Here is a 57,383-nt window from a genome sequence, read left to right on the forward strand (position 1 = left end):
AAAATTATTTGGAAAAGTAGGGAAAGTTGGGAGAATTTAAAAACATTAAAAACTAAAATTAGTGAAGATAGTTTGTAGTTTTGGTGGTTATGTAGTGAGAGTTAGGTTTGAGAAGTTTGAAATTTAGTAAGAAAATAAATAATAATTTTGAATAATATAAAAAACATTATTTGAATTATTTGTATAAAATATTTTAGATGAGTTAATTTTACATGTTTAGCATAACTTAATGGCATTATATATTTTATAAGATTATTAAGTTATATAGCTAAATTATAATAAAATATCTAAGTTTTAAAATAGGAATTTATATTTAGATTTTATTCCAAATATAAATTATCTTTAGTTTTTTTAGCAGGTTCAATATTTTTTGAATTAGGTAATTCTAAATTATCTTTACCTTTTATATAAGCTATAATATTATCAATATCCTTATTTGACAATTTATTTGCATATCTTTGCATAACAAATCTTGTTTTGCCTCCAAAATCTTTATCGTTTTTGTAAGATTTTAACATTGATTTTAAAGTAGATGCTGAATGAGTGTTTAAGGATTTAAATGTAGTGCTTGATTTATCTCCTAAATCTCCATGACAAGAATTGCATTTATGAATATTTATAAAAAGTTCTTTACCTAAATTAATATCTAAATTATCACTAAAAGTATAATTTAATAAATCATCTGTAGTCACTGCATTTATAGAATTTATAATACATAAAAATAATAAAATTTTTTTCATTCTAAGTCTTTAAAAAGCTAGGCTTAAAGCCTAGCAATTAATTAAAATGTATATTTAGCTTGGAATCTGATTAAACTTTCTTTTTTCTTATCAGACTTATCAAGACTTAATTTGTTATCTTTAGTAATACTTACTTCAGTAGCATCTTTAGTTTCTGCGTAAGCATAGAATGCTGAGAAGTTTAGTTTGTCGCTGTATTTGTAAGATAGTTGTGGCTTAACTTCAAATAATTTTTCTTTATTGTTAACAATTTTATTTGTTCCGCTAATAATATCAACACCAAATCTTACATCTTCAAATGTATAGCCAATTGTTCCGAATACGAAATCTTTTTTACCAAAACCACCTTGGTAGTCTTTCATTACGATTTCGCCGTAGTTGATTAATTGACCTTCATCTTCTACAGTATTAAGAGTTAATTTATCTTTTTTACCATAACCAGCATAACCTACATTGAAGTCTAAGCCGAATGCATCAAAGCCAGCTTCTGCTGCATAGAAGTTACCATTAGCTGCTACTTCACCTTTTCTATCTTTTTTAAGGCTATTGCCTGCGTATTGAGCGTGAATATTGTATGCGAAATCATCTTTATCGCCTAGAGCAACATTGAAATCTACTGCATAGAATGTGCCCCAGCTAGCCATATTTGAAACCCATAATTGAGCTGCTACTGGGTCAAAATTAGCAATTGCTGCTATACCATAAAGGTTCTTACTTGTAGCGTATTTATTACCTTCTTCATCTTTAACAAATAAAACACTACTTAAATCTCCATCATTGTTATAGTTATCAAATGCATAAGCTGCTAAAGTTACATTTTCAATGCTGTTATTTACTATTTTTAATCCTGTTCCTAGTAAATCATCAGTCCAAATTGAACCGATTTCCATTCTACCGAATATGAATGAAGTATCGTAATTTGTATAAGTTAAATAAGCATCTCTTACATTAAAAGTTTTTTTATCATTTAAATATGCTGAATTACCAAAAGAACCATCAGTGTTTGAATATTGGAATAATGCTGTAGCTTTAAAATTATCAGCTATATCAGCACCAAATTTTAATTGAGCTTTATAGTTGTGACCATTATCTTTAGATCTATCTATTTTTGTAGTAACTGAATTGTTTTTTATTTTTTCAGAATTTGTATCGTATCTATATCTTAACATTCCTGATAGGTCTACATTTTGAATAGCTTCATCTAAAGCAACTGCGTTCGCGAATGAGAACGAACCTGCAGCAACAACTGCTGCTAAACTTAATTTAACTAATTTCATTTTTTCTCCTTTTTTTGTAAAAATGTAAGGGAATAGTAGCATAAATTTTGAAAATTAAGCTTAAAGTTATATAAATTTTTAAAAAAATGTAATTTGAATTATTCTTAAAAAAGGAAAACCCCTTGATTTCTCAAGGGGTTTAAGTCTCTCAAGGAGTAAAAAACTAGTCTAAGTTGCGATGATTTTAAAGAAGCTAGGTTAATACTTAGTAAAAGTATTTATAGTAAGATTATTTTTTTAAACAAAACGAAAGAGCTATAATGAAAATTAAAGAATATTTACAAAAACATATAGATAAAATATATAAAAGTTATTGCAAAAAATCAGTATTTACTAACTATAAAATAATAGGAGTTAGAAACAATAAGCTTAAAAGGTATGCAAAAACTATAATTAAAAAGTATGATTTAAATGATTATTTATTAAATACTAATTTTAAAAGTTTTGATGAAATGCAACTTTACATACACGTATTAAATGAGTTAGATGATTATGATTTAGTGGTTAAGAATTTAAAAATAATATTAAAAATCATAGATAACTGGTGTAGTTGCGATACTATAAGACCTAAGTGTTTTGATAGTAATCTTGATAAGGTAGAGCAAATCATATACGAATGGATTAAGTCTAATACAATATATGAAATAAGATTTGGGATTTTATGTTTTATAAGATATTTTAGCAGTGATACCACAAAATTAGAAAAAATATTTAGTATAAAAAGTCAAGAATATTATGTAAATATGGCTAGAGCTTGGTATTTTACAGAACTTTTAAGTAATAATTTTGATGAAACTTTTAATTTTTTAAAAATTAAAAAATTAGATAATGAAACTTTATCAATGATGTTTCAAAAAATAAGTTATAGTGCAAAAATATCAGCAGAGAATAAGATTTTATTAAAAGATTTAAGAAAGTAATATGTTTTAAATAAGTAAAAATTAAATATGATTTCTACTTATTTAAAATTCTTTAACTTAGCTACTAAAATATCGCAAAATTCATCAAAACTAGCTCTATAATCTTTTAAATCCCCTAATTGCTTACCCCACATACATTCAGGATAAAATCCATCATCACTAAATCTAGCCATTATATGCCAATGGGCTTTAGGCAAGTAGTTAGCAAATGAAGCGTGATTAATCTTAGTTGGCTTATAAAAACTAATCATTTCTTTTTCTATAAGCATAGCAATTTTAAAAATTTTTAGGCTTGTTTCTTCATCATTACTAAGTTCTTTGTATTCGTCTTTTGCATGGATTTCTAGCCACGGGATAGAACTCTCGTGGCGTTTAATATAGCAAAAACTATTTTCATAAATCATACTTCAAAATCCCAAAAAAAACTAATCCATTCTTTAGCTTCTTTTACACAAAATTCAGGTTTTATAATAGCGCTTGGCTTATAAAAAATAACAGCAAGTTTAACTTCTAAATGTGGGTAAATTTCTAAGATTTTTTTACGAATTGCATCAAGACTTTCACCACTATCTACGATATCATCAATGATTAAAACTTTTTTAGCTTTACTTAAATCAGGAATATTAGTAATTTCAATAGTATCTAATTTTTTTTGCCCATCATAATGAATACTATTTAATACAAAAGCATTTCTGCTTTTAAGTGCAGTTGATAATGCGTGAGTAAGTGTAAGACCACCACGAGCAACACCTACAAAAGCGTCTGGGTTGAACTCATCTTGAATGCGTTTTGCAAACGGCTCAAAGTCATTTTTAAATTCATCGTAAGTATATTTATACATAGTTTTACCTTTTAATTAAATTTCATAAATTGTAGCAAGAACACTGCCATACAAATAATAGAGATAACGATTATACCACTACTTAGCTTATTAAATTCTTTTCTTAATAATCTAACTAATACATAAGAAATAAATCCAAAAGCAATACCTGTAGTAATTGAGTAAGTAAATGGCATCATAATTACTGTAAAAAATGTAGCAACACTATTTGCAGGGTCTTTAAAATCAATATTGCTAACTTCCATAAACATTAAAATTCCAACCATTATCAAGATAGGATAAATAGCATTAACAGGAATTGCTTGGAAAAATGGTAAAAAGAATATGCAAAGACAAAACATTCCCGCTAAAAATATATTGCTAAGTCCTGTTCTAGCACCACTTTCTATACCAGCACTACTTTCTACAAATGCAGTTGCAGTTGATGTGCCAATAACTGCTCCGATACAAGTTCCTGCCGCATCAGCTATCATAGTTTTACCTAATTTTTTATCTCCACTATCATCAAGAGTTCCGTCTGATTTTGTTTTATTTTTAAATATTCCGCCCCTAATTCCAGCACCAGTAATCGTGCCTATACTATCAAATAATTGAGTTACAAAAAGTGTCATTACTGCAGGTAATACCGATAAACTTAAAGCACTCATAATATCAAGTTTTGCAAAAATACTCATAAGCCCATCTTTTTCACTAAAATTTGGAATTGCCACAAATTCACTTGGTAATTTTGCTCCACCTATTCCAAAAGTCCAAGCGATAATACTACCTATTAAAACCGCTAAAATAAAGCCTGCTTTAATCTTCCAAGCCCAAAAACAAACAATTAAAAATAATACAAATAAACAAAATAACACATTAGGGTCTGCAAAATTACCTATTTTTAAAAGAGTTACAGGATCAGCCGTAACAATATGAGCCTGATTCATCCCCATAAACGCTAGAAAGCACCCAATACCAGCACTTATAGCACGGCGAAAATCTTCAGGAATACTTTTTAAAATAAAAATACGAAAATTTGTAAAAGAAAGAACTAAAAATATAAAACCACTTATAAAAACAGCACCTAAAGCAGTTTCAACAGGAATTCCTTGACCTTTGCACATTGAAAATGTAAAAAATACATTAAGCCCCATACCTGTACTCATTGCTATTGGAGAATTTGCAAAAAGTCCTGTAAATGCAGTTGCTATTATAGTTACTAAAGCAGTTGCTAACATTAAAGCTTCTACACTAAGCCCTGTATTGCTTACTATAAAAGCATTAGTTGGAATAATATAAAGCATTGATAAAAATGTTGCTAAAGCACCATTAAACTCATTTTTAACACTTGTATTGTTTTCTTTTAACTTAAAAAAGTCCATTTTTTTCCCTTATAAAAAAATATTTAGCGTAAAGCACCTAAGATTAAACACAATAAGATTAAAAATTCTAGCTCATAGCAGTATCCTTTTGTTTGTAGTAAGAAATTATTAGATTAAATTGTTTGAAAGTATATTTTTTGCAATCATATATTAATTGCATAATGAGTTTGAATGATGTTTTTAAAATGGAGCTAAAAACATATAAAGAATTCAATCAATATTCCTTAATCTCATTATATAAACTATCTCTTTCTATTGGAATTAAATTTGATGTTTTGATATTGTCTATGAAGTCTTGTAGCGTAATGCCATTCGCACTTTTTGCACCACCTGCACTTTGGATATTTTCTTTTTCTATTGTTCCATCAAGGTCATTTGCTCCGTATTCTTGAGCCACCATTGCAAGGTTTAATCCTAAAGTCGCCCAATAAGCTTTAATATGAGAAATATTGTCTAAAACAAGCCTTGCTATTGCAATAGTTTTTAGAATTTCTATACTTCCAAGCGGTTTTAAATCCTTTAAAAACGAATTGTCTTTTTGCCATACTAACGGAATAAAAGCATTAAATCCTTTGCTAATATCTTGTTGTTTTCTTAGTCTTAGCATATGGTCAATTCTGTTCTCACGACTTTCAATGTGTCCAAAAAGCATAGTTGCATTACTTTGTTTTCCTTTTTGATGCCATAGCCCATGAATCTTAAGCCAATTATCAGAACTAACTTTGCTAGCACAAAGCTCATTTCTAACTTTTTCATCAAAAATTTCAGCACCGCCACCCGGCATAGAATCAACTCCATATTCAAGCATTTTGTCAATTACTGCAGAATAATCTCCATCAAAAAAACTCTTTGCAATAAAATTAATTTCAGCAGCTGTCATTGCTTTAATATGTAAATGTGGGTATTTATCTTTAATTTTTCTAAAAATCTCAAAATACCATTCCCAACCACCTTTTTTATTGTGAGCTGAAACAATGTGTATTTCTTTTGTCCCACGAGTAACGGTATCATCAACTATTTTTAAGATTTCTTCGTGTGTTAGATGATATGGATTTGGATTGTGCCTATGAGCTGAAAATGCACAAAAAGCACAAGTATCAACGCACATATTTGTAGGATTTATGTGACGATTACAATTAAAATAAACTTTTTTTCCGTGAAGTTTTAATCTCTTTTTATTAGCGTAAAATCCTAAGACTTGCAAATCTAAATCGTATAACTTATAACAATCTTCTTCGCTTAATCTTTTACCTTCGTCTAACGCTTCTAAAATATCCATTTACCATCCTTAAAAAAGAAAAGTGATTATATTTATCTTTGTTTAACAACTTACTATAAATTAGCGTAATTTTTATTATTAAAGGATTAAAAATGTGCGGAATTATTGGATATTTAGGACAATTAGAAAAAAAAGAAATTATATTAAAAGGATTAAAAGAACTTGAATATCGTGGATATGATAGTGCAGGTATGGCTGTGTTAGAAAATAATGAATTAAGCTTTTTTAAAAAGGCAGGAAAATTAGAAAATCTTGTTAATTTTATGAAAAATTTAAACTTTAATGATGAAGGTGTAGCTATAGGTCATACTCGTTGGGCAACACACGGAAAACCTGATGATACAAATTCTCATCCACATTACGGCGAATATTCTTGCATAATACACAATGGAATTATAGAAAATTATAAAGAAATAAAAGAAGAACTAAAAACCACACATTTTAATTCGCAAACAGATACAGAAGTTGTTGTTCATTTGTTTGAAAAATATGCAAATACTTTAAGCCCTGAAAAAGCTTTTAGTGAAGTTATTAAAAAAATTGATGGAGCTTATGCAATATTATTAATCACAAAAAAAGCTCCAAATACTATATTTTTTGCTAAGAAAAACGCACCACTAATAATAGGAAAAGGCTCAAATAATAGTGAGTTTTATATGGCATCTTGTGATGCTCCATTGGTTGGTATTTGCAAACAAGTTGCTTATTTAAACGATGGGGATTTTGGCTTTTTAGATAAAAATGGAATTCATTTATTAAATGGCGTTGTTGAGTTTAAAGAATTAAATTGCGATAAAGAAAGTGCTTTAAAAGATGGATTTGATACTTTTATGGAAAAAGAAATCTACGAGCAAAGCCAAATCGTTCAAAATATATTAATAGGAAGAATTATTAATGATAAAGTATGTTTTGATGAATTAAAGAATTTAAATCAAGACTTTAGTAAAATCATAATTTGTGCTTGTGGCACTAGCTATCATGCAGCATTGGCAGCTAGCTATATTTTTGAAAGAAGTGCTAATATTGAATGCCGTGTAGAAATAGCAAGTGAGTTTAGATATAAAAATGGCTTTTTAGATAAAAATGCTTTATTCGTTTGTATATCTCAAAGCGGCGAGACAGCTGATACTCTTGAAGCTTTAAAAATAGCAAAAAATGCTGGGCTTAAAACTTTAGCATTATGCAATGTTGATAATTCAAGCATAGCAAGAGAAGCTGATTATTGTATTTTAATTCGTGCAGGGATTGAAAAAAGTGTAGCAAGCACTAAAGCATTTTGCGCTCAAATGCTAAATCTATGGCTACTAGCATTGTATTTAAATAAAAATCCTAATTTAGATATTAAAAAAGAATTACTTGCTATTAAGGATTTATCTAATGTATTAAAAGTAAATAAAAATACTCACGATAAACTAAAACGCTTAAGCAAGCGATACTTACACGGACACGGATTTTTCTTTATAGGTAGAGATTTATTTTATCCACTTGCACTTGAAGCAGCATTAAAATTAAAAGAAATAAGCTATATGCACGCAGAAGGCTATGCAGCAGGAGAGATGAAGCATGGTCCTATCGCACTTGCTGATAGCGAATTATTTACAATTGCATTTATGCCGAAAAATATTTTATATGATAAAACTCGCTCAAATGTCTTAGAATTAAGTGCAAGAGATGCAAATATTTTAGCAATTTCTCCTATTGAGTTTAGCGAGGCTGATGATTTTATAAAAACAAGCGAACAAGAACATTATCTAAGCGAATTTTTTGAAATGATGGTAATTATGCAATTATTTGCACTAGAAATTACAAATCGTGTTGGTGCAAATGTAGATATGCCAAGAAATCTAGCAAAAAGCGTAACGGTTGAATAAAGAATTTAAATTAGGATAATTTCCTAATTTAAATTCCATAATTTTATTCATTTATAGCATTTAAGTGTTGCTCTATTTCATCAAGGCTATTTGTATGAAAATTTCTTAATTTTATATTTGAATAAAGTAAGCCATTGGTTTTGATTTTTAAAAATCTCTTTTTTCTTTTATAGCTTTTAATATCGCTTAGTTTTATGTATTTTGTAAAAAATATAAATCTAACTCCAATTCTATCTTTATACAAAATCACTTTAATTATAGGCATATCATAAATATAAATCACAAGCAAAATTGAGAAAAATATGCCTAAATAAACAAAGCCTGCTTTAAAAGCTCCTTGTGTTATTGCAATAATCAAATAAATAAATACAAAATACAAAACACTGCTAAAATCTAATTTAGATTTAATTATTTTCGCATCCATAATTTACTCATTAATTGATAAAATCTCGGCTCTTCCATTTACAATAGCTACGCAGTGTTCATAATGAGCAGTGTTTAATCCATCTGCTGAAGCAGTTTCCCACATACCTTTTAGATTTTTAGGTCTTCCATCTTTTTGGCAAATCATAGGCTCTATACAAAATACCATTCCATTTTTAATCTTTGGACCATTTTTAATACTATCATTTGGGTGTAGATAGTTTGGTATTTCAGGCTCTGCGTGTGGTTTTCTACCAATGCCGTGTCCGCAAAATCCTTCTAGTGGAACAAAACCACGAGAGCGAATAAAGTCTTCTAAAATCTTGCTAAGCTCTTTAAATCTCATACCATCTTTAATATGACTTATTGCATTTAACAAGCAATCCTTACTGCAAGCAATTAATTCTTCATCTTTTTTAGAGATTTTGCCAACACCATAAGTCCTAGCAGCGTCGCCATAATATCCATCTATGAAAGTTCCAACATCACAGCTTACAATATCGCCTTCTTTTAAAACTCTATCATCAGGAATTCCATGAATGCAAGTTTCATTAAGACTAACACAAATTGCACCTGGAAAACCATAAAGCCCTTTAAAAGCTGGTTTTGCACCAAGACTTAAAATATAATCTTCTGCAGCTTTATCTAATTCTTTTAAAGAAATTCCTGGTTTTATTAAAGTTTCAAGATAATCTAGCGTTTTTGCAACCATTTTATTAGCTACTCTTAATTTTTCTATTTCTGCTGGTTTTTTAATTTCTATCATATTCATCCTTTCTTACTTTATACCCCAAAAATACAAGCACTAAGGCTATTATAAATTGAGAGATATTATCTTTATTAAAACCCACATAGTCTAACATTGAAGCATTAATTATAATTATACCAATGGCTGAATAAAGAAATATTTTAGTTAAAAGCCCAGTATTAGCCATTCTTGTGCAAGGACATTTCCTACTAAGTCTTTCTATTTTTTCATTTTTTGGTGATGCTTTTTGAAAAAACCAAGCCATCAAACCAAAAAATACTAAAATTAATTCTATTATTAACATTGCTTAATGTATCTTATCCAAGAATCAAAATGTGGTTTTTCTAAACTAACTTTTGTTTGATTTCCATGACCTGGTAGTAAATAAAAATCATCTTTTAAATTCTTTGCTTTTTCAAGACTATTTACCATATCATCAGCATTTGAGAACTCAAAATCCCATCTGCCTATACTTCTTTCAAATAAAAAATCCCCACTAAAATAAACATCATCAAATTCAATCATAGAACAACCTGGAGTATGACCTGCAAAATGATGAAAAGTAAATTTTAAACCATTAAACACTAATTCTTCTTTGTCTTCAACAGCTATTGCTATATCATCGCTTGGCAAAAAACCATAAAAAGGATTTTTTAACATAAATATATCATCTTTTGGGGTGTATAAAGGAGCGTTAAATTCTTGTGCTACTAATTTATTGTCCCATATGTGGTCGTGGTGTCCGTGAGTGTTTAAAATTGCTAGAACTTTGCTTGAGTTTTCTTTAATAAAACTTAAAGCACCTTTGCCTGGGTCTATTACAATATCTCCTAATTCGTGCTTTACAATATAACAATTTGTAGCGTAATCTCCACAAGGTCTTACTAAAATCTCATACATTTTTAATCCTTTCATAAAAATCTTTTAATATCTTAGTATCTTTACTAGCTCTAAAATCAATTATAATTTCTGATTTAAAATCTTTATTAAAAAATTCATCTTGCATAGTTTGTGCTAAAATTTTTGCTGGGTCAATCAATGTGGCTTTAGGAAAATAAGTTTTAAATTCTTGCTCTAAAAATGGATAATGAGTACAAGCATAAAGAATATAATCATAATTATTTTTATTAAAATAATTTGCAAAATCTTCACTCGCTTTAGAATAATCCATACTCTCAACAATAGGAACAAAAGAAATAGGACTTATAAAGTCAGCTTTTATATTATATTTTTTACAAGCGTTTTGATAAAGCCCTGAGCTAAGAGTTGCTTTTGTAGCTACTACTAAAGAATTTTGATTATTAGCAATTTGACTAAGCCCTAAAATACCATAATCACTTATAGGAAGAACTTTAATAGCTACATTCAGCTCGCTTAAAATTGAGCTAACTGTGTTACAGGCTAAAATAATCAAATCTACATTTAAACTTGTTAAATAATCAATTGCATTTTGACCGATTTTTAAAATTTCTTCTTTGCTTTTAGTTCCAAATGGGACATTTTTATTATCAGCATAATAAATTATTTCTTTTGCTACACGGCTTTTTACTAATAATTTTAAAGTTCCAAGCCCACCTACACCACTATCAAAAATTGCTATTTTATTTAGCATTTATATACCTTCTTGCATCTAAATATCTTGTATTCCAATATCTTACATTAAGGCTTTGAATTCTTGTTCCACCTTTTGAAGATAAATGTATAAAATTGTTATTTTCAAGATAAATTCCAACATGTAAGCCAAAAGGTCCATCTGTTCTAAAGAACACTAAATCTCCTGCTTTAAGCTTAGATTTTGAAACTTTTTTACCACCTAATCTTTGCTCTTTTGTACTTCTACTTAGATTAAATCCATATACTTGTTTATAAATCTCTTGAGTAAAAAAAGAACAATCCGCACCTTTGTTTTTATTAGTGCCGCCAAGTCTATAAGGAGTGTATCTCCACTCACTTGAAGAATTTAAAATACGCTCTACAATTTTATTTGTTTGTTGTACTTTTTCTATATCCAATTTAGTATCAAAAATAGCATTAGGAGTAAACATTTGTGCTGGATAATTAGAATAAACATCATCAATTAATACTACACCATTGATTTTATTTTGATAGTTTTCATAGTTATTGTTGGCTATATTTTGCGAACAAGCCACAAAAAATATAGCCAAAATAATCGGCAAAAATATTTGCCTATTTATAATCATAAGCCTACTGCACTTAAGGTTTGATATTTATTCACATACATTTGAGCTTCAATTTTTCTCATTGTATCAAGTGCTACCTGAACAACAATTAAAACTGATGTTCCACCAAAATAAAATGGAACTCCCATAAATTTAGCTAAAAGCCAAGGAAGAGTTGCAATAATTGCTAAATATATTGAGCCACTTAATGTCAAGCGACTTGCAATTTCATTTAAATATAAAGCTGTTCCTTCTCCTGGACGAATACCTGGAATAAAACCACCTTGTTTTTTTAGGTTTTCTGAAATATCTTTTGCATTAAATGCAATTGATGCGTAAAAATATGCAAAAAAGATTACAAAAAAGAATGTAAAAATATGAAATACATAACCATTTGGATTGAAAATATCATTAATTTTCATAATGTATTCATTTGTACTTGATTGTAAAACAGTAGCAGGAAATGTCAAAATTGCACTAGCAAAAATTGGAGGAATTACACCACTTAAATTTAATTTAATAGGAATATAATTCATAATTCTTTTATTTTGATTTTGCATTAAAACTTTTCTACTATAAGAAATTGGAATTCTTCTTTCTCCCAATTCTACATAAATAATAGCACCAATAGCTGCAATAATAACTAAGGCAATACCAATTACTACTAAGAAATTTAATTCACCAGTATTTACAAGGTTAATTGTGCTAGAAATCGCACTAGGAATTCCCGAAACGATACCAGCAAAAATAATTAATGAAATACCATTGCCAATACCTCTTTGAGTAATTTGCTCGCCTAACCACATAAGCAACATAGTTCCAGCTAACATACTAGCAGCGCTTAAAGCTATAAATGTATTAAAATCAATCATAATAGCAGCTTCACCTGTTCTTGAGTGTAAGCTTTGAAGCCCTACTGAAACTCCAACACTTTGAATTAAAGTAATTACAATAGTTGCTACACGAATAATTTGCATATATTTAACCATTCCATCGCGTTCTTTTTTCATACGACCGATATTTGGAAATGTTGCTGCAAGTAATTCCATAATAATTGATGAAGTAATATAAGGCATTATACCTAAAGATATGATTGATAAACGCTCAGCAGCTTTTCCACTAAACATATTAAACATACCTAAAGCATTATTTGTGTTTGATTCAAAAAATTCTTTAATTACATCTACATTTACGCCAGGAACTGGCACGTAAGCCAGTATCCTGTAAGCAAATAAAAGCGCCAATGTTATAAAAATTTTATTGGCAAGATTTTTATTCATTATTTACTTCCGCTAGTTTTAATGTTTTCGTCTTTGATTTTTGCTACTAATGAACTAGCACTTGCGCCAATTAATTTTATTTTCTTAACGCTTGAAGAAAATTTATGAACACTTTTTAAGCTTTCAAAAGTAATTTCTTTTAATTCTTTAATAGCTGTAACTTTTTCAACATTAATTACATAAGGTTTTTCAAACTTAGAAGTAAAACCAACTTTAGGTAATCTTCTTTGAAGTGGTTGCTGACCACCTTCAAAACCTCTTTTTTCATTATAACCTTTTCTAGCTGTTTGACCTTTGCCACCTTTTGTAGCAGTTTTTCCCCAGCCAGAACCTTGACCACGGCCTATTCTTTTTGTTTTATGAGTAGAGCCTGCTGCTTTTTGTAAATTTTCAAGTCCCATTTTTTATCCTTTCAACATACTTAAAGCTTTGATTGTAGCTCTTACAACGTTGCCTGGATTTGATGAACCAAGTGATTTTGTAAGAATATCTTTAATACCTGCAAGTTCAATAATTGGACGGCTTGAACCACCTGCGATAACTCCAGTACCTTCGCTAGCAGGTTTTAATAAAATACGGCTTGCATTGTATTTTACTTCAATATCGTGTGGGATTGTTTGGCCACGAAGTTTAACTGAAATGATATTTTTAAACGCATCATCTACTGCTTTTTTAATAGCATCAGGAACTTCTTTAGCTTTACCATAACCAACACCTACAAGGCCATTTTTATTACCTACAATTACAAGTGCTGTAAATCTAAAGCGGCGACCACCTTTAACAACCTTTGTAACTCTACCGATATCAACAATTACTTCTTCAAATTCTTCTCTATTATATTTTTCCATAATTTATCCTTATAGTTTGATACCGTTTTCTCTTAAAGCATCAGCAAAAGCTGCTACAACACCATGGTATAAATAACCATTTCTATCAAAAACTGCTTCTTCAATTTTTGCTGCTTTTAAGCTTTTTGCAAATTCAGCTGCTAATTTCTTAGCACCTTCAATATTTGCTTTAATGCCTAATTTTTTACCATTTACGCTAGCTATTGTGTGAGCTTTTACATCATCAATTGCTTGAACATAAAGCGTTCTATTTGATTTAAAAATAGATACTCTTGGTAAAGTTGCACAACCGCTAATTTTTGCACGAATTCTCTTTTTTCTCTTAATTCTAAGAGATAATTTTCTTTTTAAGATATTTGCTCTCATTATTTATCCCTTACTTCTTAGATGTTTTACCAGCTTTGCGAATAATACGCTCATCTGAATACTTAATACCTTTACCTTTATATGGCTCAGGTGGTCTAAATTCACGAATTTTAGCTGCAACTTGACCTACTACTTGCTTATCAGCACCTGTAATTACGATAGTATTTTTCTCAACTGCTATTTCAATGCCTTCTGGAGCATCAAAAATTACTGGATGTGAGTAACCTAAAGCCATTTCTAAAGTTTTACCTTTCATTGCAGCTTTATATCCAACACCATTTATTTCTAATACTTTTTTAAATCCTTGAGTAAGACCTATTACTATGTTATTAGCTAAAGCTCTGTAAGTTCCCCAATAAGCTCTTGAACTTCTATCATCACTTTTTGGAGTGAATACTACTTGATTGTCTTTAACTTCTACATTTACATGACCTTTAAAATCAAGTTCTTTTTTTACATTTCCTTTAGTAAAACTAAGAACATTACCATCTACTTTAGCTGAAATTCCAGCTGGAATTTCAATTGGTTGTTTTCCTATTCTTGACATATTTTTCCTTTTTATTTGTCTAGGGAAAGCTTAAGCTTTCCGAATGCCATAAAAAGCATTAATTACCAAATAGTGCAAAGTACTTCGCCACCGATGCCTTCTTTATAAGCAACTTCATTGCTAATAACACCTTTGCTTGTACTTACAACTATTGTTCCATAACCGTTTTTAAATCTTTTGATTTCATCTTTACCACGGTAAACTCTACGACCAGGTTTGCTAACACGCTTTATTTCATTAATAACGCTTTTGCCTTTTTCATCATATTTTAAAACTACATTGATGAATTTCTTTTTATCTTCTTCAACAACGCTATAATCTTCAATATAACCTTTCGCTTTAAAAATATCAACAATAGATTCTACAACTTTTGAATGTAGTAATTTTGTTGTATCTAATTTACGAAGTGCTGCATTTCTAATACGAGTTAGTGAATCTGAAATTAAATCGTTAATCATAACTTCTCCTTACCAGCTAGCTTTCTTAAGACCAGGAATTAATCCTTCATTAGCCATTTTTCTTAGGCACACACGGCAAATTCCAAAATCTCTATATACTGAGTGTGGACGACCACAAATTTGGCATCTTGTATAAGCTCTAACTTTAAACTTAGCTGGACGAGCAGCTTTTGCTATCATTGATTTTTTTGCCATATTACTTTCCTTTTGTGAAAGGCACACCGAATAATTCTAATAATCTTAATGCCTCTTTATCGCTATTTGCTGTTGTTACAACATTTATATTCATACCATGGGTTCTTAAAATTTGGTCATATACAACTTCAGGGAACATTAATTGTTCATTTAAACCGAAGCTATAATTTCCACGACCATCAAAACCATCTCTACTTAGGCCTCTAAAGTCTTTAACTCTTGGTAATGCAATAGAAATTAACTTATCTAAAAACGCATACATATTGTCTTTTCTTAAAGTTACCATTACACCAACAGGGAAACCATCTCTTACTTTAAAACCAGCAACTGATTTTTTAGCTTTAGTTACAACTGCTTTTTGTCCTGAAATTAAACTAATTGTATCAACAATGCTTTGTAATACTTTTTGATCTTTAGTAAATTCAGCACCTAAACCAACGCTAATTACAATTTTTTCAATAGCAGGAATTAACATAGGATTTTTAATATCAAATTCTTTAGCAATAGCAGGCTTAATGCTATTAACATATTTTTCTTTTAATCTCATATTATGCCTCCACCTTTGCTACATTTGAAATATCCATAGGCATTTCCTTATTTACAAAACCACCTTGTGGATTTTGCTCGCTTGGTTTAACTGCTTTCTTAGCAATTTTGCAACCTTCAACGATTACTTGATTTTTCTTAGGAAAAACTGCCTTTACAACACCTGTTTTACCTTTATCATCACCTGCGATAATTTTTACATTATCACCTTTTTTAATTTTAAATTTAACAGCCATTATAAAACCTCCGGAGCTAGTGAAACAATTTTCATAAAGCCACCATATCTTACTTCTCTACCAACTGGCCCGAAAATACGAGTTCCAACTGGCTCTCTTTTAGCATCTAAAATAACTGCTGCATTTTCATCAAAACGAATTAATGAGCCATTTTCTCTTTGAACTTCTTTTTTAGTTCTTACGATTACAGCTTTAACTACTTGACCTTTTTTAATTTTACCATTTGGTAAAGCTTTTTTAACAGATGCAACTATAACATCACCTACAGTAGCATATCTTCTCTTGCTACCACCTAATACTTTTATACACATAATTTCTTTTGCGCCGCTATTATCAGCAACTACAAGCCTTGTAAAACTTTGAATCATTACTCAACTCCTGCTGCTAAGATTGTTTTAAGACGAAAAGATTTGCGTTTTGACAATGGTCTGCATTCAATTGCCACAACTGTATCGCCAACATTAGCAGTATTTTTTTCATCATGAACTAAATATTTTTTAAAGCGTTTTACAATCTTTCTATATCTTGGGTGAACAACTTTACGCTCAACTAGAACGCTAACTGTTTTATCACCTGATTTTGCAACGATTACGCCTTGTATTTCTCTTTTAAAACTCATAATTAGCCCCTTATTTCATAGCTGATATTGCAGTATTGATTTTAGCAATATCTTTTCTTACTACGCGAAGCTCATTTGTATTTGTAAGCTGCATCGTTTTAAGCTTTTGTTTTAGTGTAAATAAAAGCACCTTTTTCTCTTTTAACATAGCATTTAATTCTTCTGCTGTTTTATCTTTTAGCTCAGTATATTTCATTTTCACTCTCTCTTGTAACGAACTTAGTTTTAAATGGTAATTTACTCATAGCAAGTGCAAGAGCTTCTCTAGCCATATCTTCACTAACGCCTGTCATTTCAAAAAGAATTCTGCCTGGTTGAATATTCATTACCCATTCTTCAACACTACCTTTACCTTTACCCATCCTTGTTTCAAGTGGTTTTTTAGTTAAAGGTTTATCTGGGAATACTCTTATCCATGATTTACCTTGTCTTTTAACATGACGAGTTAGAGCAATACGAGCTGCTTCAATTTGGCGTGAATTAACTCTACCACCCTCAGTAGCTTTTAAAGCATAATCACCTAGAGCAAGTTTTGTGCCACGGCAAGCATAGCCACGATTGCGGCCTTTCATCATTTTTCTAAATTTTGTTCTTTTTGGCATCAACATAATTATTTACCTCTTCTGGTTCTTCTTGTCTTCTTTGCTGCTGGCTCTTCAGTTTTATCAGCTTGAACACCTTTATGTAATACCTCACCTTTGAATATCCATACTTTAATACCTATGTTTCCATAAGTTGTATGAGCTTCAGCAAAACCATAATCAATTTTTGCTCTTAAAGTATGTAAAGGCACACGACCTTCAAGATACCACTCTGTTCTAGCCATTTCAGCACCACCTAAACGACCTGCAACGCTAACTTTAATACCTTTTGCTCCTGCTTTTTGTGCATTTTGAATAACTTTTTTCATAGCACGGCGGAAAGCAACACGCTTTTCAAGTTGAGTTGCAACACTTTCTGCTGCTAATTGAGCTGATGCATTAGCACGACGCTCTTCTTTAATATTAAGATTTACTTCTTTATTGATAATTTTTTGTAGTTTTGTTTTAATTACTTCAACATCACTACCTTTTTTACCAATGATAATTCCAGGACGAGCTGCAACTACAGTAACTCTTAATTTCTTAGCAGTTCTTTCTATTATTATTTGACTAACGCCTGCATAGTATAGCTCTTTTTTAAGAAAAGCACGGATTTTATAATCTTCGCCTATGCTTTGTGCTAAACTAGCTTTAGCTGGAAACCATCTTGATTCCCAATTTCTATTAATTCCTAGTCTAAGACCGATCGGATTTACTTTTTGTCCCATTTTAGCTTTCCTTACTTTCAGTTTTTGCTCTGCTTACTTCAACCATAATATGAGCAGTTGGTTTTCTAATGCGACTTGCACTACCTCTTGCTCTTGGTCTAATTCTTTTTAGAACTGCACCTGCATCAACACGGCATGAACTTACTACAACTTCACTTGGCTCATATCCACCATTTGCAACAGCACTTGAAATTGCATTAGAAATGTATTTTGCTGCTTTATTTGGCATAAATTTTAAACTAGCCATTGCTAATTCAGCATTCATTCCTTGAACTTCTCTTGCTAACAATCTTGCCTTAGTTGGTGATAGTCTTATGAATTTAATTAATGCTTTACTCATCTACTACCCCTTATTTTCCAATTTTCTTCTGCACAGAACCTTTGTGGCCTTTAAATGTGCGAGTTGGTGCAAATTCACCTAATTTATAACCTATGTGATTTTCAGTTACATATACTGGAATAAAGCTTTTACCATTATGAACGTTAAAAGTAAGACCGATCATATCAGGAGTTATAGTGCTTCTTCTTGACCAAGTTTTAATTGGTTTATTATCGTTAGCTTTTTTTGCTGCGATAACTTTTTTCATAACATGAGAATCAACAAAAGGACCTTTTTTTAATGATCTAGCCATCTTATTTTCCTTTTCTTCTTGATATTATTAGCTTATCGCTAGCCTTTTTACGGCGAGTCTTAGCACCTTTAGTTGGTTTACCCCAAGGTGTAACTGGGTGACGACCTGAGTTCTTTTTACCCTCACCACCACCATGTGGGTGATCTACTGGGTTCATTGCACTACCACGAGTTTGTGGGCGAATACCTCTATGTCTATTGCGTCCTGCTTTACCGATTGTAACGTTAGCCCAATCTTCATTACCAACTTCACCAATACTAGCCATACATTCAGCTAATACTCTTCTCATTTCACCTGATTGTAAGCGAACGATTACATATTTTTCTTCTTTACCCATTAATTGAGCAAAAGAACCTGCTGAACGAATCATTTGTCCACCTTTACCTGGTTTTAACTCAAGGTTATGGATAATTGTACCTACAGGAATTGATTTTAATTTCATAGCATTTCCTGGTTTAATATCTAAACCTTCAGCAGCTGAACAAACAATGTCATTTACTGCTAAACCACGAGGTTGGATAATATATCTTTTTTCACCATCTTTATAAGCGATTAATGCAATACGGCAATTTCTGTATGGATCATACTCAATAGCTTCTACACGACCTTCAATTCCAAATTTATTTCTTTTGAAATCAATGATACGATATAGTTTTTTAGCACCTGCTTCTTTATGGCGACTTGTTATTCTTCCGTTGTTATTTCTACCTGCTGCAGCTGGAAGTTTTACAAGTAATGAGCGAACACTAGCTTTTGCTGTAATATCATCGCTACTTACACCTGTAATATATCTTCTGCTTGGGGTATATGGTTTATAAGTTTTAATAGCCATCTTAGCCTTCCTTATTCTCTAAACTAGCACCCTCAGGTAGCTTTACATAAAACTTTTTAAAGTCACTTCTTTGGCCTTCAATTCCTCTAAATCTTTTAACTTTTCCATCCATTCTTAATGAATTTATTTTTAAAGGAACGATACCAAAATATTCTCTTAACACTTGCTTTAGACCATTTTTTGTCATTTTAGGGCTAGCTTGAATAACTACCACGCCACTTTCTTGAAGGCCTAAAGTTTTTTCTGTATAAACTATATTTTTTATATCTGTGATATCAGCCATCTTAGCCCTCTTTCGTAATTGATGCTAAAGCATCTTTTTCAATAATAACTGAGTTAAATATACTTAATAAATAAGCATTTACTTCAGTAATATCAACAACATAACAATTTGCAAGATTTCTAAATGCTAATAATGTTTTTTCATCTAATAATGATTTAACTATTAAAGCATCTTTAACACCTATTTTATTAATCATAGCTCTTGCATCTTTTGTTTTACCACTTTCAATAACTATATTATCTACTGCAAATATTGCGTTTGCATTTGCTTTATCAGCTAAAGCTCTTTCAAATGCTAATCTCTTTTGCTTTTTATTTACTTTTTGAAAATAGTTTCTATTATTTGTTGGACCAAATGCAACTGCACCACCTACCCATACGTTAGTTCTAGTTGAACCTGCACGAGCACCACCACGACCTTTTTGTCTCCATGGTTTTTTACCACCACCGCTAACATCACTTCTACCTTTAGTATGAGCTGTATTTGCTCTCATGCTAGCTTGATATGATTTTACATATAAATAAAGGTTATGAGGATTTACTTCAGCGTATCTTGCTGGTAAATCAAGCTCGCTAGCTTTTTCAAATTTATCGTTTAATACGCATACTTTCATTTTACAATCCTTACTTTACCCATTGCACCATTATAACCTGCAACGCTACCTTTTAATACTAAAACACCATTTTCAGCGTCAAATGAAACAACTTCATTTTTAACAGTAACTAATTCATTACCAAAATGACCCGCCATTTTGCGTCCTTTTTGAACACGACCTGGCCACTCGCGGTTACCTATAGAACCTGAGCGTCTGTGAAAACGGCTACCATGACTTGCTGGACCACCTGCAAATCCGTGTCTTTTAATAACACCTGCAAAACCTCTACCTTTTGAATTAAAGCTTACTTTTAAAACTTTTGCTTCAGCTAAAGGTGTAGTGTCAATGTCACCTGCTTCTTTATTTGCTACTTCTAAACTAGCAAATTTGTTAAACTCTGCACTTAGGCTGTATTTTTTTTGCTGACCTGCTATGCACTTGTTTTGATGTTTACCTTGTGCGTAAGCAACGATAGCTTTACCATCTTTAAGTTCGCAAACTTTTGTTTTTACTAACTTAAGTAATGTTACAGGAGTGCTAGATGTGTTAATTGTTCTACTCATTCCGATTTTTTCAACAATATATTCCATACTCTATCCTTACTTGCCCATTGCACGAACTTCAACATTAACTTCTGGTGCCAAATCAAGCTTTGTTAAGCTATCAACGGTGTCAGTAGTAGCAGCCAAAATATCAATCATACGAGCGTGAATTCTCATTTCAAATTGTTCTCTTGAATCTTTATTGATGTGCGGAGATCTTAAAACGGTATAACGCTTTATTTTTGTAGGCATTGGCACTGGACCTCTAATTTCAGCACCAGTTCTCTTAACGGCTTCAACAATTGCCGCAACTGTACGATCTAGAACCCTATGGTCATAAGCTTTTAACTTTAACCTAATTCTTTCCATAATTTTTCCTTTTAAAAGAACTCGTTGGCATTTAAGCCAACCCATTAAAGAACATGTGATAAGTATCACAAAAACTAAAATAGGTTTGCAAGTGTATTTAATATAAGTTTATTTGTCAAGAAAAAATAAATTTTTTCATATTTTTTGTCTTTTTTAAAAAGATAAAAAATAAAAATTATGAACTATAAAATACTAAATTTATTTTAAAATATACTAATTATAAATTTTTACTCATTCTGATAAGATATATACAAAAATATATCTAAAAAAGCAAAAATTAGAAAATTATTAATAATGCTTAGTATGAAACAAAATCACTAACAAAATTAATAATAAATAAAATAGTATTTTGTATAAAACCTATTTGCTGATATAAGCAAAAAGTATTAAATCTCAAAAAATTAATAAAAATTTTAATACTTGTTAAAACTATATATAATTTATTGAATAATAATTTTTTCCGAATTTTATTTTAAATTCGGAAAAAATTAAATCATAAATTTTTACAATACTTTATTATCTTGTAATAGTTTTTTAAATTCTTCTTTTAAAAATGGTTCTATTTCTTTATATGTTAAACGAACTTTTATATATCCACTAGCGTATGAAAATAATTCATAAGGACTATATGAAAATACTATTCCTAAATTATCAAAATAAAAATTATTTAATTCTAAAGGACTAAAAAATTTATTATCTTTTTCTGGATGTTTAGTTGTATTTTGAAAATCTCTTATTTTTTTAGATATTTTTTCTTTTAACTTATCTGTATCTTTAAAAGCTTCGTTTGATGAAATAATTTTACCTGTTTTATCTAAAATTGCATATTTTTTAAAATGTAAAGGATGGGCACCTTTATTGTCTTCTACTAAACTAAAACTTATACTCGTTACATCATTCTTAGCAAATATTACATCTTCTAATATTTCTAAAGTTCCAAAATGAGTTAAGCTTTGAGCAAAAAATTCATTTAAATTAAGTTCTTCTTTATTATTTCCAGATAAATATCTAATCTTAAAATTACCATCACTTGTGCCGATACTAATACTATCATATTTAACCCCAATTGATTTTGAAGCCTCATAATCTATATTATTTGTTATCGTATCGTTACATGCAAAACATACATTATCTTGCATTATATTCATACCGCTAACAAACTCAACTTTATCTTTATGGTCGTTAATTGTAAAATATGCGGTTTTATCTTTATCTATCATTAAAAACCCAGCAGAATTTAAACTAAGTGCCAAAATACTTGAAATTAATACTTTTTTCATTTTATACTCCTTAAATAAAAATAGTATTTTATCCTAAGTTAATAACACTTAAAAATTTTAATTAATTTTGTTTCACGTGGAACATATTTTATAATAATCTAAATTTGTTCTAACCCGTTTTCACAATAACTTTTATCATTTAATAAAGTATTTAAATAAATTTTATGGTTCTGTTCTAAATTTCTTTCATTTTCTTTATGATATATATGATATGCTATTGCTTGATGTTTTAGTCTTTTTAATTTATAGCCCTTATTTAAGAACCTTATTACAAATTCACTATCTTCTCTTCCCCAGCCTTCAAAATCATTATTAAATCCATTAATTGAAATAACATCTTCTTTGTAAAAACCCATATTGCAACCACGAATACCTTTTATGTATATTTTTTTATCATTCGGTGTTTTTTGTGCTATTGATTTTAATTTTTTACAAATACTTTTATCAATTTTTGAGAAGTACTTAATTATTTTTGATAGAACATTAATTTTGTTTGCTTTAAATGTTCTTATATTTAATTCTATATTATCTTCTCTAATATCTTTTGAAATATTTTCCTTTAAACAAATTCTACTACCTTGTAAAAATACCCCTTTTTCAGCATTATTTTTATAATTTTTTATAAAATCATTATCTACAAGCATATCTGAATCAATAATAACTAAAAAATCTCCACTTGCTATTTTTATAGCATTATTACGAGATCTTGCTAATCTAAATCCTAAATCTTCTTGATACGCATGTTTTAATATAACAGGATATTTACTAAACTTTTCAATTATATCCCAGTTATCTCCACCATCATCGGCTATAATTATTTCATCTGGTAATGTAGTCATTTTAAAGACATATTCAAGGCATCTTGTTAGTGCCACTTTATCGTTGTAAGTTGTGATTATTAAAGAACAAGTTGGAATTTTTGCATCTTTTAATTTTGCATATTTAAAAAAAGAACCTAAAGCATTGCATAAACTTATTATAAATCCATTAAAACCATCTTTTATTCCTAATTTTAAAAAATAGAATTTAAAAAATGTAAAAAATCCGTGGCTTATAGCTTTAAAAGTACTAGTTTTTTTATTTTTATTATTTTGTGCATAAATTTCTGTATATCTTTGTAATTTTGTTATTAAATCATAAATTGAATTGAAAGCAAAATGGTGAAGATGGATATTGGTTTTTATTAATTGTGAATTATTTTTAATGATAATATTTTCATGAACATTAGCGTCATCATAATTAGTATGAGTTTTATTAAAAATCCTAACTATATAATCAGGATAAAACCCACAAGTTTTTATCCATTCATTTTTATAATAATTTTTTCTATTTATTGCATAGATTTTTGTAATATCGCTAAAATCAAGATTTTTTAAAAGCTCTAAACTATTAAAATCTATTACTTCATCAGCATCAACACAAAAGACCCAGTCATTACTAGCTAAATTTACAGCAAATTGTTTTAATTTGCCAAATCCTATAAAAGGTGAGCTAAAAACTTTTACATTTTTAAATTCTTTTGCAATACTAACGCTGTTATCAGTGCTTTCATTATCTACTAACACAATTTCATCAAATTCTGCTAAAGCATTTAAACAACGCTTTAAATTTTTTTCTTCATTTTTAGCGATAATGCAAACACTTATTTTCATTGACAACCTTCGCATTCAATGCTTCTATCAACAGGTTTATTATCTAGATGTTCGCTTGCTGGACTTTCACTTCTTAGATAATAACAAGATTTAAGTCCTAGTGAGTGAGCTAATGTATAAATACTATTTAAATACCCACCACTTGCTTTGTCAAGACTAACAAATATATTTAAGCTTTGTCCTTGGTCTATCCATTTTTGGCGAATTGCAGCAGCACGAACTAAATCTCTTTGGTCAAGCTCATAAGCTGTAACATAATATTGCCAGGTATCAAGACTTAGATTTGGTACGACATTAGGTATCATTCCACTTAAGTTTTGTTCAAACCATTTTCTTTTATACACAGGTTCAATTGTTTGAGTAGTTCCAACTAGAATTGATATGCTAGAAGTTGGAGCTATTGCCATTAAATAGCCATTTCTCATACCTTGTTTGCTAACTTTCTTTCTTAAATCATTCCAATCACAATTTGATTGATTAAATAAATTATCTCCTAGTGTTAGCATTTTTGCATTATCGTTAGCAACATCAATAGGGAAAATTCCCTTACTCCAATTACTTCCTTCATATTCAGGATATACACCTTTTTCAACTGCTAAATCACTACTTGCACTTATAGCTTCATAAGATATATTTTCCATAATTTTATCAATTAATTCAAAGTGGTCGTTAGTTCCAAACATTATTCCCTTTTCTGCTAGCATTTGTGCTTCACCCATAACACCTAAACCTATTGCACGAGATTTAAGGTTAGTGTTTTTTACTTTTGCGTGTGGATAAAAATTAAGTTCAATTACATTATCAAGCATTCTAATTGCTATTGGAACTACTCTTTTAATATCTTCTATACTATTAATTTTACTTAAATTTATACTAGCTAGATTACAAACTGCGGTTCTTCCTTCATCATATTCTTTTTCTACTATATAAACTTTTTTACCATTTAAAGTATCAAGGCTACTTAATTTTTTTGCAGTTTTTACTTGTGAATTATCAAGAGTTAAAATATCATTTTCTTCATAAATCTTTATACTACCATCTTCAAAAGTAGCTTTTATTTTATAATGATTTGGGTCTGTATTTTGAAAAATTTCTGTGCATAAATTAGAACTTCTAATAAGACCTGAATGAGAATTTGGATTAGCTTTATTAGCATTATCTTTAAAACATAAAAACGGCATTCCACTTTCAAAATAATTTGTTAAAATCTTTTTCCAAAGCTCTTTTGCATCCATTACTTCTTTTACTATATTTTCATCTTTTTCAAGTCTTTCATATTCTAATTCAAATTCTTTTCCGTATAAATCACAAAGTTGTGGAGTATCAAATGGGTCAAATAAAGTCCATTTTCCATTTTCAGCAATTCTTTTCATAAATAAATCATTTATCCATAAAGCAGGGAATAATTCGTGAGCTCTTCTTCTTTCTTCTCCGCTATTTTTTCTAAGGTCAATAAAATCACAAACATCCATATGCCAAGGCTCAATATAAACAGATATCGCACCTTTTCTTGTGCCTAATTGATCAACCGCTACGGCAATGTCATTTGTGATTTTTAAAAATGGAATAATTCCACCAGCTGCATTTTTATGTCCGTCTATACTACCACCCATAGCACGAACCTTACTCCAATCCCAGCCTATTCCACCACCAAATTTAGATAATAAAGCCATTTCTTTATAAGAATCAAAAATACCTTCTATATTATCAGGGGTTGAGCCGATATAACACGAACTTAATTGGTGTCTTGTTGTTCTTGCGTTACTTAAAGTTGGAGTTGCACACATAACTTCAAATTTGCTTATTAAATCATAAAATTTCTTAGCCCATTCTTGCCTATTTAATTCGTTTTGAGCTAAAAACATAGCTATTGCCATAAACATATGTTGTGGTAATTCAATAGGATTACCTTTGCTATCTTTAATTAAATATCTATCATAAAGGGTTTTAATACCTAAGTAAGTAAATTGTAAATCTCTTTCAGGTTTGATATAAGAATTTAAATCATCTAAGTCATATTTTTCTTTAAGACCTAAAAATAATCTTCCTGCTTTTTCTCCACGCTCAAAATATTCTCTTAAATGCACATATTCTTTTTGTGGATTAACTTTGTGATATAAATCATATAAAAATAATCTCGCAGCTACAAAAGTCCAATTAGGTCTATCTATATCTATTTTATCAACTGCTGTTTTTATTAAAGTATTTTGTATTTCTTCAGAAGTTATCATATCTCTAAATTGTATTTTAGCATCAACTTCTAGCTCACTTTGGCTTACATTATCAAGCCCTTCAGTTGCTAAAGTTGTATATTTTTTAATCTTAGATATGTCTAATTCTTCTACTCTACCTGTTCTTTTTACTACCTTCATGATTGATTATTTTTCCTTTGTGAATTTTAAAAAAGAATGTATTATAATAAGTAGATATATAATAAAGGTTAAAAAGAGTGGGATATTTATATAAAAAATTTTTTACTACAGAAAATAAAAAAGCTTATCAATTAGTTATGCAAAATTTAAACTACGATTTAAAAAAAGCACAAAGATTTTGTGATAAAAATCGTGTTATTATTTTTAAAAATAATGTTAGTAAAAAGCTAGAAAATACTTTAAATATAGAAGAAATAAATTTAACTGATATTGAAATATGTAAAAAGAATTCTATTATTTGTGGAGAATATTATTTACTAATTTATGAATGCGTTAGTAATAATTTACAACCAATTTTTGAAAATGAATATTTTGCAATTTTTAATAAACCAAGCGGAGTTTTATCACATCCTAATGGAAGAAATTGTGAGTATTCTTTAAATGATGAAATTTGGCAAAAATATGGAGAAAATGCAAGTGTAGCTCATAGACTTGACGCTGCTACAAGTGGTCTTATAATGGTAGCTAAAACAAAAACTGCCAATAAAGAATTAAAAGAACTTTTTGCAAAACAAAAAATATACAAAGAATATTTAGCATTAGTATGTGGTAATATTAAAAATGATTTTTGTGTTAGTGCAAGACTTAAAAATGATGATGATTTAAAAAATAAAATGCAAGTTTGTATAGATGGCAAGATTTCACAATCTGAATTTATAGTTATCAAAAATTATCCTAAATATACACTTTTAAAAGCAATTCCACTAACAGGAAGACAACATCAATTAAGAGTGCATTTGCATTATGTAGGAAATAAAATCGCAGGGGATAATTTGTATGGACTTACTAACAAACAAGCAAGAGATATTTTAGATAAGAAAATATCAAATATAAAAGAACTTTGTGGTGCAAGTAGGCTTTGTCTTCATTCTGCAAGATTAAAATTTACTTATAAAAATCAAGATTATGATTTTTATAATGATGATATAGAAAATGAATTTTTAGGAGCAATTAAATGAATGGATTAGATATATTTCAATATTTATTTATGGGTGTTGTTTGCATTGGTGGAATTATTGGAATGATTTTTATCATAATCAATGAAAAGAAAAAATAATGTTTCACGTGAAACTTTTTATCATTAGATTATTTTAATGTTTCACGTGGAACATTAAACTTATAATAAAATTAAAATTATTTACATACAAAATAAATTCATTAAACAAAAATTTTATTCTAAAACTTTGTTATAAATATAAATATAAAATATTTTATAAATTTTATTGAAGGAGAAAATATGAAAAAGATATTAATTTCTTTATTTTGTATAGGTGCATTAAATGCTAGTTCAATCAGTGAAATTGAAAAATTAAAACAAGAAAATGAAATTCTAAAACAAAGAATTGATGCTTTAGAAAATAAATTCTATGACCCGTTTGATGATTTTTTTAAAAGTTTTGATGCAATCAATAAACAACATATAAAAGCTTTAAATGAAATCAAAAAATCAATGGAAGATGATTTTAAAAACTACAAATCAAATTCTAATTACTCAAGTTATTTTCAAATCAACAATATCATATCTTATATGAAACAAACTTCACAAAATATAGATAATAAAACCAATTCAAAAATAGAAATAAAAACATATAACGAAAATACAAAAAAGGAATATTTATTAAAAGATATTATAAAAGATTTTGATACTTTTAAGGTGTATTTTAATTCAAAAAATCTTGATAAAAATATAGAATTAGACAAATTCTATATTAGCAGTAATGGTTTTGTATTCTTATCAAAGGATTTTAAAAATCAAATTATTATTAATTTTGAAGATATGAAAATTTATTTAAAAGATGAATTTTTAAAAGAACTTTCTTTATAAATTCACAAACCCTATTTTATAAATAGGGTTAAACTTTAAAAATATATTAAAATATAAATTTAATTACCGATATATTAGTATAATCAGTAACTAAATATAAAGGTAAATTATGAAGCAATCACTTCTATTAGAATTAATATATCCACTTCCTGCGGCAACACTTGGTTTTGAACTTTTAGTATTTTTAGGTTCAATATATTTTAAAAAACTAAATATCACTTTTATAACATTGTTATTTTTAGCTAGTAGGATATTATTTATTTTTATGGATTTTCAACAAGCCCACGCATATATTTCACTATTTTCACCGATTGTATTTGCAATATTATTAACGCTTAAAAAAGATTATCTTTCTACAAAAAGATTAATTCCTGCTTATTTGGTAGTATTGTTTTATATCTTAATTGGTATATTTATTAAAGATTACCAATTCATATCGTATTTACATAATTTAAACTTTATAAATCTTACTTATGTTTATTCAGATTTTTCTTTTTGCTTATTTTTAGTTTTAATGATTTATGTTGTAATTCTTAGAAAAATTAAAAATTTTGAATGTTTCTTGCAAGGTGCATATATTGCAGCCTATTTTCAATTTATATTCTACAATAGCCTTCAATTTTATAATTTAAGTTATTTTGAATTAGGCTCTTTTATATTCTTAGCTGCTATTGGTTATCAAGGATATAAATTAGCGTTTTATGATTCACTAACTAATGTTTATAACAGAAGAGCTTATGACACTACTGAAGTAAAAAATAAAGATGTAATTGCTGTAGTTGATATAGATTTTTTTAAAAAGATTAATGATACTTACGGGCATGATGTAGGAGATATTATTTTAAGAAGTCTTGCAAGTATTTTGAAACAATATTCAAAAGCTTATCGTTATGGTGGAGAAGAATTTGTTTTAATTTTTAAAGAATATGATTTTTATAAATGTGTTAGCTTACTTGAAAACCTTAGAAACGAAGTGCAAAATCATACTTTTAAGGCTAAAAATCACGAAATCAAACTAACTATTAGTATAGGTGTTAGTTTGGTTACAAACTCTAAATTTGGAGCGTTTGAAACTGCTGATAATAGACTTTATAAAGCTAAACAAACAGGAAGAAATAAAACTATATTTGAATAACCAAAGTTATATTAAATTCTTTGATAAATTTATTATTTATACTAAGTTTGTGAGTATATTTATTTTTATAAAATTACTTAAAAGATAATAATATTTGAAAACCTTATTTTAAATCCTATAAATTAGAATTTAAAATAAGAAAATTCAATGTTTAAAACTCAAATCTAATACTTGCATTAATATTATAATCAATATTTAAATTCCCACTAAAAGTCTTTTCAGCTTCTATATTTAATCCTAATTTTTTACTAATATTTTTATTAAGTCCTATACTTGCAAAACCTCTTTTATCTTTCTTCGCTCCACTAAAAGCAAAAGAGCTAATCCCATCACTAACTAAAAAATCAGGATTATTAGTTAAATCAAATATTCCACCAATTCCAGCTCTTAATGTTGTATTATTAATATCTACTCCAGTATAAACTGCTGCTTTTGATACCATTAAAACTTTTGAAGAAGATGTAATATTGACATTTGATACTTGAGATAAATTGCCAAATTGAATTACTTTTTCACCTTTAATATCAGTCTTTGGGATATAATTTGCAATCAATTCTAAACTAGGCTCTAAATAAAATTCATCACCAAATCTATAACCTAATTCAGCACTTGCTATTATACCTGTTCCTTTACTTGTAGAATTGCCTAAAAATGTATCGTTTTTAAACTCGCTTTTATAATGATTTGTTTTAAGAGTAGCATCTAAGAAAAATCCATTATTATAAACATTACTAACATACACTCCAAAACCATAATTATTAATTTTTGAATTAGTAGTATTATCAGTAGTTGTTTTACCGATATTTAGCATAATTCCTGCATAAGTATCAAAATCATTATTATTTATAATTTTGTCAGCACCTAATTGTATTTCATTGGCTTTTATAGAAGTATTTTTGATACTACCTTTATTTATATATCCACGAATCCAAATTCCTGCATTGTTATTAGCAAAACTTCTTAATTCTCCTAAACGCTTATTAAGATTATTATATTCAAACACTTGAGAAAAATAAAATTGCGAAGTCATTAATTTAGCTGATTCTAAAGCTTTTTCATTTTTACCTGTTACCATTAATTTTATAGCTTCTTTTTGTTCTTCTAATGCTATTTCAAATTTTTCTTCATCAGTCTTAGGCTCACTTGGTTTAATAGGATTTGCAGGTTTTAAATCTATCCAAGGAATGCTTGGTTTGATTTCAGGTTTTGCTTCTTCGTTAGGATTAGGTTTAATATTTTCATTAGGATTTATAGGAGTTTCTGGTGTAACTTCTGGCTTAATATCAGGTTTTATTTCTGGCTCACTTGGTTTAGTATCTTCAATATTTGGTGGGGTTGTTGGCTTAATAGGATTTGCAGGTTTTAAATCTATCCAAGGAATGCTTTTATTATCAAAATCTTTTATCATTGTGCCTTTATTTTCTAGACTTTTATCTGTATTTTGATTAATTAACTCTTTTGCTTCGTTACTTGCTAATAAATTATCATTAAAATCTACTAAATCTTTTATTTTATCACTATTAGTCACTATTTCATTTATTTTATTTATATCTAATTTAGAATTATTTTTATAAGTTAAATCATTAAAACTTTGCTTATTATCCTTAGCTAAAACATATACTTGATAATCTCCTAGCTTTTCACTCTTTAAATAAGAATTCGCTAAAGCATATTCGCTAATTCCTGAATAGAATTTAAGATTTGTAGCAAAATCATTATTAGCACCCTTTAAAATAGCTAAAGGTAAATTAGCACTTAAATTATTTGCTACTAAATTCCCTTTAGTATCTTTGCTAACTACTCCAATAATTCCAAAATTATTATTAGCCCCACTTGTGCTAATTTTAGAAATTATTGCTCCATTATAAGTAGTATTTGTGCCACCTAAGAAGAATGTAGAATTATTTGCAATTAGTTCATTTGTGCTGAATGCTCCTAAACTTGTAGAATTATTTAAGTTTATTTTATTTGCTGATATTTTATTTCCTGTTAAATTTTTAAAACTACCTACTAAAGAACTCCTAGTTAAATCAATATTAATAGAATTATTACTTCTAATATCAAAATTAAGAGCTGAATTTGTGGCTTTAATTAAGCCACCATTTAATTCTAAATATCCTTTAGTATTTATATCTTTACCTGCTTTTGTATTAGTTAAATTAAAATTTTTAGCACTATATTTAGCATCACTTATAGATGGTAATTTAAATCCTTCTAAAGTGCTTTTATTTAAAATTATTTCATCAGCACTAAAACCACCTTTAAAAATTGAATTAGTATCATCAATTTTGCTTACATATTCACTTTTTACAATTTTATTAAATACTGAATTAGAGCTTTTTATTTCTCCTGAATAATTATTTAAAGCCCCATCTAAATAAACATTATCTAAGGTTATTTTAGAATTTATAGTAGGTTTTAGAGTTTTTATAAGTCTAATATCATCAGAATTTACAATATCGCCTTTAATATAACTATTTGTAATTATAAATGTTCCAGTAGAAGTTGAACTTTTATTTAAATCAAGACCACCACCAATATAAGCTTTGTCAATATTTGCATTTTTTCCGAGATTTGTTTTAGTGCTTGAATTGATAATAGTATCAAAAGTATTATTTGTAGCATTCATAGTATTGCTTGATTTTGCAATGAAATTTGAATTATTTTTATAAATACCCTTAATAGTAAAATCCCCATCAGTATTTATATACCCTGTTATACTAGAGCCTTTATTATTTTTAGTATCATCTATTACAATAGTGCTTGATTGATTAGCCATAATAGCTGTTGATTTTATATCATTATCTCCTGCTTTTATAATTGAACCACTTATATTTAAATAGGTTTTATCAGTTCCAAAACTACGAGCATTAATAGCTTGATAACTTCTACCACGCTGATAACCTCCTTCTACTAAAGAATTATTTAAATTTAATGTCCCCTTATCTATTAAAATAGCAGAAGCAAATTGAAAATCTGTTCTATCAGCATTACCAGCATAAACACTAGAATTAATTAGAGTAACTATTCCATTATTTTTTATTTTAATAGCTTCTATATTATTACTAAATACACTATTGCCTTGAGAAATAAAAATAGAACCATTATCTGTAAAATTACCGCCAGATACTAATATTAAATAATCTTTATTATCAATTTGTGTATTTTTATAATCAAATATTAGATTTTTATTTTCTATACTATTTGTAGTTAATGTGCCATTAATTACAAAAGTTGAATAAATACTATCATCTATTTTATTGGCTTTAATACTAGATATTCCTGTTTGTTTTATGTCTATATTTTTTGTTAAGTCACCAACAATATTTGTAGCATCATATGAATATAAAATAGTTGTAAGAACTATACTTAATTTAAAAATATTTTTCATTAAAAAACCTTTATTTTTTACATAAATTTGTATTACATGAATTAATATTAAATAAAATTTAGTTATTTTAAAATATTAAATATAAATATTAGAAATATTTAGCTGAATTGTAGGGCTAGGTTTGAAATAATTTTTTTGCAAACTATAATGAATATTGACGCATTCATTTTCAAATGGGATAAAATCACAATTAAAACAAATCGCTTCAAAAGTTAAATTATTTTGAGTAAAAGTGCATTTTAAGTGCTTTTCGTTTAATAAAACTAGATTTTTAATAATTACGCCTTTACTTATAAAAAATGGCTTTTCATTACCTTGCCCAAAAGGCTCAAAATCACTTAAAATATCTAATAATTCCATATCAATTTCGCTAAATTCTAACTCGCCTAAAGTATTAGTAGTATCACAAAAATCAATATCATTATAATTAAGTTCTAAATTATTTAGCCTTGTTTTAAATTCTTTTAAATGTTCAACCTTTAAAGCAAGTCCAGCAGCTCCTTTATGTCCGCCGTAATTAGTCAAAATATCGCTAACATTTGATAAAAGCTCTAAAATATCAAGCTCTGCTACGCTTCTAGCACTTCCTTTTGCTAAGTCATCTTCAATATTAAAAACAAAACTAGGTTTATTAAATTGTTTAGCTAAACGACCTGCAACTATGCCTAAAATACCCTTATGCCAATTCTTAGAATAAGCTATGATTACTTTATCATTTTCGTTTGCAAATTCTATGCTTTCTAAAAAACTTTGCTTTTCTTGTTCTTTTCTATCTTGGTTTAATTTTTCTATTATTTCTAATAAATTCTTAGCTTCATTAATGCTTTTTGCTCTTAAAAATTTATAAGAAATACTAGCATCATCCATTCTTCCACTAGCATTTAATAATGGTGCTATTAAAAATGGAATACTCTCATAATCAAAGAATTTCTTTTTGTATTTTTCTTTTAAAACTACAAAAGCAGGACGATTTAATTTATTTAACTCTTTTAAGCCATAGCGAACTAATATATGATTTAAATCATTTAAATTCATCATATCAGCAACAATTGCAATACACAATAAATCTAAAAAACTAGCCATATTGTATTCTATATCTAATTCTTTTTTAATAGCCCCACATAACCACCAAGCTACTTGTGCCCCGCAAATCTCACAATTAATATGCTTAGAAAACTCACAATCATCTCTTTTTGGATTAATTACAGCATAAGCATTTGGTAAAGTATCTCCTGGGGTGTGATGATCGCTTATTATTAAATCTATACCTAATTCTTTACATTTATTTGCAGCTTCATAAGCTACTATTCCATTATCAACCGTGATTATTAAACTAGCGTCTAAATTACTCACTATATCTTCGCTAATTCCGTATCCATCGCTAAAACGATTTGGAATTTTAACAATTATTTCTACACCTAAATTAGCAAAAAATTCACTCATAATAGTAGAAGATACTATGCCATCTACATCATAATCTCCTACTACTGCTATTTTTTCTTTATTTTTTATTGCCTTAGCTATTCTAATTGCTGCTTTATTCATATCCTTAAAGGTATGAGGTTTTGGAATAGTGCTAAGGCTTTTATGAAAATCGTTTTTAAATCTATCTTCTAAAACCTGCTTAATTTTAGTTTTATTTAGTGCAAGCATTGTCTAATAAAGCCTAAGATGACAGGATTTGCTTTAGTTAGCCTTGAAGTAAATTCAGGATGATATTGAACGGCTACGAAGAAATCATTATTTGTATTTTCAATAGCTTCAATAAGTCCATTTGATTCCCCACTAATAATAAGTCCATTTTGCTCGTATAAATCACGATATTTTGAGTTAGCTTCATAGCGATGGCGATGTCTTTCATAAGCTACTTTAGAATTATATAACTTACTTAAAAGTGTGCCTTCTTTTATATTGCAAACATATTCGCCAAGTCTTAAAGTCCCACCTAATGGAGTTTTTATTGTTCTGATTTCTTTTGAACCTGATTGATTAATAAATTCATCAATTAAATAAACAATAGGATTTTTAGTATTCTCATCAAATTCAGTTGAATTAGCATCATCAAGTTTTATAACATTTCTAGCAAATTCAATTAAACTAAGCTGCATTCCAAGACAAATTCCTAAAAATGGAATATTATTTTCACGAGCGTATTTAATAGCCTTTATTTTACCTTCAACACCACGCTGTCCAAATCCACCAGCTACAAGTATTCCATCATTTCCAGCTAAATCATTTTCATCTTTTAATTCTTCGCTATCTATCCAATTAATCTCTACTTTTGTATCAAGATTTGCACCTGCGTGAATTAGTGCTTCTGTTAAAGATTTATAACTTTCTTTTAAATCTATATATTTTCCTACGAAAGCAATTTTAACTTTTTTGCTTGGATTAATTATTTTTTCTGTTAATGCTTCATACTCTTTTAAATTAGGAGTTTTTAGCTTTAGATTTAAATGTTTTGCAATAGGTAAAAGTATATTTTGCTCTAAAAATTTAAGTGGAATTTGATATATGCTTTTTGCATCAATACTTTCTATTACACAATCAATTTCTACACCGCAACTCTTTGCAATTTTTTCTTTTATTTCATCGCCTAGTGGAATTTCACTACGAGCTATTATCATATCAGGACTAATACCTATTCTTCTTAATTCTCCAACTGAATGTTGGGTTGGTTTAGTTTTTAATTCTCCTGCTACTTTTATAAAAGGAACAAGAGTTAAATGTGCGTAAAATACATTATTTTTTCCGTATTTAAGTCCTAAAGAACGAATTGCTTCAAGGAATGGTAAGCCTTCAATATCTCCAACCGTTCCACCAATTTCTACTACTAAAACATCTTGATTTAAAGCCGCTGCTTCCATTCTACTAGCAATTTCGCCTACAATGTGTGGAATTACTTGAATAGTTTTACCTAGATATTCTCCACGGCGTTCTTTTTCAATTACGCTTTGATATACTTTTCCTGTAGTAAAGTTATTAAGATGAGTTAAATCTTCATCTAAAAATCTTTCATAATGTCCTAAATCAAGGTCAGTTTCTGCACCATCTTTTGTAACAAAAACTTCTCCATGCTCAAGTGGGCTCATAGTTCCTGGGTCAATATTTATATAAGGGTCAGCCTTTAAAATACTTACCTTTAATCCACTTTGTTTTAATAAACTTGCAATGCTAGCTGCTGCAATTCCTTTACCAAGTGAGCTTAAAACTCCACCTGTTACAAATATAAATTTAGCCATACTTTTTCCTATCAGTTTTTTTTATTGTATATAATTTTAATAACCAATCAAATAACTTCGTTTTTTAAAAATTCTAAAACCCTAATTTGTGCGAAATCTTCAATTTCTTCTTCGCCTTCTTTAATTGATTTTTTCAATACTAATCTATCAAGTTGAACGAAATTAATTTTTCGCTTTAGTTTTGGATTTTGTTTAGTTAATTTTTTAATTCCTTTAAGTATATTATCAACTCCCATTGTATCTTGTTTAATATATTTTATATATTGATAAATGGTCGCTAAAAATATTCTTCTTTTAATTTCTTTTTTATAGATTTCTTTTGAGAGTTGTTCTATTTTTCGCTTTAAATCTTGTCTTTCATCTTTAACAACTCCTGCAATACAAGAAATTAATTTAGCTCTTAAATCAAAAGAATTATTAACTCCTATAAAAGTAATTCTTAAATTCGCTAAAAAAATATAAATTAAATCTAATTTCATTTACCCTCTATTAAGTCATTTTATCTTAAAATGCGTTTTCTCAAGTCAAGCCTTGTGCAATGTTTGTAAAAAGCAGAGCTTCAGGATGGGAACATAGCAGAGCACTTTTTATGAGTGTGTGCCGCAAGTCTCTTGGCTTGGGTTTGTAAAAAACTCTTCAAATTCTTTTAACATTTCATAAAAATTTACTTCACCAATTTTAGGATTTTCTTTAAAATCATTTAAAATCTTTGAATAACCATTTTTTAAATCCTTAGATTTAACGCCGTAATAATTAGAAATGATTGCTTCTAAAAAAGCTCCAGTTTTATCACAAGCTTTAAGCATTTTTCCATCAATTGTATTAAAACAATCTTCATTATAATCGTTAGGATTTTGAATAATTTTTACATTTTCTTTATTTATTCTATTTTTAAATTCATCTTTTTTAATCTTACCATCTTCATTATAAATTCCTAAAAGATAAGCAAATTCAGCTCTTATATTATTAGGCACAAAAGGTAAAATCTTTTCATCAATTAATTTAAGCTCATAATCACTTATTATCTCACTAAGTCCATCAATTCCGTATTTAACAGGGGTAATAATATCTCTTGTAAGACTTTCTGGTAAATCGTGAAAAATCGCACAAAAGAAGTTGCTAATAAATCTAGTATCACAAGCTTTTATTTTAAGACAATAAAAATAGCTTAAAACAGCTACTACTAACATATGTCCTAAAACACTTGTTTCAGGAATTCTAGGAGTTTGAGCCCAACGCTTTTGAAATCTTAAACGACCACTTAAATCAATTACCTTAGCTAATTTTTGATTTAATGATATTTTTTGAACTGCTAAAATTTCTAAATAATCTTCTAATTCTTCATCTAACTTAGCTTTAATTTCTTCATAATTACTAACATTTGGATATATGAATGAAAACTCATATCTAGTTGATAAATACCCTGCTGCTTTTAAAATAAATTTTTCTTTTTCGTGAGTTTTATCATTATAATAATCATTAAAAATTTTTAAAAAATCATCGTTTTTATTGATTAAACTAAATTGTTTTTGTATCCATTCATCTAATTCTTTTTGTTTTGTTTTTTTGATTTCATTTAATACATCAGGACGAATATCAGTAACTATTACACGAGAAATAAACTCAACAACAATAGCATCAAGTAAAAATCTCATATCAATGTCTTTTTCACTTTTTGCTAAAAAATAAGCAATAATAGCCTTATGAGCTTGTTTATCAAGTTCAACTAAATTACAAATTCTAGGAAAATCATTCCATCTTGAAATTGAAGCAGCCTTAAAAATATGTAAAACAAGCTCTGGGCTAATCATTATTTATCCTTTTTATCTTTTTTCTTTTCTTTTTTAATTTCCGTATCAGAGCAGCACTCAATCACCGTATGAACATTACCACGAGGATTAAAATCTCCAACTAATTTAATATATTTTGGTTTTAAACGCTTTTTAAGAGTATTATAAATCTTATTTATACTATCTTCGTGGCTTATGTTTTTGTTATAAAATGAATTAACATAAAGTTTAATTGCTTTAAGTTCAACTACCCATTTATTAGGTATATATTCTAAATATAATGTTGCAAAATCAGGATAACCACTTCTTGGGCAAAGACAAGCAAATTCAGGTAGAGTTATTTTAATAACATAATCATTTTTTTGCTTATTTTCCCAACGCTCTAATTTTTTACCTTTAATTTTTTTTATTTCTTTTTGTCCGTATTTTAATTTTTCTTTCATTTCATCTCCTTAAGATTTTTGTCCTTATAAAATAAAAAGCCTTGATAATAATCAAATTTAATATCTTTTGTTAAATCAAGTAGATTTTTATTATCAATAAATCTCATAATAGTTTTGATATTTAGGCTTTTACATAAATTAAATAAATTTTCATAAATTATAAAATATTTTTCATTTTTTACATTTTTATTAAACTCAATATCAAAAATACCAAATTCAAATTCTAATCGTTTTAAATATTCTAAAGAACTAGGCGAACCTATACGATTTAGGGCAAAATTGATATTAATTTCTCTATATTCTTTTATTATTTCTTCAAATCTTGGCATATCATAATAAACATCATTTTCAAAAAATTCAAAAATAATTTTCCCATTTGTATTAGGGTGCTTAATAAAATATTCTCCTAAATAAAATAAGAAATTTAAATTCCTTAAAAAATCAGGAGATATTTTAATAATAATCCTATTATCAAAATGATATTCTTTCGCTAAAAGTTCTAAAAGATTTTTATAATAATTAAATTCTAAATTATTTTTAATAATTATTTCTTCTAATTTTGCTTGAGATATTTTCTCTGGATAATCTGAATTAATCCTATAATTTAAATAATATATTTCTTCTTCGCCTTCTAGCCTTTGAATTTTTAAGAAAAAATCACTCTTATTTATAGAGCTTACAACACTATTAGTAATGATATTTTCAGTAGCTACATCTACATCATCTTTTAATCTATTTTGTGCTTCTAAATAAAGTTTATTAAAATTAATACTTGATTTTATAATAGAATAATAGCACTTAAAATCAACTCCATCTATTCTTTCTCTTTTAATTTCTAAAAATATTTTTTTAATTTCGTGTTGCAAGGTTTTATGCTTTGAACTACTTAAAATCATAAAATCAGCAGTAGTAATCCTACCTATTATTAGATTTTCATCCCACGCATAGAATTTATCAATTAATTTTTTCAATAATCTATCACTTTTATTAAACCCTAGCATTAATTTAATTTCGTTTATATTAGAAATTGTAAAAAACACTATAAAATCATCATTATTTAGATATTTTGTAAATTCACTTTGTAATAAAGTCCCAGTTTTTTCATCAATTACATTATGCTTTACTGATTTATAAATTACAAAAACAAAATAATAAAAATACAAAAATATAAAACATAAAATTACTAATATATCTAATGGTTTAAAAACTATTTCGTTAAATTCTTGCAAATATACAAAGGCAAAAACTAATAACAATAAAGGCATAATGAGCTTAATAGCTGCATCTTGCCTATTTTTTCTTTCAATTTTTTTACTAATTGTCATATATCTAAGTGTTTTACATCTTTAGCGTGTGCTTGAATATATTCACGGCGAGGCTCAACTTCATCTCCCATAAATAAATTAAACACTCCACTAGCCCTATCAAAATCATCAACACTAATTTGAATTAAACGGCGATTTTCAGGGTCCATTGTAGTTTCCCATAATTGTTCTGGGTTCATCTCACCAAGACCTTTATAACGCTGAATATAAGTTCCTTTTTTAGCATTTTTTTCAACTTCGTCAAGAACTTCTAAGAAATCTTTATCATTAAAAATATTTCTTTCTTCAATTTTTTTATAAATATAAGAAGCTTCTTCAAAATATGGACTATAAAATAAATCATTATTTACAACTATTTCTTCTAAACCATTTTGAGTTTGAACATAGATTTTAATCTCATCTTCACTAAGATAATGATTTAATATATTAAATCCTTTTGCTTCTAAAAATTCTTTTGATACTTTAAAAATCTCTTGCATATTAAGAGCTAAAATATCAGGATTTTCAACATAATGTCTAATTAATTCAATCACATTAAAGCGTTTTTTAAGCTCATTTAAAATACTTCTATAAGCTGCTACAACTTTTAAGAAATCTTTTAAATCATTTGTCCCAATTCCACTAAATTCTAAATTCTCAACTCCAGTTTCAATCAAATAATCATTTAAAGCTTTTTCATCTTTTAAATATATTTCTTTTCTTTGACCTTTTTTATAGCGATATAATGGTGGTTGAGCTAAATATACATGTCCATTTCTAATTAATTCTTGCATAAATCTAAAGAAAAATGTAAGAATTAGAGTTTGAATATGAGAACCATCAACATCAGCATCTGTCATAATGATAATTTTATGGTATCTTAATTTTTCTATATCAAAATCATCGCCTATTCCACAACCAAATGCCGTAATCATATTTTTAATTTCATCAGATTTTAAGATTTTATCAAGGTGTGATTTTTCAACATTTAAGATTTTTCCTTTTAAAGGTAAAATCGCTTGAAATTCCCTATTTCTTCCTTGTTTAGCAGAACCACCCGCACTATCACCCTCTACTAAATATATTTCTCTAATTTCAGGGTCTTTTGAAGAACAATCAGCTAATTTTCCAGGTAAAGTCCCTACACTTATGCTTTCTTTTTTACGAGTTAATTCTCTTGCTTTTTTTGCTGCTTCACGACCTCTTGCAGCCATTAAAGCTTTATTCATAATAGCACGAGCATCGTTTGGATTTTCTTCAAAGAATTTAGTTAAAGCATCGTTTGTAATTTTATTTACTATACCACGAACATAAGAACTACCTAATTTACCTTTAGTTTGTCCTTCAAATTGTGGTTCAGGAACTTTTACACTAACTATTGCAATAAGTCCTTCTTTAGTATCTTCGCCTGTTATTTTTATATCTTTTTCTCTAGCGGCTGCATTTGCTTCAATATAACTTGTAATTACTTTTGTAAGCCCCATTCTAAAGCCTGCTTCGTGAGTTCCACCATCTGCGGTTTTAATGTTATTTACGAATGAAAATAAAGTCTCACTATAAGTATCATTATACATTAGCGCAATATCTACAACTACATCTTCTGCTTCATCATTAAATGCAATTACATTTGTAACAGCTTCTTTTTTATTTAAATCAGTTACAAATTGAGAAATACCACCATCATAATGATAAGTTTCGCTTTTACCATTTCTTTGGTCTTTAAAATTAATAGTAATTTGTGGATTTAGATATGCTAATTCACGAAATCTCTTAGCTAAAGTATCATAATCAAATTCAACTACTTCAAATATCTCAGGGTCAGGGAAAAACTCTATGCTAGTTCCTGTGCGATTAGTTGTTTTAATTATTTCTAGCTCACTTGTTGGAATACCTTTAGAAAATTCTTGTCTATGAGTATTTCCATCTCTTTTAACGGTTGCAATTAATTTAGATGAAAGTGCATTTACAACCGATACACCAACGCCGTGTAAACCACCACTAACCTTATAAGTATCTTTATCAAATTTTCCACCAGCGTGAAGAACGGTTAAAACAACGGTTAGAGTTGAGATATTTTCAGTTGGGTGAATTCCAACAGGAATTCCACGACCATTATCAGTAACTATACAAGAACCTTCTTTGGTAATTTCAATATCAATAGTATTACAAAAGCCAGCCATAGCTTCATCAATAGAGTTATCAACTACTTCATAAACCATATGATGAAGACCATTAAAGTTAGTATCGCCAATATACATTCCAGGGCGTTTTCTAACTGCTTCTAGTCCTTTTAATACTTTAATTTTACTTTCTGCATAATTTTCTTGCATTATTTATCCTTAGTTTTTATTTGCTGATATTAGTGATAAGAAATTTTTACTTTCTAACACAACAGGAGCTGCTGATGAATAGAATTTAAATGTGAAATATTCATTTTCATTTAAATGTAAAAAATCCATCATATGTTTGTTTGTAAGATTTATTTCAAATTTATCTTCTATAGTAATATTTGTTTCTAATTCACTTGTAGCATTTGTTTCGTTAAAATCATCACTTAAAGCATTATTTTTAAATGTGATTTTACCGGTTTCAAATTCTATTTGACATTTTGTGCAAACTGCACTTAGTTTTTTTATTTCATTTAAAAAGTCTTCGTTTTTAATGATAATTTCATTTGTAGGTAATTTATGTGGCATTACTTCAACATATCTTAAAAAATCAATAGTTGCTAATTTTGTAAAGAATTTAAAATTATCATTTTCAATGATTAAATAATTATTTGTTTTATAAACCCTTACTTCTTCATTTAATAATTTTTGTAGTTCTTGAGCTGATTTTTTTGTAATTATTAATCTTTGTTCGTATTCATTTTGAGCTATGAATGAATATTTGTGAATTCTTTTAGAATCGCTTCCTACAAAAACAATGCTATCTTTTAAAATATCTATATAACAGCAATTAAATTGAAAAGAAATACCATTATTATCAACAGCAGGTAAAATCATTTTAAAGCCGATATTTAGTTCTTTTGCACTTATTAAAATAGGTGTTTTACTATTTTCATCTTCTAAGAAAGAAAAATTATTTTCACTATTTATTGGCAATGAAAAATTAGTTTTATTTTGAGTAATTTTGATAGATTTTTCTAATTTTTTGATTTTAATATCGCTATTATCAAGGCTTTTTAAAATATCAATTAATTTTTTAGCATTGATAAAAATTTGCCCTTCATTTATGATATTACATTCTTGGATTTTATATTCAATTCCTATTTCACTATCACTTGCTCTTAAAATTAATTCATTGTTATAAGCTAATAATAAAATATTAGAATTTAAACTTGTATTATCTTTTTTCTCAACATAATTGCTAACTATTAAAGCTATATTTTCTAATCTCTTTTTGTCTATTTGTATTTCCATATTCTTCCTTTTTCGCTTTATTATATTTAATAATCTTTATTTTTTGAGTTTATTATTTTATTTTTTAAATGTTCTACTAGGCTTCTAAAATCATCATCAAGACATATCATTTCATTTATTTTTTTAATATGTTTTGAAATAGCACTATGGTCTTTCATTTGAAAATGAGTTGCTATTTGACTTACTGAATTTGAAATTAATTCTTTAGTTAAAAATATAACTATTCTTTTAGCTTTTACTATTTCTTGTTTTTTAGAACTTGATTTTATTTCGCTTATTTTTACATTTAATTCTGAACTTACTATATCAAAAATATCTTCAATTTCAATATTTGATTGATTTTCTTTAATGTATTCTTTTATTTGATTTTTTAAATCATCTAAGGTTATTTTTTGTTTTCTTATACTTTGAAAAGCGTAAATATAATTTATAATTCCTTCTAAATCCCTTACATTTTCACCTATATAATTAGCAATAGTATTAATCATTTCATCATTTAATTCTATATCATATACAAGGCTTTTTTTCTTAATAATTGCTTTTTTGGTTTCTATATCAGGGACACTAATATTTGCAAGAACTCCTTTATTAAATCTTGATTTTAATCTATCTTCAATTCCATTTAAATTTATAGGAGCTACATCTGAAGTCATTATTATTTGACCATTTCTTTCTACTATATCATTAAAGATATGAAAGAATTCTTCTTGTATTTTATCAGTAGTGCCTAAGAACTGAATATCATCAATTAATAATAAATCACAATCTTTATATTCACTATTAAAACTATCAAATTTATTTGCTAATATTGCATTTTGATAGTCTTTCATAAAACCTTTTGAAGTTTTATATATTACTTTTTTTCCAAGTTCTAAACATTCATGCCCACTAGCTTGTAATAAGTGAGTTTTTCCTAAACCTGTATTTGAATATATAAAAATTGGATTAAAGTCTTTTCCAAATTTATTTTCATCTGTTATTGCTTTACAAATTCTATAAGCAAACTCATTACTTTGTCCTACTATGAAATTATCAAAAGTAAGACTTTGATTTAATATTGAAATTTGTTTTTTAGCTACTATTGGTTGAGTTTCTTGTGGTTTGTTTATTTTTTCATTATTTACTTGAATTGTAATTTTATATTTTTTACTATTTGTTTTTTCTGCTATTTTTTCTAATATACTTTGGTATTTTGTTTGAATATGTTTAGCTATGAATTGATTAGGTGCATTTAGAATTATTTCATTATTTTTGCTTTCATTAATTTGTAAAATTTCAAAATAATTTTTATATTGATTTTCTCCAATTAATACTTTTAATTCTTCTAGAATTTTATTTAACATTTATTCCTCTTTTTTGTTATTACCTTTGATGATGTGAAAATCTAGTAATATTTGTTTAAAAATATTTAAAACACCTATATATCAATGCTTTTAATAGTGAAAAAATATACCAAAAATATACAAACAATTTACAATATTTCATCATAAATTTCACAAGCTCTTTAAAAAATTCTTTAATTTAGTGAAATTTTTTTATGAATTTTTATTGTAATTTTTAAAATTCTTATAAATTTTCGTGAAATTCTATAAAAATCAGTTTATGTGAAATTCTATTTCATTAAGAAATTTATCGTAATAATAAGTATTTCATAAAAAAATAATTTTAAATTTCACAAGGATTTCACATATGAAAATTTTAGGATTTGACCCAGGAACTAGATTTTGTGGATATTGCCTTTTAGAAAAAAATGGCAGCACAAATACTCTTTTAGAAGCAGGTTTAATAAGATTTAAGAGTAAAGAATTAATAGATAATATTTTAGAATTAAACGAAGCTTTAGAAATGATTTTTAAAAAAGTTCCAAATGCTAGTGTGGCAGTTGAAAATATATTTTTTGCTTATAATCCGCAAAGCGTTTTAAAACTCGCACAATTTCGTGGAGCAATGCTGCTTAAAATCTTACAAACTTATGGGAATTTTAGTGAATATACAGCTTTACAAGTTAAAAAAACAATCACAGGCAAAGCAAAAGCAGAGAAAGAACAAGTAGCTTTTATGGTTAAAAAGCTTTTAAAAATCAATAAAGAAATAAAACCACTTGATATAACCGACGCAATGGCGGTTGCATTAACTCATAGTTTTTATATAAAAAATACTTAAAATATTAACTTAAAGATATATTAGAATCTGTCAAAACAGATTCTAAAATTTATTTTAAACTAGCTAAAATTTGCATAGCTTCTACATTATCTCCTTGTTTTACAAGTATTTTATCTATTATTCCATCACTCGTTGCTTCAATTGGAACTTCCATTTTCATAGCTTCAAGAATAAATAATTCTTGCCCTGCTTTTACTTTATCTCCTGCTTTTACAAGCACTTTAAACACATTTCCTGACATTGAGGCTAAAATGCTTTTATCATTAGCTATTGATTGTGAAATTTCTTGTTTTTCAATAATTTTTGAAGTATTTTCTTTTTCTTTTACTTTTACTTCGTAGCTATTGCCATTTACTAAAATTTTATCTTTTTCAATTTCTACATCATAGGTTTTATCATTGACTTGCACTGAATAAAGATTGTTAGAATTTGATTTAGTATTTTGAGAAATTTTTCTAACATTGACTTTTGCTTCACCTTTTAAAAATGCTAATCCTTTTTCTTTACAAGCTGCAACTATGAATAGATTTTCATCAGTTACTAAAATACCTTCTTTTTTAAGTATTTTTTCAATGTATTTAAGTGATTTTGTCTCATCAAGGTCGGCTAAATCTATTGCTTTTTCTTTTGTTGGTTTTAGATTTAATTGTTCGCTTGCAAGTTTTACTATTTTTGGATCTGGTGCTACAGGGGTTTTTCCAAAATAGCCTAAAACCATTTTGCCATAGCCTTCTGCGATTTTTTTCCATTCGCCAAACATTACATTATTAAATGCTTGTTGGAAATAAAATTGACTAACAGGAGTTACACTAGTTCCAAAGCCACCTTTTTTTACCACTTCGCTCATCGCTTTTATAGTATCAGGGAATTTATCTAATACATTATTATCTCTCATCATTTGAGTATTCGCTGTTAATGCTCCACCTGGCATAGGTGAAATCGGTATTAATGGACTAACTTGTATAGCTTCAGGTGGCATAAAATAATCTTTCATACAATCTTTAAATACTTCTTCATATTTTAAGATTTTTTCAACTTCAAGCCCACCTAAATCATAATTTTTACCTTTTACAGCGTGTAACATTGTAAGAATATCAGGCTGACTTGTTCCACCACTAACAGGAGCTGCTGCAAGGTCAATTCCATCAACACCAGCTTCAAGTGCTGCTAAATAACAAGCTACACTAACACCTGCACTTTCGTGAGTATGAAGTCTAATGTGAGTATTTGCAGGTAAAATTTTTCTAGCCATTTTTATTGTTTCATATACTTTTTGTGGATTACTTGTCCCTGATGCGTCTTTAAAACAAATGCTATAAAATGGGATATTAGCTTTTAAAATTTCTTTTAAGGTTTTTTCATAAAACTTAGTATCGTGAGCGCCTTTGCAACCTATTGGTAAATCCATCATAGTTATTACAATTTCGTGTTTTAAACCATAATGCACTATTCTTTCGCCACTATATTTTAAATTCTCAACATCATTTAAAGCGTCAAAATTTCTAATCGTAGTAGTTCCGTGTTTTGCGAATAATTTTGCGTGTAAATCTATTATTTCACGACTACCAGTATCAAGTGTAACGGTATTTACTCCACGAGCAAGGGTTTGAAGATTAATACCATCTCCTACAATTTCACGGAATTTATCCATCATAGTAAATGCGTCTTCGTTTGTATAAAAATAAAGGCTTTGAAATCTTGCCCCGCCACCAAATTCAAAATGCCTTATCCCAGCTTCTTTTGCAGCTTGTAATGCTGGGAAAAAATCATTCATTAAAACTCTAGCTCCATAAACTGATTGAAAGCCATCACGAAAACTTGTATCCATAATATCTATATATTTTTTAGCCATTTTTCTCTCCTTTAATTTAATTTATCTTTTAATGCCGCACAAATTGAAGCGATTATTTCATCTTTATCTTTTTTATTTTTATCATCAATATTGCTTAGAATTTTTTCTAAATTTGTTTTTATATAACTCGTATCAAAAATACCTTTTCTAAATTCTTTACTTTTTGCAATAGTTTTTAAAAATGAAATTGTTGTTTTTACGCCTTCTATTGTAAATTCTTCTAAAGCTCTTTCTAATTTATTTACCGCTAAATCATAACTAGACGCTTTTACAACTAATTTTGCGACTAAAGAATCGTAAAATGGCGGGATTTTATAACCTTTATAAAGATGGCTATCAACCCTAACTGAAGGTCCTAAAGCAGGATAATATTCTGTAACCATTCCTGGTGTTGGTATGAAATTCTTATTAGCATCTTCTGCAGTAATTCTAGCTTCAATAGCAAAACCATTTGATTTAATATCACTTTGTTCTAATTCTTGAATTTGTCCTGCTGCATATCTTAATTGCCTTACTATTAAATCAACCCCTGTTATCTCTTCTGTAACGCCGTGTTCAACTTGTATTCTAGTATTCATCTCCATAAAATAAAATCTATTGTAATCATCTAACAAAAATTCAACCGTTCCTGCATTAGTATATCCAGCCGCTTTTGCAGCTGCTACTGCAGTAGCTCCCATACTTTTTCTTAAATGTTCGCTTATTGATGGACAAGGTGCGATTTCTATTATTTTTTGATGGCGTCTTTGAATAGAACAATCTCTTTCGCATAAATGAATTATATTGCCATAATTATCGCCTAATATTTGAAATTCTATGTGGCGTGGATTTTCTATGAGTTTTTCCATAAAGACATCATCATTATTAAAATATGCTTTAGCTTCTCTTTTGCAAGTATTAAATGCAGGTATTAATTCATCTTCATTCCAGACTTCTTTAATCCCACGACCACCTCCACCTCCACTAGCTTTTAATATTACAGGATAGCCAATTTTTTTGGCAAATTCTTTTATTTCTTCTTCTTTGCATTCATTTAATACTTTTGTTCCTGGAACTACTGGAATGCCGTTTTTTTGCATTAATTCTCTTGCTATATTTTTATTTCCCATATTTTTAATAACTTGAGATTTTGGTCCAACGAAAATTAATCCTGCATCTTCTACCATTTTTGCGAATTCATAATTTTCACTTAAAAACCCATATCCAGGATGGATTGCATCAGCACCACATTCTTTTGCAGTTTGGATTATTATTTTTGCGTCTAAATAGCCCTTAATGGCATCTTCACCTATACATTTTGCTTCACTTGCGATTTTTACATGCAGACAATTTTCATCAGGCTTTGTATAGATAGCTACACTTTGAATATGTAAATCCCTACAAGCTCTTATGATACGAACAGCAATTTCTCCCCTATTTGCTATTAAAACCTTACTAATCACCTTTAAACTCCTAATTTTAAATAGTGATTTTATTTTAATATTTTAGATTGAAAAAGATGAGTTTGCTTTTGTTTTAACCATTTATTTGTTACTAAAAGTAACAAAATTAAATATTCAATTTTTTAGTTTATGGAATTTGATTTTAATATTTTTACTTGGTTTATATTGAAAAATCAATATAAACCAAAATAAGCAAATTATAATTTATTTTAAATTCTCTTGGCTTTTTAAATACACACTAGCACAATCTTTGCTAAGTTCTCTTATTTTTAGCATAAAATCTTGTCTTTGAGTAACGCTAATTGCACCCCTAGCATCAAGGGTATTAAATAAATGCGCACACATTAGACAATAATCATACGCAGGTAGTGAGTAACCACTATCAAGCACACTTCTTGCTTCATTATATGAAATATCAAACATTTCTTTAAGTCTTGAAGCATTTGCTAATTCAAAATTAAACTTAGAGTATTCAAACTCACCTTGCTTATGAACATCAGCATAAGTTAGCCCACCGCCCCAATTAATATCATAAACATTATCAATATCTTGAATATACATTGCCAAGCGTTCAAGTCCGTAAGTAATCTCTGCACTAATTAAATCACAAGAAAATCCACCAACTTGTTGAAAATAAGTAAATTGAGTAACTTCCATTCCATCAAGCCATACTTCCCAGCCAAGCCCCCAAGCTCCTAAAGATGGGCTTTCCCAGTTATCTTCTATAAATCTTACATCGTGTTTATTTAAATCAATTCCTAAAACTTTTAAGCTATTTAAATATAAATCTTGAATATTCGCTGGACTTGGTTTCATTAATACTTGAAATTGATAATAAGCACCTAAACGATTTGGATTTTCTCCGTATCTTCCATCAGTTGGACGGCGAGATGGAGCAACATAACAAACATTATGTGGTTTTGTTCCAAGTGATTTTAAGAATGTTTGTGGATGAAAAGTCCCTGCACCTGCAGGAAAATCATAAGGCTGAATTAAAGCACAACCTTGCTCGCACCAATACTTTTGTAAGTTTAAAATAATTTCTGAAAATGTCATTTAAAAGCCTTTAAAATAAATTTTATTTATCATACAAAATTAATATAAATTTATGTTATTTTGCATATAATTAGCGATTTTTTAAGGAGATTATATGAAAAAATTAATTTTAATTACAAGTTCTTTATTTGTTTTTAGTGCTTGTGTTAGTCAAGAAAATGAAGTTGTAAAAAGCAATTTAATGAATCTTGCTTTACAAACTGCTTTAAATCCTAGCTTAAAAGACGAGCAAACTAACTGCATTACTAACAAAAATGCAAGCTCTTGTTTAAATATTGCAAATGTTTTATTACAAGGCACTTCAACTTCTCAAAACATTCAAGCAGCAGGTTATTACTATCAATTAGCTTGTTCTTTTGGTTTAGCAATTGGTTGCGATAAAGCTAACGAATTAAAAAAATAACCTTTTAAGAATTTAAAACGAGTTAGTTTTAAATTCTTTTAAATAAATTCTTTCAATTAAATAAAAAATCAAAATATCAAATTAATAAAATAATTATAATTTTTTAAGAAAATATATTAAAGGATAAAAATTATTATTAATTGTGTAAAATTGTAACAATTATTTTTATTTTTATTATATTTTATTCTTATATTAATCTTAATGATTTTCTTTTCTTATAGTATTTAAGCAAGGAGGATTTATGATTGAACAAATTAACTTAATCATTTTATTTTTTTTATTATTGTCAATAGTTTTAGGCTATTTATTTAAAGCAAATATTGGTATTTTTGCAATTGTTTTATGCTTTATTGCTGCTTATATTTATGGCTTAAAACCTAGTGAAATTGTAAAATTATGGGGGCTTGATTTATTTTTTATCTTAGTTTCTATTACTTATTTTTATGGCTTTGTCATAAATAATGGAACTTTAAATAATCTAGCTTCAAAAGCAGTTTATGGGGTAAGAAACTATCCTTGGAGTATTCCTATAGTTTTATATATTGTTGTTGTAATTTTTGTTGGTATTGGACCAGGACATTATGCTGGATTTGCCTTTATGAGCCCATTAGTTTTATACATAGCTAATAAGATTAAAATGAATAAAATTTTAGCTGCTATTATAATTTATTCAGGTTCTTGTGCTGGGGGATTTAATCCTTTTACTTTAGGTGGTAGGGTTACTTATAATCTAATTGAGAATTTAGGTTTTACACCTGAACAATCAGCAATTATGCAATTAAATCTTGGAAAAAATATGTTTATAGCACATACTTTAATTTTTATTTTAGGATATGTGTTATTAAAGGGGTATAAGGTTGTATATTCATCAAATATTGATAAACCTGAAAAACTAAATTCTATACAAATTAAAACGATTTTAATAGTTACATTTGTATTTTCTTTGGTTATGGTTCCATCAATTTATTTATCTTTTCAACCTGAAAATTTATTGATGAGTAAAATGACTATATTTTTTAATCCTACTTTTGTTTCATTCTTAGGAATTATTTTAGCTATTGTATTTAAGATAGGAGATGAAACACAAGCTTTTAAAAATATACCTTGGAATTTAATTTTTATGATTGGTGCATTAACTATGCTAATAGCACTTGGAAAATCTACTGGTGCTATGCAAATAATAAGCAATTTTTTAAGTGCTCAAGGTGGCAATGATAGTAGCTGGATATATTATTTATTAGGCGTTTTATCTTCTTCAATGAGTGCATTTGCTTCTAGTATGGGCGTTGTAATGCCGACATTTTTTCCTATTGTTCCAAGTCTTAGCGTATTAGAGCCATCTTTGGCATTTTCTATTATCGCAACATTTGCAACATTTACGGGGTATTCAAGTTTTTCATCAGGTGGAGCATTGGTTTTAGCAGGGACACAAGATGAGCAAGAAAGAAAATATTTATTTATTAGGTTATTAATATTACCTATTTTGCTTGTGTTATTTGGGTTTTTGTTATTGTTTTTAGGTGTTATTAATTAATTTATGAAAGGGAAAATTATGGAATTTAAAAATTATATAGGCAAACAAGAAATTATAAAAGAAGAAATAAGTCTTACTCAAGTTGAAAAAATAGTCGCAACACTTGATTATAAAGATTTAAAATTAGGTGATGAATTACCTTATTTATGGCAATGGTGCTTTTTTAATAAGGCTTTAAGTAAAGATAAATTAGGCAAAGACGGACACCCTAAATTAGGTGGAAGCGATGATAGTTTTTTACCTAGTTTTGGAAATGTTAATCGTATGTGGGCTGGTGGTAGATTTACTTTTAATTCAGCGTTGATTATAGGCAAAATCGCTACTAAAATTACTACTATAAAAGATATTCAAGAAAAAATTGGAAATACAGGAAAATTAATTTTTGTTACTTTAGAACATAAATATTATCAAGATGAAGATTTAAAAATTATTGAAGAACAAGATATAGTTTATAAAGAGCCAACTCCACCAAAATTAACTAGCAATAAACCTGTAAGCGAAGCTGATTTTTCTGAAAGTTTTTGCCCTGATTCTACTTTATTATTTAGATATTCAGCACTTACTTTTAATGGGCATAAAATTCATTATGATTATCCTTACGCTACTATGGTTGAAGGATATAGTGGTTTAGTAATTCACGGACCTTTATTAGCTACTAAGATGATTAGTTGTTTTGCAAAAAATTATAAAGATAAAAAAATCACAAAATATAGTTATAGAGGATTACACGCAGTTTGCACTCCTAGTAGTTTTTGCGTTGAGTCAAAAATAATTAGTGAAAACGAAGCAAATGTGTGGATAAATAAAGATGGCTTTATAGCTCATCAAGGCATTATAAATTATAAATAAAGGAGAAAAAATGTTGCCATTAGAAGGAAAATTAGTATTAAGTATAGAACAAGCAATAGCAGCACCATTTTGCACTAGACAATTAGCTGATTTAGGTGCTAGAGTTATTAAGATAGAACGCCCTGATGTAGGGGATTTGGCAAGAGGATATGATACTAGAGTAGATGGACTTGCAAGTCATTTTGTATGGACTAATAGAAGCAAGGAGAGTTTAGCTATTGATTTAAAAACCGAAGAAGGTATGAAAATAATAAAATCAATTTTACCTAAGGTGGATATTTTCGTTCAAAATCTAGCATTTGGGGCTGCAAAAAGATTAGGATTAGATTATGAAAATTTAATTAAATATAATCCAAAAATGATTGTTTGTGATATTTCTGGCTATGGAGAAGGTGGAGAATACGAACACAAAAAAGCTTATGATTTATTAATTCAATCAGAAAGTGGCTTAGTATCTATAACAGGAACTGGCGATGAGTGTGTAAAAGTGCCAATTAGTATAGCTGATATATCTGCTGGAATGTATGCTTATAGTGGGATTTTACAAGCTCTTTTATATCTTGAGAAAACAAATAAAGGCTCAAGAATAGAAATATCAATGTTAGAATGTATGGCTGAATGGATGGGGTATCCAATATATTATACTTATAAGGGTGCTAATCCGCCTATTAAAAAAGGTGCTTTTCACGCTAGTATTACTCCTTATGGTCCTTATAAGGCTGGTGATGGTAATGTTGTTATGTTTGGTCTTCAAAATGAAAGAGAATGGAGTAATTTTTGTAAGATTGTATTAGAAGATGAAAGCTTAATTAATGATGAAGAATTTAAAAACAATACATTAAGAACAAAAAACGCACAAAAGATTAAAGAAATAATAGAAAATAAATTTAAAAATCTAACAGCAAAAGATGTTGTGGATAGATTAGAAAAAGCAAAAATTGCAAATGGTAATGTAAATGAATTAAAAGATGTGTGGAATCACTCTCAATTAAAAAGTAGAAATAGATGGAGAGAAGTTGATACTGAAGTAGGTAAAATCCCAGCATTATTGCCACCGGCTACAAATAATAATTATGAGCCTAGAATGGATAAAATCCCAGCGTTAGGAGAACATACTCATAAAATCTTAAAAGAATTTGGATTTAAAGATGAGATTTCTCAACTACAATCAAAAAATATAATAAAGGTAAGAGATGAAAACTAAGAGTTTTTTGTTTGTTCCATCAATTAAAAATGATAGATTTAATAAGGCTTTAAATAGTGGAGCTGATTATATTATTATTGATTTAGAAGATTCAATTAGCCCTAATCAAAAAGATAAAGGCAGGGCTAATATTTTAGAATTTGCAAATAATACAGATGCTAATTTTTTTATAAGAATTAATGATACTAAGAGTGAATATTTTAATGATGATATGAAATTATTAGATGAATTAAATAAAATGAAAAAATTATATGCAATTGTATTGCCTAAGAGTGAGAGCTCAAAAGAATTTGAATTATTTAAAAATTTTAAAGATTTAATAATAATTCCAATTATTGAAAGTGCTTTGGGCGTTGATAATTTAGATGATATTGCAAGTTCAAAATTAATTAAATTATTAAGTTTTGGTGCTTTAGATATTTCTTTAGAATTAGGATTAAAAGAAGGCAGTGGAAGAGAAAATTTATTAAATCACATAAGAAATCAAATAGTGATAAAAAGTGCAAAATATAAATTATTACCACCAATTAATGGAGTATATCCTGATATTAAAGATGAAATTGGTTTAAAATATGAATTAGAATTTGTATCTTCTATGGGTTTTGGCGGGTCTTTAAGCATTCATCCAAATCAAATTCCAATAATCAATCAAGTATTTAGTCCTACTAAAGAACAAATTCTATGGGCTAAAGAAATAGTAGAATTGGCAAAAAATACTGATGATATTGTATTTAATTATAAAGGCAATATGATAGATTTGCCAGTAATTAAGAAAGCTCAAAATATACTAGCAAATATCTAATATCTCTCTTAGGAGAGATATTAAAATAAGTGTGGGATTATTCCTGCAATATATCCAAAAATCAAGCAAATAATACTAATTGCCCAAATATAAAAGAATGAGCGTTTAATATGTTCTTTTATAGATACATCAGCAAGACCACATCCAAGTAATGTAGCAGGAACAACAGGGCTTATAAATGTAGCACAATTTCTAGCTAAAACCATAATAATAGCAAGATTCATTGGGTCAATTCCAAAAGCATTTGTAACGCTTAAAACCACAGGCATAACGCCATAAAAATAAGAATCCGTGCAAAAGATTAATGCCATAGGAACAGCAAGCAAGCCTACTACTAAAGGAATTAAATTACCATATTCATTAGGCACAAGAGTTAGAATTGAAGCTCCCATTTTATTCATAATTCCACTTTTATCAAATACACCAATTAAAATTCCTGCACCAATTAAAGTAATATACATCATTATTGCTCCACTACTTGCTTTATCTACAACTTTTTTAGCTATTTTTAAATTAGGATAATTTAGTGGCAACGCAATTGCAAAACCTATCATAAAGCAAACATAAGAAGGTAATACATTAATTACTAAAGCAGCAATAACAGCTATTAGTAAAAATACATTTACTAAGAAAAATTTATCGTTTTGAAATTCGCTTTTTTCAATTTCAAGTTTAATTCCTTCAAGATTACCACCAGCACCACGCCTTTTTTCTTGATAACCGATAAAAATAGCTAAAGCTAGTGCTAAAACAAGACCTAAAACTTGCATAGGGATTAATTGATGCCATAAATCATTCGCGTCAGCTTCAATAACCGTTGCAGCTCTTAGAGTTGGACCTCCCCAAGGAAGAACATTCATAACACCCATTGCACTAGCACAAATTAATAAAAGTGATGATTTTCTCATTCCAAGTCTTTCATAAATTGGAAGCATAGCCGGAATAACTATTAAAAATGTAGCTGCTCCACTACCATCAAGATGAACAAACATTGCCATAAGTGAAGTAAGAATTGTGATTACAAATACATTTGGTGTAACTTTGCTAAGTAAGAAATTAATAATTTTATTAAAAAATCCACTAGCACTAAGCACACTAAAAAAAAGAATAGAAAATACAAATAAAGCTGCTGTATCGCTAACGGTGTTTACACCATCTTTTATAAAACCTTTCATTGCTTTAAAGTTTAAAACATCTCCTTTAACCCCTAAAGCTTTTCCGACTTCTAACCCACAATAATCCATTATCATAAGCATTGCAGCAACTACAAAGCTAACTAAAATAAATGCTATCGCAGGAGTGGTTTTATCTTTTAAGAGTAGCCATACGATAAATCCAAGCCCAATAAAGCCTGTAAGTGATAAAAATAAATCCATTTTTAACCTCCATAAAAAAATGTTAGATTTTAACAAAGTTACAATTTGAAATAATTGAAAATGGATAATTTTTTTAAAAAGTGTTAAGTTTCGTAACAAATTTTAGAATTTAAGAAAAAATTAAAAAATAATAATTCAAATTCTAAAAAGAATTTGAATTAATAATTAATCTTGTTTATTAGGTAAGATTAGATTTAGAATAATTGCAAGTAAGGCACTAAGTCCAACTCCTGAAAACGAAACGCTTCCAAAACTAGCACTAAGACCACCAACACCTACAATCAAAGTAGAGCTAATAATTACTAGGTTTTTATTATTAGTTAAATCTATTTTAGCATCAACTAAGGTTTTAATCCCAAGACTAGCAATTGTTCCAAATAAAAGTATCATAACTCCACCCATTACAGGCAATGGAATTGATTGTAAAATAGCATTAAATTTACCCACAAATGCAAGTAATATTGCAAATATTGCAGCCCAAGTCATAATTTTTACTTGTGCGTTTTTTGTAATCATTATTGCACCTGTAACTTCTGAATAAGTAGTAACTGGAGGACCACCTATTAAACCTGCAACACAAACTCCAACACCATCTCCACTTAAAGTTCTATGAAGACCTGGGTCTTTTGTGTAATCTTTTTTAGTTACTGCACCTATTGCCATAACTGCACCAATATGCTCAATTACAGGAGCAATTGCAACAGGTATCATAAAAATTGCTGCACTAAAATTAATGCTAGGTGTTTCAAAATGCGGGATTGCAAACCAAGGTGCAGCTTTAATTGCACTAGTATCAACATAGCCTAAAATAAAGGCTAAAATATATCCACAAATAGCACCTATTAAAATAGGAACTAATTTAAACATTTTTGAGCCAAAAATAGCAATTACAATAGTAATTAAGAATGAAAAAGTAGAAAGCATTAAAGCTATATCTTTATCAATTACTTGAGTTGAACCACTCATACCCATAGCCATTCCAGCTGCACTTACAGCAACGCTAAGACCTATTACGATGATTACAGGGCCAATTACAACTGCGGGAAAAAGTTTGCTAATAAAACTCTCGCCTTTTGTTTTGATAATTGCAGCAAAGATAAAATAAACAAATCCTGTGCAAAATAAGGCAAACATAGTTGAATTAATTCCCCATTCTTTCATAGAATAAATTATAGGGGTTATGAATGCAAATGATGAGCCAAGATATATAGGAACTTTAAATTTCGTAATGATTTGAAAAATAATCGTTCCGCACCCAGCACCTAAAAGAGCCATTGCAGGATTTAGTCCGGTAAGTAAAGGAACTAATACCATTGCACCAAAGGCTACGAATAAAATCTGAAGTCCAGATATCGCGTCTTTAATCATAAAAAAATCCTTTTTTATTTTGAGTTATTATCTCACAGGGGTAAGGTAAAAAAGGATTTTTTTCATTAAATTAAATAAACATAAAGGAGGATTGGTGACCCATACGAGACTCGAACTCGTG

61 protein-coding genes, 1 tRNA gene, 1 other RNA gene and 2 pseudogenes (1 of these 65 running past the window's edge) are annotated in these 57,383 nt (G+C 28.2%); 12 read left to right on the top strand and 53 right to left on the bottom strand.

Going from position 1 to position 57,383, the window contains the following annotated elements; all coding sequences use genetic code 11:
* Window positions 1–320: 320 nt before the first annotated feature.
* Window positions 321–740 carry a c-type cytochrome gene (locus tag AVBRAN9333_RS00975; RefSeq protein ID WP_214116020.1) on the bottom strand — a complete coding sequence of 140 codons (420 nt, stop codon included), beginning with the start codon at window positions 738–740 and terminating at the stop codon, window positions 321–323.
* A 41-nt stretch (window positions 741–781) separates the two neighbouring features.
* Window positions 782–2,017 carry a major outer membrane protein gene (locus AVBRAN9333_RS00980; RefSeq protein ID WP_239803240.1) on the bottom strand — a complete coding sequence of 412 codons (1,236 nt, stop codon included), beginning with the start codon at window positions 2,015–2,017 and terminating at the stop codon, window positions 782–784.
* Between the two features lie 260 nt (window positions 2,018–2,277).
* Between AVBRAN9333_RS00980 and AVBRAN9333_RS00985 the strand changes: the two genes are divergently transcribed.
* Complete coding sequence (locus AVBRAN9333_RS00985) at window positions 2,278–2,937, top strand: DNA alkylation repair protein (RefSeq protein WP_336609284.1); 660 nt, start codon at window positions 2,278–2,280, stop codon at window positions 2,935–2,937.
* Between the two features lie 38 nt (window positions 2,938–2,975).
* On the opposite strand, the gene AVBRAN9333_RS00990 is transcribed toward AVBRAN9333_RS00985, so the two are convergent.
* The 4 genes from AVBRAN9333_RS00990 to mqnE all read right to left on the bottom strand — a co-directional run bounded on the left by AVBRAN9333_RS00990 (window position 2,976) and on the right by mqnE (window position 6,418).
* The gene (locus AVBRAN9333_RS00990; RefSeq protein ID WP_336607263.1) at window positions 2,976–3,341 is read right to left on the bottom strand and encodes an HIT family protein; all 366 of its coding nucleotides are present in this window, start codon (window positions 3,339–3,341) and stop codon (window positions 2,976–2,978) included.
* Complete coding sequence (locus tag AVBRAN9333_RS00995) at window positions 3,338–3,778, bottom strand: phosphoribosyltransferase (RefSeq protein ID WP_214116028.1); 441 nt, start codon at window positions 3,776–3,778, stop codon at window positions 3,338–3,340. The genes AVBRAN9333_RS00990 and AVBRAN9333_RS00995 overlap by 4 nt, the downstream gene beginning before the upstream one ends.
* An 11-nt stretch (window positions 3,779–3,789) precedes the next feature.
* The gene (locus AVBRAN9333_RS01000) at window positions 3,790–5,139 is read right to left on the bottom strand and encodes an NCS2 family permease (protein ID WP_214116030.1); all 1,350 of its coding nucleotides are present in this window, start codon (window positions 5,137–5,139) and stop codon (window positions 3,790–3,792) included.
* A gap of 214 nt (window positions 5,140–5,353) precedes the next feature.
* Entirely contained in the window at window positions 5,354–6,418 is a 1,065-nt protein-coding gene (gene mqnE, locus AVBRAN9333_RS01005) for an aminofutalosine synthase MqnE (protein WP_214116032.1), read from the bottom strand.
* A 92-nt stretch (window positions 6,419–6,510) separates the two neighbouring features.
* Here mqnE and glmS point away from each other — a divergent pair, with 92 nt between their 5' ends.
* Window positions 6,511–8,289 carry a glutamine--fructose-6-phosphate transaminase (isomerizing) gene (glmS, locus tag AVBRAN9333_RS01010; RefSeq protein ID WP_239803239.1) on the top strand — a complete coding sequence of 593 codons (1,779 nt, stop codon included), beginning with the start codon at window positions 6,511–6,513 and terminating at the stop codon, window positions 8,287–8,289.
* Window positions 8,290–8,332: 43 nt separating this feature from the next.
* Here the strand turns inward: glmS and AVBRAN9333_RS01015 are convergent, their stop codons facing one another.
* The 30 genes from AVBRAN9333_RS01015 to AVBRAN9333_RS01160 form a co-directional block, all read right to left on the bottom strand.
* Window positions 8,333–8,713: a hypothetical protein gene (locus AVBRAN9333_RS01015; RefSeq protein WP_336609285.1), complete on the bottom strand. Its 381-nt coding sequence runs from the start codon at window positions 8,711–8,713 to the stop codon at window positions 8,333–8,335.
* 3 nt (window positions 8,714–8,716) lie between these two features.
* A complete protein-coding gene (map, locus tag AVBRAN9333_RS01020; protein ID WP_214120232.1) occupies window positions 8,717–9,478 on the bottom strand; it encodes a type I methionyl aminopeptidase in 762 nt (253 codons plus the stop codon).
* On the bottom strand, window positions 9,465–9,764 hold the full coding sequence (locus AVBRAN9333_RS01025) for a hypothetical protein (RefSeq protein WP_214120231.1): 300 nt from the start codon (window positions 9,762–9,764) through the stop codon (window positions 9,465–9,467). Before AVBRAN9333_RS01025 ends, map begins: the two co-directional genes overlap by 14 nt.
* Entirely contained in the window at window positions 9,758–10,360 is a 603-nt protein-coding gene (locus tag AVBRAN9333_RS01030) for an MBL fold metallo-hydrolase (RefSeq protein WP_214116043.1), read from the bottom strand. The genes AVBRAN9333_RS01025 and AVBRAN9333_RS01030 overlap by 7 nt, the downstream gene beginning before the upstream one ends.
* The gene (locus AVBRAN9333_RS01035) at window positions 10,353–11,072 is read right to left on the bottom strand and encodes a glutamate racemase (protein WP_239803237.1); all 720 of its coding nucleotides are present in this window, start codon (window positions 11,070–11,072) and stop codon (window positions 10,353–10,355) included. The genes AVBRAN9333_RS01030 and AVBRAN9333_RS01035 overlap by 8 nt, the downstream gene beginning before the upstream one ends.
* Entirely contained in the window at window positions 11,062–11,661 is a 600-nt protein-coding gene (locus AVBRAN9333_RS01040) for an NlpC/P60 family protein (protein WP_214150166.1), read from the bottom strand. Before AVBRAN9333_RS01040 ends, AVBRAN9333_RS01035 begins: the two co-directional genes overlap by 11 nt.
* Window positions 11,658–12,920 carry a preprotein translocase subunit SecY gene (gene secY / locus AVBRAN9333_RS01045; protein ID WP_214116056.1) on the bottom strand — a complete coding sequence of 421 codons (1,263 nt, stop codon included), beginning with the start codon at window positions 12,918–12,920 and terminating at the stop codon, window positions 11,658–11,660. Before secY ends, AVBRAN9333_RS01040 begins: the two co-directional genes overlap by 4 nt.
* The gene (gene rplO, locus AVBRAN9333_RS01050) at window positions 12,920–13,321 is read right to left on the bottom strand and encodes a 50S ribosomal protein L15 (protein WP_214116065.1); all 402 of its coding nucleotides are present in this window, start codon (window positions 13,319–13,321) and stop codon (window positions 12,920–12,922) included. The genes secY and rplO overlap by 1 nt, the downstream gene beginning before the upstream one ends.
* A gap of 3 nt (window positions 13,322–13,324) precedes the next feature.
* Window positions 13,325–13,768 carry a 30S ribosomal protein S5 gene (rpsE, locus tag AVBRAN9333_RS01055; RefSeq protein WP_214116067.1) on the bottom strand — a complete coding sequence of 148 codons (444 nt, stop codon included), beginning with the start codon at window positions 13,766–13,768 and terminating at the stop codon, window positions 13,325–13,327.
* Between the two features lie 9 nt (window positions 13,769–13,777).
* A complete protein-coding gene (gene rplR / locus AVBRAN9333_RS01060; RefSeq protein WP_214116069.1) occupies window positions 13,778–14,134 on the bottom strand; it encodes a 50S ribosomal protein L18 in 357 nt (118 codons plus the stop codon).
* A gap of 10 nt (window positions 14,135–14,144) precedes the next feature.
* The gene (rplF, locus tag AVBRAN9333_RS01065; protein WP_214116071.1) at window positions 14,145–14,681 is read right to left on the bottom strand and encodes a 50S ribosomal protein L6; all 537 of its coding nucleotides are present in this window, start codon (window positions 14,679–14,681) and stop codon (window positions 14,145–14,147) included.
* A 62-nt stretch (window positions 14,682–14,743) separates the two neighbouring features.
* The gene (gene rpsH, locus AVBRAN9333_RS01070; RefSeq protein WP_214116073.1) at window positions 14,744–15,139 is read right to left on the bottom strand and encodes a 30S ribosomal protein S8; all 396 of its coding nucleotides are present in this window, start codon (window positions 15,137–15,139) and stop codon (window positions 14,744–14,746) included.
* Window positions 15,140–15,148: 9 nt separating this feature from the next.
* Window positions 15,149–15,334 (bottom strand): type Z 30S ribosomal protein S14, encoded by a 186-nt coding sequence (locus AVBRAN9333_RS01075; protein WP_172234194.1) that lies wholly within the window; start codon window positions 15,332–15,334, stop codon window positions 15,149–15,151.
* A 1-nt stretch (window position 15,335) separates the two neighbouring features.
* The gene (gene rplE / locus AVBRAN9333_RS01080) at window positions 15,336–15,881 is read right to left on the bottom strand and encodes a 50S ribosomal protein L5 (RefSeq protein ID WP_214116075.1); all 546 of its coding nucleotides are present in this window, start codon (window positions 15,879–15,881) and stop codon (window positions 15,336–15,338) included.
* Window position 15,882: 1 nt separating this feature from the next.
* Window positions 15,883–16,116 (bottom strand): 50S ribosomal protein L24, encoded by a 234-nt coding sequence (rplX, locus tag AVBRAN9333_RS01085; RefSeq protein ID WP_214116077.1) that lies wholly within the window; start codon window positions 16,114–16,116, stop codon window positions 15,883–15,885.
* Entirely contained in the window at window positions 16,116–16,484 is a 369-nt protein-coding gene (gene rplN / locus AVBRAN9333_RS01090; RefSeq protein WP_214116086.1) for a 50S ribosomal protein L14, read from the bottom strand. Before rplN ends, rplX begins: the two co-directional genes overlap by 1 nt.
* Entirely contained in the window at window positions 16,484–16,735 is a 252-nt protein-coding gene (rpsQ, locus tag AVBRAN9333_RS01095) for a 30S ribosomal protein S17 (RefSeq protein WP_214116088.1), read from the bottom strand. The genes rplN and rpsQ overlap by 1 nt, the downstream gene beginning before the upstream one ends.
* Window positions 16,736–16,745: 10 nt before the next feature.
* A complete protein-coding gene (gene rpmC, locus AVBRAN9333_RS01100) occupies window positions 16,746–16,931 on the bottom strand; it encodes a 50S ribosomal protein L29 (RefSeq protein WP_214116089.1) in 186 nt (61 codons plus the stop codon).
* On the bottom strand, window positions 16,918–17,343 hold the full coding sequence (gene rplP / locus AVBRAN9333_RS01105; protein ID WP_214116091.1) for a 50S ribosomal protein L16: 426 nt from the start codon (window positions 17,341–17,343) through the stop codon (window positions 16,918–16,920). Before rplP ends, rpmC begins: the two co-directional genes overlap by 14 nt.
* 2 nt (window positions 17,344–17,345) lie before the next feature.
* Window positions 17,346–18,044, bottom strand: coding sequence for a 30S ribosomal protein S3 (rpsC, locus tag AVBRAN9333_RS01110; RefSeq protein ID WP_214116093.1), 699 nt, complete (start codon window positions 18,042–18,044; stop codon window positions 17,346–17,348).
* Between the two features lies 1 nt (window position 18,045).
* The gene (gene rplV, locus AVBRAN9333_RS01115) at window positions 18,046–18,384 is read right to left on the bottom strand and encodes a 50S ribosomal protein L22 (protein ID WP_214116095.1); all 339 of its coding nucleotides are present in this window, start codon (window positions 18,382–18,384) and stop codon (window positions 18,046–18,048) included.
* A 10-nt stretch (window positions 18,385–18,394) separates the two neighbouring features.
* Window positions 18,395–18,676, bottom strand: coding sequence for a 30S ribosomal protein S19 (rpsS, locus tag AVBRAN9333_RS01120; protein ID WP_214116097.1), 282 nt, complete (start codon window positions 18,674–18,676; stop codon window positions 18,395–18,397).
* A gap of 1 nt (window position 18,677) precedes the next feature.
* Window positions 18,678–19,508, bottom strand: a complete 831-nt coding sequence (rplB, locus tag AVBRAN9333_RS01125) for a 50S ribosomal protein L2 (protein ID WP_214116098.1) — start codon at window positions 19,506–19,508, stop codon at window positions 18,678–18,680.
* A 1-nt stretch (window position 19,509) separates the two neighbouring features.
* Window positions 19,510–19,791, bottom strand: a complete 282-nt coding sequence (locus tag AVBRAN9333_RS01130; RefSeq protein ID WP_214116101.1) for a 50S ribosomal protein L23 — start codon at window positions 19,789–19,791, stop codon at window positions 19,510–19,512.
* Window position 19,792: 1 nt separating this feature from the next.
* The gene (gene rplD / locus AVBRAN9333_RS01135; protein WP_214116103.1) at window positions 19,793–20,404 is read right to left on the bottom strand and encodes a 50S ribosomal protein L4; all 612 of its coding nucleotides are present in this window, start codon (window positions 20,402–20,404) and stop codon (window positions 19,793–19,795) included.
* Window positions 20,401–20,976: a 50S ribosomal protein L3 gene (gene rplC, locus AVBRAN9333_RS01140; protein ID WP_214116105.1), complete on the bottom strand. Its 576-nt coding sequence runs from the start codon at window positions 20,974–20,976 to the stop codon at window positions 20,401–20,403. The genes rplD and rplC overlap by 4 nt, the downstream gene beginning before the upstream one ends.
* Before the next feature lie 9 nt (window positions 20,977–20,985).
* Window positions 20,986–21,297: a 30S ribosomal protein S10 gene (gene rpsJ, locus AVBRAN9333_RS01145; RefSeq protein ID WP_214116107.1), complete on the bottom strand. Its 312-nt coding sequence runs from the start codon at window positions 21,295–21,297 to the stop codon at window positions 20,986–20,988.
* 503 nt (window positions 21,298–21,800) lie between these two features.
* The gene (locus AVBRAN9333_RS01150; protein WP_336609286.1) at window positions 21,801–22,577 is read right to left on the bottom strand and encodes an RsiV family protein; all 777 of its coding nucleotides are present in this window, start codon (window positions 22,575–22,577) and stop codon (window positions 21,801–21,803) included.
* A 98-nt stretch (window positions 22,578–22,675) separates the two neighbouring features.
* Window positions 22,676–24,235: a glycosyltransferase family 2 protein gene (locus tag AVBRAN9333_RS01155; protein WP_336609335.1), complete on the bottom strand. Its 1,560-nt coding sequence runs from the start codon at window positions 24,233–24,235 to the stop codon at window positions 22,676–22,678.
* Window positions 24,226–26,601 (bottom strand): ribonucleoside-diphosphate reductase subunit alpha, encoded by a 2,376-nt coding sequence (locus AVBRAN9333_RS01160; RefSeq protein ID WP_214116143.1) that lies wholly within the window; start codon window positions 26,599–26,601, stop codon window positions 24,226–24,228. The genes AVBRAN9333_RS01155 and AVBRAN9333_RS01160 overlap by 10 nt, the downstream gene beginning before the upstream one ends.
* 137 nt (window positions 26,602–26,738) lie before the next feature.
* Here AVBRAN9333_RS01160 and AVBRAN9333_RS01165 point away from each other — a divergent pair, with 137 nt between their 5' ends.
* The 3 genes from AVBRAN9333_RS01165 to AVBRAN9333_RS01175 all read left to right on the top strand — a co-directional run bounded on the left by AVBRAN9333_RS01165 (window position 26,739) and on the right by AVBRAN9333_RS01175 (window position 29,621).
* On the top strand, window positions 26,739–27,620 hold the full coding sequence (locus AVBRAN9333_RS01165) for a pseudouridine synthase family protein (RefSeq protein ID WP_442862218.1): 882 nt from the start codon (window positions 26,739–26,741) through the stop codon (window positions 27,618–27,620).
* A 278-nt stretch (window positions 27,621–27,898) separates the two neighbouring features.
* Window positions 27,899–28,486: a hypothetical protein gene (locus AVBRAN9333_RS01170; protein WP_214116145.1), complete on the top strand. Its 588-nt coding sequence runs from the start codon at window positions 27,899–27,901 to the stop codon at window positions 28,484–28,486.
* Window positions 28,487–28,595: 109 nt separating this feature from the next.
* Window positions 28,596–29,621, top strand: a complete 1,026-nt coding sequence (locus tag AVBRAN9333_RS01175) for a GGDEF domain-containing protein (RefSeq protein WP_214120610.1) — start codon at window positions 28,596–28,598, stop codon at window positions 29,619–29,621.
* Between the two features lie 151 nt (window positions 29,622–29,772).
* Here the strand turns inward: AVBRAN9333_RS01175 and AVBRAN9333_RS01180 are convergent, their stop codons facing one another.
* The 4 genes from AVBRAN9333_RS01180 to AVBRAN9333_RS01195 form a co-directional block, all read right to left on the bottom strand.
* Entirely contained in the window at window positions 29,773–33,012 is a 3,240-nt protein-coding gene (locus tag AVBRAN9333_RS01180; RefSeq protein WP_336609288.1) for an autotransporter outer membrane beta-barrel domain-containing protein, read from the bottom strand.
* 75 nt (window positions 33,013–33,087) lie between these two features.
* Window positions 33,088–34,665, bottom strand: coding sequence for a single-stranded-DNA-specific exonuclease RecJ (gene recJ / locus AVBRAN9333_RS01185; protein ID WP_336609289.1), 1,578 nt, complete (start codon window positions 34,663–34,665; stop codon window positions 33,088–33,090).
* Window positions 34,653–36,254 carry a CTP synthase gene (locus AVBRAN9333_RS01190; protein ID WP_214116158.1) on the bottom strand — a complete coding sequence of 534 codons (1,602 nt, stop codon included), beginning with the start codon at window positions 36,252–36,254 and terminating at the stop codon, window positions 34,653–34,655. The genes recJ and AVBRAN9333_RS01190 overlap by 13 nt, the downstream gene beginning before the upstream one ends.
* Window positions 36,255–36,301: 47 nt before the next feature.
* On the bottom strand, window positions 36,302–36,733 hold the full coding sequence (locus AVBRAN9333_RS01195) for a hypothetical protein (RefSeq protein WP_214116160.1): 432 nt from the start codon (window positions 36,731–36,733) through the stop codon (window positions 36,302–36,304).
* Window positions 36,734–36,776: 43 nt separating this feature from the next.
* Here AVBRAN9333_RS01195 and ffs point away from each other — a divergent pair.
* Window positions 36,777–36,874: signal recognition particle sRNA small type (gene ffs / locus AVBRAN9333_RS09510), an RNA gene on the top strand.
* Here ffs and AVBRAN9333_RS01200 read toward each other — a convergent pair.
* The 6 genes and pseudogenes from AVBRAN9333_RS01200 to dnaA form a co-directional block, all read right to left on the bottom strand.
* A pseudogene (locus tag AVBRAN9333_RS01200) lies at window positions 36,875–38,065 on the bottom strand (HD domain-containing protein); the annotation flags it as partial.
* Window positions 38,065–38,487 (bottom strand): preQ(1) synthase, encoded by a 423-nt coding sequence (queF, locus tag AVBRAN9333_RS01205; RefSeq protein WP_214119961.1) that lies wholly within the window; start codon window positions 38,485–38,487, stop codon window positions 38,065–38,067. The gene queF and the pseudogene AVBRAN9333_RS01200, both read right to left, overlap by 1 nt.
* Entirely contained in the window at window positions 38,484–39,812 is a 1,329-nt protein-coding gene (locus AVBRAN9333_RS01210) for an EAL domain-containing protein (protein WP_239803231.1), read from the bottom strand. The genes queF and AVBRAN9333_RS01210 overlap by 4 nt, the downstream gene beginning before the upstream one ends.
* A complete protein-coding gene (gyrB, locus tag AVBRAN9333_RS01215) occupies window positions 39,809–42,121 on the bottom strand; it encodes a DNA topoisomerase (ATP-hydrolyzing) subunit B (RefSeq protein WP_214116169.1) in 2,313 nt (770 codons plus the stop codon). The genes AVBRAN9333_RS01210 and gyrB overlap by 4 nt, the downstream gene beginning before the upstream one ends.
* Window positions 42,122–42,130: 9 nt before the next feature.
* Window positions 42,131–43,213 (bottom strand): DNA polymerase III subunit beta, encoded by a 1,083-nt coding sequence (gene dnaN / locus AVBRAN9333_RS01220; protein ID WP_214116171.1) that lies wholly within the window; start codon window positions 43,211–43,213, stop codon window positions 42,131–42,133.
* 26 nt (window positions 43,214–43,239) lie between these two features.
* Window positions 43,240–44,556 (bottom strand): chromosomal replication initiator protein DnaA, encoded by a 1,317-nt coding sequence (gene dnaA, locus AVBRAN9333_RS01225; protein WP_214116173.1) that lies wholly within the window; start codon window positions 44,554–44,556, stop codon window positions 43,240–43,242.
* 346 nt (window positions 44,557–44,902) lie between these two features.
* Here dnaA and ruvC point away from each other — a divergent pair, with 346 nt between their 5' ends.
* Window positions 44,903–45,376, top strand: coding sequence for a crossover junction endodeoxyribonuclease RuvC (gene ruvC / locus AVBRAN9333_RS01230; RefSeq protein WP_214116175.1), 474 nt, complete (start codon window positions 44,903–44,905; stop codon window positions 45,374–45,376).
* Window positions 45,377–45,425: 49 nt separating this feature from the next.
* Here ruvC and AVBRAN9333_RS09515 read toward each other — a convergent pair whose 3' ends face one another.
* The 4 genes and pseudogenes from AVBRAN9333_RS09515 to glyQ all read right to left on the bottom strand — a co-directional run bounded on the left by AVBRAN9333_RS09515 (window position 45,426) and on the right by glyQ (window position 49,726).
* Window positions 45,426–45,617, bottom strand: a complete 192-nt coding sequence (locus AVBRAN9333_RS09515) for an acetyl-CoA carboxylase biotin carboxyl carrier protein subunit (protein WP_442862219.1) — start codon at window positions 45,615–45,617, stop codon at window positions 45,426–45,428.
* Window positions 45,618–45,745: 128 nt separating this feature from the next.
* Window positions 45,746–47,228: pseudogene (locus AVBRAN9333_RS01235) on the bottom strand (biotin attachment protein); the annotation flags it as partial.
* A gap of 11 nt (window positions 47,229–47,239) precedes the next feature.
* On the bottom strand, window positions 47,240–48,670 hold the full coding sequence (locus tag AVBRAN9333_RS01240) for an acetyl-CoA carboxylase subunit A (protein WP_214119965.1): 1,431 nt from the start codon (window positions 48,668–48,670) through the stop codon (window positions 47,240–47,242).
* Between the two features lie 204 nt (window positions 48,671–48,874).
* The gene (gene glyQ / locus AVBRAN9333_RS01245; protein ID WP_214116180.1) at window positions 48,875–49,726 is read right to left on the bottom strand and encodes a glycine--tRNA ligase subunit alpha; all 852 of its coding nucleotides are present in this window, start codon (window positions 49,724–49,726) and stop codon (window positions 48,875–48,877) included.
* Window positions 49,727–49,820: 94 nt separating this feature from the next.
* On the opposite strand from glyQ, the gene AVBRAN9333_RS01250 reads away from it, so the two are divergent.
* From AVBRAN9333_RS01250 to AVBRAN9333_RS01270, 5 genes are all read left to right on the top strand, one after another.
* Window positions 49,821–50,129, top strand: a complete 309-nt coding sequence (locus tag AVBRAN9333_RS01250) for an SEL1-like repeat protein (protein ID WP_214116183.1) — start codon at window positions 49,821–49,823, stop codon at window positions 50,127–50,129.
* Between the two features lie 244 nt (window positions 50,130–50,373).
* The gene (locus AVBRAN9333_RS01255; protein WP_214116450.1) at window positions 50,374–51,663 is read left to right on the top strand and encodes an SLC13 family permease; all 1,290 of its coding nucleotides are present in this window, start codon (window positions 50,374–50,376) and stop codon (window positions 51,661–51,663) included.
* 18 nt (window positions 51,664–51,681) lie between these two features.
* The gene (locus AVBRAN9333_RS01260) at window positions 51,682–52,512 is read left to right on the top strand and encodes a hypothetical protein (RefSeq protein ID WP_214116185.1); all 831 of its coding nucleotides are present in this window, start codon (window positions 51,682–51,684) and stop codon (window positions 52,510–52,512) included.
* Between the two features lie 10 nt (window positions 52,513–52,522).
* Window positions 52,523–53,716 carry a CaiB/BaiF CoA transferase family protein gene (locus AVBRAN9333_RS01265; RefSeq protein ID WP_214116188.1) on the top strand — a complete coding sequence of 398 codons (1,194 nt, stop codon included), beginning with the start codon at window positions 52,523–52,525 and terminating at the stop codon, window positions 53,714–53,716.
* Window positions 53,706–54,518, top strand: coding sequence for an HpcH/HpaI aldolase/citrate lyase family protein (locus tag AVBRAN9333_RS01270; protein WP_336609291.1), 813 nt, complete (start codon window positions 53,706–53,708; stop codon window positions 54,516–54,518). The genes AVBRAN9333_RS01265 and AVBRAN9333_RS01270 overlap by 11 nt, the downstream gene beginning before the upstream one ends.
* A 20-nt stretch (window positions 54,519–54,538) precedes the next feature.
* On the opposite strand, the gene AVBRAN9333_RS01275 is transcribed toward AVBRAN9333_RS01270, so the two are convergent.
* From AVBRAN9333_RS01275 to AVBRAN9333_RS01285, 3 genes are all read right to left on the bottom strand, one after another.
* Window positions 54,539–55,894 carry a CitMHS family transporter gene (locus AVBRAN9333_RS01275; protein ID WP_336609292.1) on the bottom strand — a complete coding sequence of 452 codons (1,356 nt, stop codon included), beginning with the start codon at window positions 55,892–55,894 and terminating at the stop codon, window positions 54,539–54,541.
* Window positions 55,895–56,059: 165 nt separating this feature from the next.
* Complete coding sequence (locus AVBRAN9333_RS01280; protein WP_336609293.1) at window positions 56,060–57,262, bottom strand: uracil-xanthine permease family protein; 1,203 nt, start codon at window positions 57,260–57,262, stop codon at window positions 56,060–56,062.
* A gap of 92 nt (window positions 57,263–57,354) precedes the next feature.
* A tRNA-Glu gene (locus AVBRAN9333_RS01285) sits at window positions 57,355–57,383 on the bottom strand; it runs 46 nt beyond the window's last position.

This window comes from Campylobacter sp. RM9333 (assembly GCF_020137705.1).
GTDB lineage: Bacteria > Campylobacterota > Campylobacteria > Campylobacterales > Campylobacteraceae > Campylobacter_E.

Bases quoted from the DNA above. Each gene is read 5' to 3' on its own strand.
- rpsQ (WP_214116088.1), bottom strand. From the start codon at position 16,735: ATGAGTTTTAAAAGAGAAATACAAGGCGTAATCGTTGCAAAATCAGGT.
- AVBRAN9333_RS01130 (WP_214116101.1), bottom strand. From the start codon at position 19,791: ATGGCTGATATCACAGATATAAAAAATATAGTTTATACAGAAAAAACT.
- AVBRAN9333_RS01160 (WP_214116143.1), bottom strand. From the start codon at position 26,601: ATGAAGGTAGTAAAAAGAACAGGTAGAGTAGAAGAATTAGACATATCT.
- rplP (WP_214116091.1), bottom strand. From the start codon at position 17,343: ATGTTGATGCCAAAAAGAACAAAATTTAGAAAAATGATGAAAGGCCGC.
- AVBRAN9333_RS01040 (WP_214150166.1), bottom strand. From the start codon at position 11,661: ATGATTATAAATAGGCAAATATTTTTGCCGATTATTTTGGCTATATTT.
- rplE (WP_214116075.1), bottom strand. From the start codon at position 15,881: ATGAGATTAAAAGAAAAATATGTTAATAGCATTAAGCCTGCTATTGCT.
- AVBRAN9333_RS01165 (WP_442862218.1), top strand. From the start codon at position 26,739: ATGCAAAATTTAAACTACGATTTAAAAAAAGCACAAAGATTTTGTGAT.
- AVBRAN9333_RS01180 (WP_336609288.1), bottom strand. From the start codon at position 33,012: ATGAAAAATATTTTTAAATTAAGTATAGTTCTTACAACTATTTTATAT.
- recJ (WP_336609289.1), bottom strand. From the start codon at position 34,665: ATGCTTGCACTAAATAAAACTAAAATTAAGCAGGTTTTAGAAGATAGA.
- AVBRAN9333_RS01035 (WP_239803237.1), bottom strand. From the start codon at position 11,072: ATGCTAAATAAAATAGCAATTTTTGATAGTGGTGTAGGTGGGCTTGGA.
- AVBRAN9333_RS01275 (WP_336609292.1), bottom strand. From the start codon at position 55,894: ATGGATTTATTTTTATCACTTACAGGCTTTATTGGGCTTGGATTTATC.
- AVBRAN9333_RS09515 (WP_442862219.1), bottom strand. From the start codon at position 45,617: ATGTCAGGAAATGTGTTTAAAGTGCTTGTAAAAGCAGGAGATAAAGTA.
- rpsS (WP_214116097.1), bottom strand. From the start codon at position 18,676: ATGGCTAGATCATTAAAAAAAGGTCCTTTTGTTGATTCTCATGTTATG.
- AVBRAN9333_RS01025 (WP_214120231.1), bottom strand. From the start codon at position 9,764: ATGTTAATAATAGAATTAATTTTAGTATTTTTTGGTTTGATGGCTTGG.
- AVBRAN9333_RS01270 (WP_336609291.1), top strand. From the start codon at position 53,706: ATGAAAACTAAGAGTTTTTTGTTTGTTCCATCAATTAAAAATGATAGA.
- AVBRAN9333_RS01000 (WP_214116030.1), bottom strand. From the start codon at position 5,139: ATGGACTTTTTTAAGTTAAAAGAAAACAATACAAGTGTTAAAAATGAG.
- dnaN (WP_214116171.1), bottom strand. From the start codon at position 43,213: ATGGAAATACAAATAGACAAAAAGAGATTAGAAAATATAGCTTTAATA.
- rplB (WP_214116098.1), bottom strand. From the start codon at position 19,508: ATGGCTATTAAAACTTATAAACCATATACCCCAAGCAGAAGATATATT.
- AVBRAN9333_RS01015 (WP_336609285.1), bottom strand. From the start codon at position 8,713: ATGGATGCGAAAATAATTAAATCTAAATTAGATTTTAGCAGTGTTTTG.
- rplO (WP_214116065.1), bottom strand. From the start codon at position 13,321: ATGGGACTTGAAAATTTACAAAAAGCAGCAGGCTCTACTCATAAAACA.
- AVBRAN9333_RS00985 (WP_336609284.1), top strand. From the start codon at position 2,278: ATGAAAATTAAAGAATATTTACAAAAACATATAGATAAAATATATAAA.
- AVBRAN9333_RS01265 (WP_214116188.1), top strand. From the start codon at position 52,523: ATGTTGCCATTAGAAGGAAAATTAGTATTAAGTATAGAACAAGCAATA.
- AVBRAN9333_RS01175 (WP_214120610.1), top strand. From the start codon at position 28,596: ATGAAGCAATCACTTCTATTAGAATTAATATATCCACTTCCTGCGGCA.
- AVBRAN9333_RS01190 (WP_214116158.1), bottom strand. From the start codon at position 36,254: ATGGCTAAATTTATATTTGTAACAGGTGGAGTTTTAAGCTCACTTGGT.
- rplF (WP_214116071.1), bottom strand. From the start codon at position 14,681: ATGTCAAGAATAGGAAAACAACCAATTGAAATTCCAGCTGGAATTTCA.
- glyQ (WP_214116180.1), bottom strand. From the start codon at position 49,726: ATGACATTTTCAGAAATTATTTTAAACTTACAAAAGTATTGGTGCGAG.
- AVBRAN9333_RS01250 (WP_214116183.1), top strand. From the start codon at position 49,821: ATGAAAAAATTAATTTTAATTACAAGTTCTTTATTTGTTTTTAGTGCT.
- rpsC (WP_214116093.1), bottom strand. From the start codon at position 18,044: ATGGGACAAAAAGTAAATCCGATCGGTCTTAGACTAGGAATTAATAGA.
- map (WP_214120232.1), bottom strand. From the start codon at position 9,478: ATGATAGAAATTAAAAAACCAGCAGAAATAGAAAAATTAAGAGTAGCT.
- AVBRAN9333_RS01210 (WP_239803231.1), bottom strand. From the start codon at position 39,812: ATGACAATTAGTAAAAAAATTGAAAGAAAAAATAGGCAAGATGCAGCT.
- rplD (WP_214116103.1), bottom strand. From the start codon at position 20,404: ATGAAAGTATGCGTATTAAACGATAAATTTGAAAAAGCTAGCGAGCTT.
- rplN (WP_214116086.1), bottom strand. From the start codon at position 16,484: ATGATTCAAAGTTTTACAAGGCTTGTAGTTGCTGATAATAGCGGCGCA.
- rplX (WP_214116077.1), bottom strand. From the start codon at position 16,116: ATGGCTGTTAAATTTAAAATTAAAAAAGGTGATAATGTAAAAATTATC.
- AVBRAN9333_RS00990 (WP_336607263.1), bottom strand. From the start codon at position 3,341: ATGATTTATGAAAATAGTTTTTGCTATATTAAACGCCACGAGAGTTCT.
- rpsJ (WP_214116107.1), bottom strand. From the start codon at position 21,297: ATGGAAAGAATTAGGTTAAAGTTAAAAGCTTATGACCATAGGGTTCTA.
- rpmC (WP_214116089.1), bottom strand. From the start codon at position 16,931: ATGAAATATACTGAGCTAAAAGATAAAACAGCAGAAGAATTAAATGCT.
- AVBRAN9333_RS01260 (WP_214116185.1), top strand. From the start codon at position 51,682: ATGGAATTTAAAAATTATATAGGCAAACAAGAAATTATAAAAGAAGAA.
- mqnE (WP_214116032.1), bottom strand. From the start codon at position 6,418: ATGGATATTTTAGAAGCGTTAGACGAAGGTAAAAGATTAAGCGAAGAA.
- rplV (WP_214116095.1), bottom strand. From the start codon at position 18,384: ATGAGTAAAGCATTAATTAAATTCATAAGACTATCACCAACTAAGGCA.
- queF (WP_214119961.1), bottom strand. From the start codon at position 38,487: ATGAAAGAAAAATTAAAATACGGACAAAAAGAAATAAAAAAAATTAAA.
- rplC (WP_214116105.1), bottom strand. From the start codon at position 20,976: ATGGAATATATTGTTGAAAAAATCGGAATGAGTAGAACAATTAACACA.
- secY (WP_214116056.1), bottom strand. From the start codon at position 12,920: ATGAATAAAAATCTTGCCAATAAAATTTTTATAACATTGGCGCTTTTA.
- AVBRAN9333_RS01195 (WP_214116160.1), bottom strand. From the start codon at position 36,733: ATGAAATTAGATTTAATTTATATTTTTTTAGCGAATTTAAGAATTACT.
- AVBRAN9333_RS00975 (WP_214116020.1), bottom strand. From the start codon at position 740: ATGAAAAAAATTTTATTATTTTTATGTATTATAAATTCTATAAATGCA.
- dnaA (WP_214116173.1), bottom strand. From the start codon at position 44,556: ATGTTAAATAAAATTCTAGAAGAATTAAAAGTATTAATTGGAGAAAAT.
- AVBRAN9333_RS01280 (WP_336609293.1), bottom strand. From the start codon at position 57,262: ATGATTAAAGACGCGATATCTGGACTTCAGATTTTATTCGTAGCCTTT.
- AVBRAN9333_RS01150 (WP_336609286.1), bottom strand. From the start codon at position 22,577: ATGAAAAAAGTATTAATTTCAAGTATTTTGGCACTTAGTTTAAATTCT.
- AVBRAN9333_RS01030 (WP_214116043.1), bottom strand. From the start codon at position 10,360: ATGTATGAGATTTTAGTAAGACCTTGTGGAGATTACGCTACAAATTGT.
- AVBRAN9333_RS00995 (WP_214116028.1), bottom strand. From the start codon at position 3,778: ATGTATAAATATACTTACGATGAATTTAAAAATGACTTTGAGCCGTTT.
- ruvC (WP_214116175.1), top strand. From the start codon at position 44,903: ATGAAAATTTTAGGATTTGACCCAGGAACTAGATTTTGTGGATATTGC.
- AVBRAN9333_RS01075 (WP_172234194.1), bottom strand. From the start codon at position 15,334: ATGGCAAAAAAATCAATGATAGCAAAAGCTGCTCGTCCAGCTAAGTTT.
- AVBRAN9333_RS00980 (WP_239803240.1), bottom strand. From the start codon at position 2,017: ATGAAATTAGTTAAATTAAGTTTAGCAGCAGTTGTTGCTGCAGGTTCG.
- AVBRAN9333_RS01170 (WP_214116145.1), top strand. From the start codon at position 27,899: ATGAAAAAGATATTAATTTCTTTATTTTGTATAGGTGCATTAAATGCT.
- glmS (WP_239803239.1), top strand. From the start codon at position 6,511: ATGTGCGGAATTATTGGATATTTAGGACAATTAGAAAAAAAAGAAATT.
- rpsH (WP_214116073.1), bottom strand. From the start codon at position 15,139: ATGATTAACGATTTAATTTCAGATTCACTAACTCGTATTAGAAATGCA.
- gyrB (WP_214116169.1), bottom strand. From the start codon at position 42,121: ATGCAAGAAAATTATGCAGAAAGTAAAATTAAAGTATTAAAAGGACTA.
- rplR (WP_214116069.1), bottom strand. From the start codon at position 14,134: ATGAGAGCAAATATCTTAAAAAGAAAATTATCTCTTAGAATTAAGAGA.
- rpsE (WP_214116067.1), bottom strand. From the start codon at position 13,768: ATGGAAAAATATAATAGAGAAGAATTTGAAGAAGTAATTGTTGATATC.